This is a genomic window from Ralstonia sp. RL, from assembly GCF_001683835.1.
GTDB lineage: Bacteria > Pseudomonadota > Gammaproteobacteria > Burkholderiales > Burkholderiaceae > Ralstonia > Ralstonia mannitolilytica.
Window position 1 is genome coordinate 1 of sequence record NZ_LWRX01000207.1, and the last position, 52,876, is coordinate 52,876.

Annotated in this window: 68 protein-coding genes (1 of these 68 cut by a window edge); 16 read left to right on the plus strand and 52 right to left on the minus strand. The window is 64.4% G+C overall.

Annotated features, from left to right (window positions below; genetic code table 11):
- The 3 genes from A6M56_RS19185 to A6M56_RS19195 form a co-directional block, all read right to left on the minus strand.
- Positions 1-824, minus strand: an 824-nt coding sequence (locus tag A6M56_RS19185) for a type I restriction endonuclease (protein ID WP_286758345.1), incomplete at its 3' end; no start/stop codon positions are given.
- Positions 821-2,044, minus strand: coding sequence for a restriction endonuclease subunit S (locus A6M56_RS19190; RefSeq protein WP_102080527.1), 1,224 nt, complete (start codon positions 2,042-2,044; stop codon positions 821-823). The genes A6M56_RS19185 and A6M56_RS19190, both read right to left, overlap by 4 nt.
- A complete protein-coding gene (locus A6M56_RS19195) occupies positions 2,041-3,885 on the minus strand; it encodes an N-6 DNA methylase (RefSeq protein WP_102080526.1) in 1,845 nt (614 codons plus the stop codon). Before A6M56_RS19195 ends, A6M56_RS19190 begins: the two co-directional genes overlap by 4 nt.
- Before the next feature lie 241 nt (positions 3,886-4,126).
- Here A6M56_RS19195 and A6M56_RS19200 point away from each other — a divergent pair, with 241 nt between their 5' ends.
- The 3 genes from A6M56_RS19200 to A6M56_RS19210 all read left to right on the plus strand — a co-directional run bounded on the left by A6M56_RS19200 (position 4,127) and on the right by A6M56_RS19210 (position 6,156).
- Positions 4,127-4,459, plus strand: a complete 333-nt coding sequence (locus A6M56_RS19200) for a UPF0175 family protein (RefSeq protein WP_102080525.1) — start codon at positions 4,127-4,129, stop codon at positions 4,457-4,459.
- Positions 4,456-4,953, plus strand: a complete 498-nt coding sequence (locus A6M56_RS19205) for a PIN domain-containing protein (RefSeq protein ID WP_102080524.1) — start codon at positions 4,456-4,458, stop codon at positions 4,951-4,953. The genes A6M56_RS19200 and A6M56_RS19205 overlap by 4 nt, the downstream gene beginning before the upstream one ends.
- 84 nt (positions 4,954-5,037) lie before the next feature.
- Complete coding sequence (locus A6M56_RS19210; RefSeq protein WP_102080523.1) at positions 5,038-6,156, plus strand: Fic family protein; 1,119 nt, start codon at positions 5,038-5,040, stop codon at positions 6,154-6,156.
- Positions 6,157-6,175: 19 nt separating this feature from the next.
- On the opposite strand, the gene A6M56_RS24245 is transcribed toward A6M56_RS19210, so the two are convergent.
- The 12 genes from A6M56_RS24245 to A6M56_RS19270 form a co-directional block, all read right to left on the minus strand.
- The gene (locus tag A6M56_RS24245) at positions 6,176-6,649 is read right to left on the minus strand and encodes a helix-turn-helix transcriptional regulator (RefSeq protein WP_308304231.1); all 474 of its coding nucleotides are present in this window, start codon (positions 6,647-6,649) and stop codon (positions 6,176-6,178) included.
- A 114-nt stretch (positions 6,650-6,763) separates the two neighbouring features.
- The gene (locus A6M56_RS19220) at positions 6,764-7,915 is read right to left on the minus strand and encodes a tyrosine-type recombinase/integrase (protein WP_102080522.1); all 1,152 of its coding nucleotides are present in this window, start codon (positions 7,913-7,915) and stop codon (positions 6,764-6,766) included.
- Between the two features lie 755 nt (positions 7,916-8,670).
- A complete protein-coding gene (locus A6M56_RS19225; protein ID WP_102080521.1) occupies positions 8,671-11,448 on the minus strand; it encodes a toprim domain-containing protein in 2,778 nt (925 codons plus the stop codon).
- A 12-nt stretch (positions 11,449-11,460) separates the two neighbouring features.
- Positions 11,461-11,769: a hypothetical protein gene (locus tag A6M56_RS19230; RefSeq protein ID WP_102080520.1), complete on the minus strand. Its 309-nt coding sequence runs from the start codon at positions 11,767-11,769 to the stop codon at positions 11,461-11,463.
- A 19-nt stretch (positions 11,770-11,788) separates the two neighbouring features.
- On the minus strand, positions 11,789-11,992 hold the full coding sequence (locus tag A6M56_RS19235) for a hypothetical protein (protein WP_102080519.1): 204 nt from the start codon (positions 11,990-11,992) through the stop codon (positions 11,789-11,791).
- Complete coding sequence (locus A6M56_RS19240) at positions 11,985-12,230, minus strand: hypothetical protein (RefSeq protein WP_257984078.1); 246 nt, start codon at positions 12,228-12,230, stop codon at positions 11,985-11,987. Before A6M56_RS19240 ends, A6M56_RS19235 begins: the two co-directional genes overlap by 8 nt.
- Positions 12,227-12,460, minus strand: a complete 234-nt coding sequence (locus A6M56_RS19245; protein ID WP_102080518.1) for a hypothetical protein — start codon at positions 12,458-12,460, stop codon at positions 12,227-12,229. The genes A6M56_RS19240 and A6M56_RS19245 overlap by 4 nt, the downstream gene beginning before the upstream one ends.
- A complete protein-coding gene (locus A6M56_RS19250) occupies positions 12,457-12,621 on the minus strand; it encodes a hypothetical protein (protein WP_180964277.1) in 165 nt (54 codons plus the stop codon). Before A6M56_RS19250 ends, A6M56_RS19245 begins: the two co-directional genes overlap by 4 nt.
- Positions 12,622-12,630: 9 nt before the next feature.
- A complete protein-coding gene (locus A6M56_RS19255; RefSeq protein WP_102080517.1) occupies positions 12,631-13,185 on the minus strand; it encodes a BRO-N domain-containing protein in 555 nt (184 codons plus the stop codon).
- Positions 13,186-13,300: 115 nt separating this feature from the next.
- Positions 13,301-13,549: an Ogr/Delta-like zinc finger protein gene (locus A6M56_RS19260; protein WP_102080516.1), complete on the minus strand. Its 249-nt coding sequence runs from the start codon at positions 13,547-13,549 to the stop codon at positions 13,301-13,303.
- Positions 13,546-13,830 carry a helix-turn-helix domain-containing protein gene (locus tag A6M56_RS19265; protein WP_102080515.1) on the minus strand — a complete coding sequence of 95 codons (285 nt, stop codon included), beginning with the start codon at positions 13,828-13,830 and terminating at the stop codon, positions 13,546-13,548. The genes A6M56_RS19260 and A6M56_RS19265 overlap by 4 nt, the downstream gene beginning before the upstream one ends.
- A 5-nt stretch (positions 13,831-13,835) precedes the next feature.
- Positions 13,836-14,063: a ribbon-helix-helix domain-containing protein gene (locus tag A6M56_RS19270; protein ID WP_145997214.1), complete on the minus strand. Its 228-nt coding sequence runs from the start codon at positions 14,061-14,063 to the stop codon at positions 13,836-13,838.
- Between the two features lie 76 nt (positions 14,064-14,139).
- Here A6M56_RS19270 and A6M56_RS19275 point away from each other — a divergent pair, with 76 nt between their 5' ends.
- The 3 genes from A6M56_RS19275 to A6M56_RS19285 all read left to right on the plus strand — a co-directional run bounded on the left by A6M56_RS19275 (position 14,140) and on the right by A6M56_RS19285 (position 16,383).
- Positions 14,140-14,562 carry a helix-turn-helix domain-containing protein gene (locus A6M56_RS19275; RefSeq protein ID WP_257984077.1) on the plus strand — a complete coding sequence of 141 codons (423 nt, stop codon included), beginning with the start codon at positions 14,140-14,142 and terminating at the stop codon, positions 14,560-14,562.
- A gap of 80 nt (positions 14,563-14,642) precedes the next feature.
- Positions 14,643-15,542 (plus strand): WYL domain-containing protein, encoded by a 900-nt coding sequence (locus A6M56_RS19280; protein ID WP_180964276.1) that lies wholly within the window; start codon positions 14,643-14,645, stop codon positions 15,540-15,542.
- A 133-nt stretch (positions 15,543-15,675) separates the two neighbouring features.
- Positions 15,676-16,383 (plus strand): hypothetical protein, encoded by a 708-nt coding sequence (locus A6M56_RS19285; protein WP_102080513.1) that lies wholly within the window; start codon positions 15,676-15,678, stop codon positions 16,381-16,383.
- 65 nt (positions 16,384-16,448) lie between these two features.
- On the opposite strand, the gene A6M56_RS19290 is transcribed toward A6M56_RS19285, so the two are convergent.
- Together A6M56_RS19290 and A6M56_RS19295 are read right to left on the minus strand one after the other, a co-directional pair.
- Positions 16,449-16,571 (minus strand): hypothetical protein, encoded by a 123-nt coding sequence (locus A6M56_RS19290; protein ID WP_257984076.1) that lies wholly within the window; start codon positions 16,569-16,571, stop codon positions 16,449-16,451.
- A 44-nt stretch (positions 16,572-16,615) separates the two neighbouring features.
- Positions 16,616-16,837 (minus strand): hypothetical protein, encoded by a 222-nt coding sequence (locus A6M56_RS19295; RefSeq protein ID WP_145997213.1) that lies wholly within the window; start codon positions 16,835-16,837, stop codon positions 16,616-16,618.
- Here A6M56_RS19295 and A6M56_RS19300 point away from each other — a divergent pair, their 5' ends adjacent.
- Positions 16,838-17,269 (plus strand): hypothetical protein, encoded by a 432-nt coding sequence (locus A6M56_RS19300; protein ID WP_145997212.1) that lies wholly within the window; start codon positions 16,838-16,840, stop codon positions 17,267-17,269.
- Here A6M56_RS19300 and A6M56_RS19305 read toward each other — a convergent pair.
- The 24 genes from A6M56_RS19305 to A6M56_RS19420 form a co-directional block, all read right to left on the minus strand.
- On the minus strand, positions 17,259-18,386 hold the full coding sequence (locus A6M56_RS19305; protein ID WP_102080510.1) for a phage late control D family protein: 1,128 nt from the start codon (positions 18,384-18,386) through the stop codon (positions 17,259-17,261). The genes A6M56_RS19300 and A6M56_RS19305 overlap by 11 nt on opposite strands.
- Positions 18,383-18,805: a phage tail protein gene (locus A6M56_RS19310; RefSeq protein ID WP_102080509.1), complete on the minus strand. Its 423-nt coding sequence runs from the start codon at positions 18,803-18,805 to the stop codon at positions 18,383-18,385. The genes A6M56_RS19305 and A6M56_RS19310 overlap by 4 nt, the downstream gene beginning before the upstream one ends.
- A gap of 2 nt (positions 18,806-18,807) precedes the next feature.
- On the minus strand, positions 18,808-21,471 hold the full coding sequence (locus A6M56_RS19315; RefSeq protein WP_102080508.1) for a phage tail tape measure protein: 2,664 nt from the start codon (positions 21,469-21,471) through the stop codon (positions 18,808-18,810).
- The gene (locus A6M56_RS19320; protein WP_096745649.1) at positions 21,468-21,569 is read right to left on the minus strand and encodes a GpE family phage tail protein; all 102 of its coding nucleotides are present in this window, start codon (positions 21,567-21,569) and stop codon (positions 21,468-21,470) included. Before A6M56_RS19320 ends, A6M56_RS19315 begins: the two co-directional genes overlap by 4 nt.
- The gene (locus A6M56_RS19325) at positions 21,566-21,892 is read right to left on the minus strand and encodes a phage tail assembly protein (protein WP_102080507.1); all 327 of its coding nucleotides are present in this window, start codon (positions 21,890-21,892) and stop codon (positions 21,566-21,568) included. The genes A6M56_RS19320 and A6M56_RS19325 overlap by 4 nt, the downstream gene beginning before the upstream one ends.
- 72 nt (positions 21,893-21,964) lie before the next feature.
- Positions 21,965-22,474, minus strand: a complete 510-nt coding sequence (locus A6M56_RS19330; protein WP_102080506.1) for a phage major tail tube protein — start codon at positions 22,472-22,474, stop codon at positions 21,965-21,967.
- Between the two features lie 33 nt (positions 22,475-22,507).
- Positions 22,508-23,683: a phage tail sheath protein gene (locus tag A6M56_RS19335; RefSeq protein ID WP_102080505.1), complete on the minus strand. Its 1,176-nt coding sequence runs from the start codon at positions 23,681-23,683 to the stop codon at positions 22,508-22,510.
- Positions 23,684-23,804: 121 nt separating this feature from the next.
- Positions 23,805-24,242: an XkdW family protein gene (locus A6M56_RS19340; RefSeq protein ID WP_102080504.1), complete on the minus strand. Its 438-nt coding sequence runs from the start codon at positions 24,240-24,242 to the stop codon at positions 23,805-23,807.
- A gap of 10 nt (positions 24,243-24,252) precedes the next feature.
- Entirely contained in the window at positions 24,253-26,220 is a 1,968-nt protein-coding gene (locus A6M56_RS19345) for a hypothetical protein (protein ID WP_502686943.1), read from the minus strand.
- Positions 26,192-26,746 carry a phage tail protein I gene (locus tag A6M56_RS19350; RefSeq protein ID WP_102080502.1) on the minus strand — a complete coding sequence of 185 codons (555 nt, stop codon included), beginning with the start codon at positions 26,744-26,746 and terminating at the stop codon, positions 26,192-26,194. Before A6M56_RS19350 ends, A6M56_RS19345 begins: the two co-directional genes overlap by 29 nt.
- Positions 26,727-27,632, minus strand: coding sequence for a baseplate J/gp47 family protein (locus A6M56_RS19355; protein ID WP_102080501.1), 906 nt, complete (start codon positions 27,630-27,632; stop codon positions 26,727-26,729). The genes A6M56_RS19350 and A6M56_RS19355 overlap by 20 nt, the downstream gene beginning before the upstream one ends.
- A gap of 2 nt (positions 27,633-27,634) precedes the next feature.
- Entirely contained in the window at positions 27,635-27,985 is a 351-nt protein-coding gene (locus tag A6M56_RS19360) for a GPW/gp25 family protein (protein ID WP_102080500.1), read from the minus strand.
- A complete protein-coding gene (locus A6M56_RS19365) occupies positions 27,982-28,599 on the minus strand; it encodes a phage baseplate assembly protein V (protein ID WP_102080499.1) in 618 nt (205 codons plus the stop codon). Before A6M56_RS19365 ends, A6M56_RS19360 begins: the two co-directional genes overlap by 4 nt.
- A gap of 677 nt (positions 28,600-29,276) precedes the next feature.
- The gene (locus A6M56_RS19370) at positions 29,277-29,720 is read right to left on the minus strand and encodes a phage virion morphogenesis protein (RefSeq protein ID WP_102080498.1); all 444 of its coding nucleotides are present in this window, start codon (positions 29,718-29,720) and stop codon (positions 29,277-29,279) included.
- Positions 29,717-30,151, minus strand: coding sequence for a phage tail protein (locus A6M56_RS19375; RefSeq protein WP_096744047.1), 435 nt, complete (start codon positions 30,149-30,151; stop codon positions 29,717-29,719). Before A6M56_RS19375 ends, A6M56_RS19370 begins: the two co-directional genes overlap by 4 nt.
- Complete coding sequence (locus tag A6M56_RS19380) at positions 30,148-30,648, minus strand: hypothetical protein (protein WP_102080497.1); 501 nt, start codon at positions 30,646-30,648, stop codon at positions 30,148-30,150. Before A6M56_RS19380 ends, A6M56_RS19375 begins: the two co-directional genes overlap by 4 nt.
- Positions 30,645-31,430 carry an N-acetylmuramidase domain-containing protein gene (locus tag A6M56_RS19385; RefSeq protein ID WP_102080951.1) on the minus strand — a complete coding sequence of 262 codons (786 nt, stop codon included), beginning with the start codon at positions 31,428-31,430 and terminating at the stop codon, positions 30,645-30,647. Before A6M56_RS19385 ends, A6M56_RS19380 begins: the two co-directional genes overlap by 4 nt.
- Before the next feature lie 17 nt (positions 31,431-31,447).
- Positions 31,448-31,759, minus strand: a complete 312-nt coding sequence (locus A6M56_RS19390) for a phage holin family protein (RefSeq protein WP_102080496.1) — start codon at positions 31,757-31,759, stop codon at positions 31,448-31,450.
- Positions 31,756-32,160: a putative holin gene (locus A6M56_RS19395; protein WP_096744050.1), complete on the minus strand. Its 405-nt coding sequence runs from the start codon at positions 32,158-32,160 to the stop codon at positions 31,756-31,758. Before A6M56_RS19395 ends, A6M56_RS19390 begins: the two co-directional genes overlap by 4 nt.
- 15 nt (positions 32,161-32,175) lie before the next feature.
- On the minus strand, positions 32,176-32,379 hold the full coding sequence (locus A6M56_RS19400) for a tail protein X (RefSeq protein ID WP_096744051.1): 204 nt from the start codon (positions 32,377-32,379) through the stop codon (positions 32,176-32,178).
- A complete protein-coding gene (locus A6M56_RS19405) occupies positions 32,379-32,858 on the minus strand; it encodes a head completion/stabilization protein (protein WP_180964275.1) in 480 nt (159 codons plus the stop codon). Before A6M56_RS19405 ends, A6M56_RS19400 begins: the two co-directional genes overlap by 1 nt.
- A gap of 96 nt (positions 32,859-32,954) precedes the next feature.
- Positions 32,955-33,677 (minus strand): phage terminase small subunit, encoded by a 723-nt coding sequence (locus A6M56_RS19410; RefSeq protein ID WP_102080494.1) that lies wholly within the window; start codon positions 33,675-33,677, stop codon positions 32,955-32,957.
- On the minus strand, positions 33,674-34,690 hold the full coding sequence (locus tag A6M56_RS19415; RefSeq protein WP_102080493.1) for a phage major capsid protein, P2 family: 1,017 nt from the start codon (positions 34,688-34,690) through the stop codon (positions 33,674-33,676). The genes A6M56_RS19410 and A6M56_RS19415 overlap by 4 nt, the downstream gene beginning before the upstream one ends.
- Positions 34,691-34,741: 51 nt before the next feature.
- Positions 34,742-35,575, minus strand: a complete 834-nt coding sequence (locus tag A6M56_RS19420) for a GPO family capsid scaffolding protein (RefSeq protein ID WP_102080492.1) — start codon at positions 35,573-35,575, stop codon at positions 34,742-34,744.
- A 167-nt stretch (positions 35,576-35,742) separates the two neighbouring features.
- On the opposite strand from A6M56_RS19420, the gene A6M56_RS19425 reads away from it, so the two are divergent.
- On the plus strand, positions 35,743-37,506 hold the full coding sequence (locus A6M56_RS19425) for a terminase ATPase subunit family protein (RefSeq protein ID WP_444518275.1): 1,764 nt from the start codon (positions 35,743-35,745) through the stop codon (positions 37,504-37,506).
- Positions 37,503-38,582 carry a phage portal protein gene (locus tag A6M56_RS19430; protein WP_102080490.1) on the plus strand — a complete coding sequence of 360 codons (1,080 nt, stop codon included), beginning with the start codon at positions 37,503-37,505 and terminating at the stop codon, positions 38,580-38,582. The genes A6M56_RS19425 and A6M56_RS19430 overlap by 4 nt, the downstream gene beginning before the upstream one ends.
- A 19-nt stretch (positions 38,583-38,601) precedes the next feature.
- Here the strand turns inward: A6M56_RS19430 and A6M56_RS19435 are convergent, their stop codons facing one another.
- From A6M56_RS19435 to A6M56_RS19480, 10 genes are all read right to left on the minus strand, one after another.
- A complete protein-coding gene (locus A6M56_RS19435; RefSeq protein WP_286758347.1) occupies positions 38,602-39,054 on the minus strand; it encodes an FxLYD domain-containing protein in 453 nt (150 codons plus the stop codon).
- A gap of 160 nt (positions 39,055-39,214) precedes the next feature.
- A complete protein-coding gene (locus A6M56_RS19440; RefSeq protein WP_102080488.1) occupies positions 39,215-39,937 on the minus strand; it encodes an immunity 52 family protein in 723 nt (240 codons plus the stop codon).
- Positions 39,938-39,939: 2 nt separating this feature from the next.
- A complete protein-coding gene (locus A6M56_RS19445) occupies positions 39,940-40,524 on the minus strand; it encodes a restriction endonuclease fold toxin 5 domain-containing protein (RefSeq protein ID WP_286758348.1) in 585 nt (194 codons plus the stop codon).
- Positions 40,524-40,871, minus strand: a complete 348-nt coding sequence (locus A6M56_RS19450; RefSeq protein ID WP_102080486.1) for a hypothetical protein — start codon at positions 40,869-40,871, stop codon at positions 40,524-40,526. The genes A6M56_RS19445 and A6M56_RS19450 overlap by 1 nt, the downstream gene beginning before the upstream one ends.
- The gene (locus tag A6M56_RS19455; RefSeq protein ID WP_257984075.1) at positions 40,858-41,415 is read right to left on the minus strand and encodes a DUF4123 domain-containing protein; all 558 of its coding nucleotides are present in this window, start codon (positions 41,413-41,415) and stop codon (positions 40,858-40,860) included. Before A6M56_RS19455 ends, A6M56_RS19450 begins: the two co-directional genes overlap by 14 nt.
- Complete coding sequence (locus A6M56_RS19460; RefSeq protein ID WP_102080484.1) at positions 41,364-41,774, minus strand: PAAR domain-containing protein; 411 nt, start codon at positions 41,772-41,774, stop codon at positions 41,364-41,366. The genes A6M56_RS19455 and A6M56_RS19460 overlap by 52 nt, the downstream gene beginning before the upstream one ends.
- A 535-nt stretch (positions 41,775-42,309) precedes the next feature.
- The gene (locus A6M56_RS19465; RefSeq protein ID WP_145997211.1) at positions 42,310-43,233 is read right to left on the minus strand and encodes a hypothetical protein; all 924 of its coding nucleotides are present in this window, start codon (positions 43,231-43,233) and stop codon (positions 42,310-42,312) included.
- Positions 43,230-44,279, minus strand: coding sequence for a DNA methyltransferase (locus A6M56_RS19470; protein ID WP_102080482.1), 1,050 nt, complete (start codon positions 44,277-44,279; stop codon positions 43,230-43,232). The genes A6M56_RS19465 and A6M56_RS19470 overlap by 4 nt, the downstream gene beginning before the upstream one ends.
- 251 nt (positions 44,280-44,530) lie before the next feature.
- A complete protein-coding gene (locus A6M56_RS19475) occupies positions 44,531-44,836 on the minus strand; it encodes an STAS-like domain-containing protein (protein ID WP_102080481.1) in 306 nt (101 codons plus the stop codon).
- The gene (locus A6M56_RS19480; protein WP_102080480.1) at positions 44,830-45,741 is read right to left on the minus strand and encodes an STAS domain-containing protein; all 912 of its coding nucleotides are present in this window, start codon (positions 45,739-45,741) and stop codon (positions 44,830-44,832) included. Before A6M56_RS19480 ends, A6M56_RS19475 begins: the two co-directional genes overlap by 7 nt.
- 184 nt (positions 45,742-45,925) lie before the next feature.
- Between A6M56_RS19480 and A6M56_RS19485 the strand changes: the two genes are divergently transcribed.
- From A6M56_RS19485 to A6M56_RS19510, 6 genes are all read left to right on the plus strand, one after another.
- Complete coding sequence (locus tag A6M56_RS19485; RefSeq protein ID WP_145997210.1) at positions 45,926-46,372, plus strand: hypothetical protein; 447 nt, start codon at positions 45,926-45,928, stop codon at positions 46,370-46,372.
- Positions 46,373-46,478: 106 nt separating this feature from the next.
- Positions 46,479-46,781: a hypothetical protein gene (locus A6M56_RS19490; RefSeq protein ID WP_045785409.1), complete on the plus strand. Its 303-nt coding sequence runs from the start codon at positions 46,479-46,481 to the stop codon at positions 46,779-46,781.
- A 168-nt stretch (positions 46,782-46,949) separates the two neighbouring features.
- Positions 46,950-47,858 (plus strand): MurR/RpiR family transcriptional regulator, encoded by a 909-nt coding sequence (locus A6M56_RS19495; protein WP_102080479.1) that lies wholly within the window; start codon positions 46,950-46,952, stop codon positions 47,856-47,858.
- 14 nt (positions 47,859-47,872) lie between these two features.
- Positions 47,873-49,228: an aspartate aminotransferase family protein gene (locus A6M56_RS19500; RefSeq protein WP_102080478.1), complete on the plus strand. Its 1,356-nt coding sequence runs from the start codon at positions 47,873-47,875 to the stop codon at positions 49,226-49,228.
- Positions 49,225-50,058 (plus strand): beta-keto acid cleavage family enzyme, encoded by an 834-nt coding sequence (locus tag A6M56_RS19505; protein WP_045787716.1) that lies wholly within the window; start codon positions 49,225-49,227, stop codon positions 50,056-50,058. The genes A6M56_RS19500 and A6M56_RS19505 overlap by 4 nt, the downstream gene beginning before the upstream one ends.
- Positions 50,059-50,157: 99 nt before the next feature.
- Complete coding sequence (locus A6M56_RS19510; RefSeq protein ID WP_045785406.1) at positions 50,158-51,054, plus strand: glutamate/aspartate ABC transporter substrate-binding protein; 897 nt, start codon at positions 50,158-50,160, stop codon at positions 51,052-51,054.
- A gap of 15 nt (positions 51,055-51,069) precedes the next feature.
- Here the strand turns inward: A6M56_RS19510 and A6M56_RS19515 are convergent, their stop codons facing one another.
- Positions 51,070-52,407 carry a protoporphyrinogen/coproporphyrinogen oxidase gene (locus A6M56_RS19515; protein ID WP_102080477.1) on the minus strand — a complete coding sequence of 446 codons (1,338 nt, stop codon included), beginning with the start codon at positions 52,405-52,407 and terminating at the stop codon, positions 51,070-51,072.
- An 88-nt stretch (positions 52,408-52,495) separates the two neighbouring features.
- Between A6M56_RS19515 and A6M56_RS19520 the strand changes: the two genes are divergently transcribed.
- Positions 52,496-52,876: the 5' portion of a TetR/AcrR family transcriptional regulator gene (locus tag A6M56_RS19520; RefSeq protein ID WP_045785404.1), read on the plus strand. It continues 168 nt past the right edge of the window; the window shows 381 of its 549 coding nt (coding positions 1-381); its start codon is at positions 52,496-52,498; the stop codon falls past the right edge of the window.

Below are 52,876 nucleotides of genomic sequence, written 5' to 3' on the forward strand. Positions count from 1 at the left end.
CGCGTCTTGGCCGGGTCGGCGCAGCGGTCGAGGATCGCGTCGATGGCGCGCCGCTGGTGCTGGCGCAGTACCGACTTGCGTGTCTCACCGTCCTGCACGTAGAACAGAATCCAGTGCTGCAGGGTGCGCAGGAAGTCGGTCGGCTCGAAGAAGGCTTGCACCGCAAAGCGATAGGTTTCCTCCGGCGCCTGCTTCCAGCGCGCCATGTCGCGCCGGTTGGCGTTCCAGGTCACGCCGTACCAGTAGTCGAGCAGGTGCGTCACGTTGAACAGCTGGGTCGTAGCCAGCAGCTCCGGCGTTTCCAACTCATAGCGGCGCAGTTGCTTGATCGCGCGCTCGATGGCGTCGCCGTCCTTCGGGTTCTTGTGCTCGACGATCACCACCGGCACACCATTGACGACGAACATCACGTCGGCCCGGTTGCCCTTGCGCGCGGGTGGCTTGATCTTCCACTCCCACGTCACATGGAACACGTTCTCCGCCACGTGCTCGAAGTCGATCACCGTCACCGGTCGATGGCGTTTCTCGGCTTCGTCGTACCACTGGCGTTCGCCGCGCAGCCAGGCCAGCAGCTCGCGGTTGCCCTCGATGGTGGCCGGCAGTGCATCCAAAGTCTCCACCACGGAGCGCACCGCGTCGGCAGACATCCAGGGGTTGAAGGCGGCGAGCTTGGCTTCCAGCACGTCGCGGAAGAAGGTGCCCGCCTCGCCGCCGCGCTTGGCGCGTGCGTCCTCCGGCGTGATCGGCGTCCAGCCGATCTCCACCGCGTGCTTCACCATCGGGAACTGCACCGTGCCGGCTTCGCTGATCTTGAGGGTGCTCATGCCCTGGCCTCCTCGGGTTGCGTCGAGGCCGGAGACAGCGCCGAAAGATCGAGGTCTGCGACACGGATCTCGCCGGTCATCAGCTTGTGCAGTAGGGACTGGAACAGTTCTTCCAGCACCTTGCGCTTTTGGCGGTGCAGATCGATCTTGCGGTCGATGGCGTCGAGGATGGCGACAATTTCGGCGGCTTCGTCAGGATCTGTTGGGCATGCGACCTTGAAGGTTTCGACATCGTTGAGGTTGAGCGTCATCGTGCCGTGCGCTGACGGGACGATTTGACTGAGCAACCTGTCCTTGCCCGCGTAAATGGCAGATCGCAAGAACTGACCCGAATATTCGCCGCGCGAGACTAGTGCCTTCACATCTTGGTTGAATGCCATCGGACGATTGATGACTGCCACGGGCAAGTCTTTCGCCAAACCCATGCCACGCACCAGCAGCAGCACCGCGCCCGCTGGCGCAAGGCGGCTTGCCGCTTCTACGCCTGCCTGAGAAATGTGGTCAATGGCGTCGTCGAGCGCAGGGAGCTTCAAGTCCTTGCCCGACACCCATGGCACATCACCGTTCCAGTATTCAGCAATGGATTTGCGCGGCGTGCCGCCACTCCAGATTTCGCAGAGGTCGAGGATAGTGCGCGGCTTCCAACTCTCCGGCACCGGCCCGATCTCGGTCTCCTTCTGCGGCTCGCCGCGCAGGCCGCGCGTGAACAGCTCGTGCATGGCAGCGCGTTTGAGTTCTTGGAGGTTGTCGAGCAGTGCCGTCTGTTGCTGCAGTGCCGATTCCGCTTTGCGCAGAACACTGGCAATCACCTTCTGCTCTGTTAGATCGAGCGGATAGGCCAACTCCTTTTCTTTCAGGATGGTGAAATGGCGGTTATAGCCGCGTGCAGGTAGGTCGATGGCACGGCAGGCGTAGAAAAAGAAGAGCGGATCAATGCCGTCCTTCGGTCGCAGCAGTTGTGTCCCATCCGCGCCACGTGCAAAAGGGCGCTCCAAGAATTTGAAAGCGCGCGTGTGATCGCCGAAAACGATCAGCGGCAGCGGTGCGTCAATGACGGTGCTTTCGTCATCCGTCCAGCCCGCGATTTGTTCCTGCCCTTGGTCAATGACTGGGAAGCTGCCCAACGGCTTGTAGTCGCGCGCCTGAACCTTGCGCTTGCCTGCTGCTGGAACGAGAACAAGACAATCGGCAACAGGTGCGCTGGCCCATGCTTCGTTCATTGCTCACCCTCCGTCTTCGACAATGGGCGCAGTAGCTTCAGCAAATCAGCCGTTAAGTTGAGGTCTTGCGCGTTAAGTTGTTCGAGTTGCTGAATCAGTGCCGGAATCGATCCGACCTCCGCGCTGCCGTTCTGTCCCACCCACCGACCCGGACTCAGGTTGTAGTCCGCCTCGCGTGCCTGCTCGGTGGTGATGACGGCAAGCTCGCCTTCCACCGGCTCGCCTTTGAGGTACATCGCGGCGAGCGGCCGGATGTCTTCCTCGGGCAGGTAGTTCTTCGGCTTGCCCTTTTGGAAGTGGCGGCTGGCATTGAGCAGGACGATCCTGCCTTTGCGCGCAGCGGGCTTGCGGCGGTGGAGCACCACGATCACGCCCGCCGCCGTGGTGTTGTAGAAGAGGTTTTCCGGCAGCAGGACCACGCCGTCGATCAGATCCTGATCGACGAACCACTTGCGGATGTTGCGTTCCTTGTCCTCGTTCTTGGAGCCGGAGCCGCGCGTGACGCTGCCTGTGTCGAGCACCACGGCGGCGCGGCCGTGGTCATCCAGACAGGCCAGGGTGTGCTGCAGCCACGCCCAATCCCCCTTGCCGCTGGTGATGCCGCCCGCCGTGCGGAAGCGGTCGAACGGATCGTTGGCGAAGAGGTCCGCCGCGAATGGCTGGTTCCACATCGGGTTGGCCACCACGATGTCGTGGCCGCGAATCTTGCCGCTGGCCTCGCGGAATTTGGGGTTGATCATGGTGTCGCCGCGCGCCAGCTCCACCTCCATGTCGTGGATGATGGCGTTCATCTGTGCCACGGCGTAGCTCTCGGCCTGCAGCTCCTGGCCGGAGAGCTTGAGCGGCACGCGGCTGGTGGGGTCGAGTTCGCGGGCGACGAGCTGGAGCTTGATCAGCAGCCCCGCCGAGCCACAGGCGTAGTCGTGGCAGGTCTCACCGGGCTTGGGCCGCAGGATGTGCGCCATCAAGAAGCCGACCTCGGTCGGCGTGAAGAACTCGCCTGCGCTCTGGCCCGAGCCTTCGGCGAACTTGCGCAGCAGGTATTCGTAGGCGCGGCCGAGGAAATCGGGCTGCACATCGGCGAGGCCGAGGCGGTAGCGCGGGTCGGAGAAGGTCTCGACCACGCCGCGCAGCTTGGCCGGGTTGATGTCGCGCTCGCCATTGCGCTCGGCGGCGAAGTCCACCACGTCGATCACGCCGGAGAGCGTCGGGTTCTGCTTGACCACGGCGCGCACGGCGCGGGTCAAGTGCTCGCCGATGTCCCGGGGCGCGGTCGGGCGGCCACGGTCATCGAGTGGCCAATCGAAAGACTCGCGCCCGCTGATCACCGCCCAACGGGCTTCCGGGGGAAGGTAGAAGCGCAGCAGCGAGTGGTCCGACTCGGCGATCTCCAGCGCAGTGGCACGGTCGCCGTATTCCTCGGCCAGACGCTCGATCTCGTCGTCGAAGACGTCGGACAGGCGCTTCAGGAAGAGCAGCGGCAGCAGGTAATCCTTGAACTTGGCCGCGTCCTTCTCGCCCCGGATCGAGCAGGCGGCGTCCCACAGCATCTGCTCCATCGGCTTGGTGGTGGGCGCAGCCGCCGCCCGCCCGCTGCGACGCCGGGTCACCTGAGCAGCCGCTTCGGCAGGCGGGAGGCTTTCGGCTCCCTCGACCCCGGCCTCTCGCGCCAGCGCGAGGATGGTCTCCTGCGCGGCACGCTGGGGCTTGTTGCCGCCACCTTCCCATCGGTTCACCGTGGCAAAGGAGACGCCCAGGCGCTCAGCGAGCTGCTCCTGAGTCAGATTGAGGGCCGCGCGGGTGGCGCGGAGTATCGCCGGAAAATCGTTTTGTTTTGTCATGTGTGCTATGTTTGTTATATTCTACTTGCTTGTCAAGCAGAATTTGGCGATGGGCGCCCCACCGCCTCCGGAATAGGAGAGCAGGCATGAGCGGGAACTGATGGGACACGGCTGGCGTGCCGCACAAGGGGTGGACTTGCGCTGACGATCCAACGGCCCCGCCCAGTCCTGGCGGGTGGGGCTGTCTTGACGCCGGCTCCATTTTGTGACCCAATATAGGGGAACAATTCGAGTGGCCGCCATGCAGACCTTCACCATCCGCGAACTGCGCGAACGCTCCGGCGACCTCAGCCGCGAGGCCGAGGAAGGCCGGCTCGCGCTCGTCACCCGCCACGGTCAGCCGCTGTTCGTCAGCGTTCCCTTCACCGATGAGCTGCTGGAAGCGGGGGTCCATACGGCATTGGCCGTCAACCTGTTCAAGTGCGGGGAGATCACCTCCGCGCGCGCGGCCAAGCTGGCACGGATGAGCCTGCCGCAGTTTCTGGCGCATCTCAGCGCGCAGGGCATCCCGGTGGTCGATCACGAACCGGCTGAACTGGAGCAGGAACTCGCCGCCTTTGATGCGGCGCGATGAGTCGGCCCGTCGTCGTCTCCGATGCCGGGCCGCTGATCGCGCTGGCCGGTTGCGGGCATCTGGAGCTGCTCGTCGCCGTGTTCGATGCCGTCCATGTGCCGCAGGTGGTGCTGGCTGAAACCACGGCAGATCGTTCGCGCCCGGGTGCGGCCGACATCGCTGCCTTCGTAGAGGCCCACGTACAGGTGCATCCCGACCGCGATGACCCCGTCTACGCCACCGCCGTCAGCCATCTCGACGAAGGTGAAGCGCAGGCCCTGAGCCTGGCGCACGCGCTGGGCTGCGGCGTGCTGATGGACGAGCGTCGTGGCCGTCAGACCGCGATCCGCCAAGGCGTGCCCCTGTTCGGCGTGCTGGGCGTACTGCTGCAAGCCAAGCGCATCGGCAAGCTCGAACGCATCGCTCCCGCGCTGGATCGGATGCAGGCCAACGGCTATCGCGTTTCGCAGGCTCTCATCGAGGCGGCCTTGAGGCTCGCGGACGAGGCCCCCTGACTTGCGATGATGAGCCGCCACATTCACCGTACCAGACGCGGAGAATGATTTGCCTTTGCGGCGAATGAGGTGTTTAATCTCCGCATGGATAGCGGAGAAAAACTCTACATCTGGCAGGCCGACGACTGGCCGAAATGGCGCTACGACCTGTCGGCGCTCACTGGACTGTTGACCGAGGTCAGCCGCGCCCAAGGCGTGCTGCTGGGCCGTCTGGCCGACGTGGGCATGGCGCTGCGCAATCAGGCCAGCCTCGCGGCGCTGACCGAGGACGTGGTCAAGACCAGCGAAATCGAAGGCGAAGTGCTGAACGTCGAATCGGTGCGTTCGTCGATTGCTCGCCGTCTGGGCGTGGACATTGGCGCGGTCGCCCCGGTGGATCGGCACGTCGAAGGCGTCGTGGAGATGGTGCTCGACGCCACTTCGCGCAGCGCCGAACTACTGACCGCCGAGCGCCTGTTCGGCTGGCACGCGGCCTTGTTCCCGACCGGGTACTCGGGCATGAATAGGCTCACCGTGGGCCAGTGGCGTGACGATGCCGCCGGACCGATGCAGGTGGTTTCCGGTCCGGTGGGGCGGCGCAAGGTTCACTTCCAGGCACCGCCCGCCGACGCGCTGCCCAGCGAGACGGCGCGGTTTTTGGCATGGGCCAACGAGGAAACGGGCGAGCCCGCACTCATCAAGGCCGGGCTGGCACATCTGTGGTTCGTGACGCTGCACCCCTTCGACGACGGCAACGGCCGCATCGCCCGCGCAGTGGGCGATCTGTTCCTGGCCCGCGCCGACGGCAGCTCGCAACGCTTCTATAGCTTGTCGGCGCAAATCCAGCGCGAGCGCAAGGACTACTACGACGTACTGGAGCGCACGCAGAAGGGCACGCTCGACGCCACCGGCTGGTTGTCGTGGTTCCTCGGCACGCTCGGGCGCGCGGTCGCCAGCGCGCAGTCCACGCTGGACGCCGTGCTGGTCAAGGCGCGCTTCTGGCAACGCTGGGCGGGCCTGTCGTTGAACGAGCGGCAAGTGAAACTGCTCAACCGCCTGCTCGACGGCTTCGAGGGCAAGCTCACGAGCAGCAAGTGGGCCGCCATCGCCAAGTGCTCGCCCGACACCGCGCTGCGCGACATCACGCAGTTGCTGGAACTTGGCATCCTGAAAAAATCGCCCGGCGGCGGGCGCAGCACCGGCTACGAGTTGGCGGATCGGTAGCCGGGGCCAGAAACGGCATTCAAGCCGGCAGCGATGCCAAGGCCTGCTGCAACGATCTGTAGTGGTCGCCCGGGGCCGCCTGCACGTCGATGCCCAGGTTCTTGGCGTTCTGCGACCAACGCTGCGCCCACGCCAAGACCTCGTCGCGATCGAAACGGATGAGCTTCTGGACCCGACGATAGGGAATGCCCAACGCGTCGCGTGTCTGCTTTTGCGTGAAGATGTACAGGGGCAGCCCGGTGATGTACGAAATTTCGCGTGGGCCCATGTAACTCGAGCCATTTGGGAGGACGACGTCGGCGGCGCTCTCCCAGGTCGATGCCCGCAACGCCTCGGACTCGAAATCGAGGATTTCGTCGATGGGGTACACGACCCGCTTGGACATTTTCATGAATCGGGGGCCGCGCCCCTCGCTACGCCAGCGTTGCAGGGTCTTGGGGCTGATGTTCCAGCGCGAGGCCAGCTCGTTTTCGTTCATCATCATCTTCTGCATGGTTGACTCCGGTTCTGGTTGAAGGCAACGCATTCAGGCGTGACGTCGGCCACGAAGCCAAGTCCTCGGCAGGGCCTCCGTGCAGTTTCAGCGCAATGAGAACATCAACGGGTTTTACATATGTCCCTGTTCATTCCGCCGATACCCACCGCCATGGGGACGTCTCGGCATCATTGAAGATAACGGGTTCACGGTTGCTGTAGAATCCACCACCAAGTTTTGCAAGGGAACGGACGCTTCGGCGTCCGTTTTCGTTTCTGGCGCTGTGCCAGATTTGTGCCACAGCGTGCCAACGTTGTCAGCGTAGGCGGCAACGTGATCCCGGCCCAGGTGCGCGTACCGGAGCACCATCTGGTAGCTGGCCCAGCCGCCGAGCTGCTGGAGCACCGGCAGGGGCGTACCGGCCTGAACGTGCCAGCTTGCCCAGGTATGCCGCAGGTCATGGAACCGCAAGCCATGCAGGCCGGCCCGCGCACAGGCCTTTTGCCATGCATGGTTGTAAATCCGCCCCACCGGGGCGCCCTTGTAGTTGAAGACGTAGCGCTTCTTCTCCTTTGCCTGCTCCGCCAGCACTGCCAGTGCGTCTTCATTGAGCGGCACAGAGATCACCTTCCCCGCCTTTGCCTGGTCGGCATGAATCCATGCCACTGCGCGGTCCATGTCGACTTGCGACCACTCCAGCAGCCGAACGTTGGATTCCCGCAACCCGGTCGCCAGCGCGAAACGCGCCATCTGCCGCAGGTGCGGTGGCAGCTCGGCGAGCAGGCGTTGCGCCTGCGGGCGCGTCAGCCAGGTAAGCCGAGCATTGCTCTCCGGCAGCTTGCGGATGGGAGGGACCGCATCGATCCAGCCCTCCGCGTGACAGTGATGCAGTACGACCGACAGCGCGGCCATGTGGCGATTCACCGTGGCGCCAGTCACGCCGTCCTGCAACTTCGCCTCGATGATGGCTTGGATGCGGTCGCGGCCGATGTCCCTGACACATTCCCCTTTCAATTGAGCGGTGAGCCAGCGCAAGCGCTGCTTGGTGGTCTCCAGCGACCGCAGGTGCTGGTTCTGTTTAAGCCAGTGCACAACTGCGGCCTCCCAAGTTACCGACGGCCGCTCGCCTAGCTTCTTTTGCCGCCAGTAATCGTTCGCAACCTTGGCGGCAAGCTCTTCCGCCGCCCGGCGGTCCGTGGTGCCAGTAGATTGTCTAATTCGCGTGCCGTCGATGCTGAGGTCGAACCACCAAGGACCGGCTTTTTGTCGTTTGTAGAACCGCATTTCTCTGTCTTTTCGTATCGCTGGCGAAGCCAATCTATCACATCAACATCCACCAAAACCCAGGCCCGGCCTACCTTCGCGGCCGGCAGACCCTGGTGCCGGATGCACTCAGAAACCGTCTCTGGCGTGGTGAATAGCCACGCTGCGGCCTCTTCCAAATTCATCGTCCTCACGGTCGCCCCCATCGATCGACAACTCGACACGGGGGGAGCACAGGCAGCGCAACCTGTGGATCCGTGGATGCATGCGACCACGGGCATAAGTCTTTGATCGAAAAGGATTTTTGTTCCACGGGTTTCCACAGGTTGGCTCTTTCCGACCCGTGGAATCCGTGGATGAAAAAATAGGCAGGTGTCGGAACCCGTGGAAAAACGCCCTCAACCCGTGGATGGCCTTGCGCGTGCTCTACCTGCCTTTCTCCCTGCTCTTTCTCCTTCTCTTTCAATGATTTAGAGAGAGAGAAAGAGAGAGGCGCAGGCCGGACGGTCAAAACGCGACCCGTGGAAAAACCACGGCAACCCGTGGAAAAGCGGGACCGACTTGTGGACGGGTTCGCTTGGGGAATCAATGACTTAGCGCGACGGAAGCCCGGTTTCCACGGGTTTTTTGCGCTGCCTGCCTTCCCCCAACGGCAAAGGTTGTGCGCCTCTCTCTCTTCTTGGGCCGCGCCGAAGGCGCCCGGCCGGCGCTTTCGTGAAGAGAGTGCAGGGGAAACGATCAGCGCGTCGACGCGGGGGTTCTGCGCCAGAGGTGTGTCAAGCGTGCGCAAGGGCGTCCTCCTTGATGGCGACCGACAGGCCGTAGCCGGCCAGGCGTGACAGTGAGATCGGCGTCAGGTGCGCGACGCGGCGGGTGAAGATGGTGCGCTCGACTTCCTTCTCGCCCGCCACGACGCCCGCGTTGTAGAGCTGCTTCTTGAAGACGCGATCGGACTTCACCGGCAGGCTGTTCCACTTCTCGCGCAGCGCGTTGCTGTGCGCGATGTGGTCCATGATGTGGCTGGTCCGCAGCAGGATGCAGTGCTCGCCCTCGACGGTGTCGAACGCGTGCGGGAACGAGTACTTGCCCGCGTCGACCTCCGACAGCGCGGTTTCCATGATCCAGACCCACGGCTCGCGGTCGGCGCTGGTCTCCGCGATGTGCGTGTTCATCTCGGTCAGCAGGTCGTTGATGAAGTTGCCGGCGCTGTGGTCGACGCCGGCGAACTCGGCCAGGTAGCGCCAGGCCGTCATGACCGCCGCGTAGTTGGTCAGCATGCGCTTGGCGCCTTCGTCCTGGCCCGAGGCGCGCGCCATGCGCGTGCAGTAGGCGTGGATCTTCCGGTACTCGGCCAGGACCACGGCCTTGTCGAGGCCCGCCAGGAATTGCAGCCACTGCTTGACGGGGAAGCGCGGCAGGTCATCGGGCATCATCGGCCCCTTCTTGCCTGTGAGCGTCGTGCGCACCAGCTTGCCGAGCAGGCTGCGCACGGGCACGTCCTCACCGGCCAGCATCACCGGCGCGCTGATGAGGTATTCCGTCATGTCCGTGCCGCGCTTGGTGACCGTGTACTGGTAGTTCTCCTGCAGCAGGCCCACGGCCTTGTCGATGATCTCCTGCCGGCGCGCAGACAGCTCTTCCCATCCGACCGGGTGGCTGGTGTGCGACACGCTGGTCAGCAGCCGGAACTCGGTCTGCAGGCTCTGGCCGGAGAACATCGTGAAGGCCAGGGCGCGCTCGAGGCGCTTGATGAGCGTCGACTTGCCAGCGCCCTTGTCGGCCTGCACGGTCATATGCGGCCAGAAGCCCAACAGCGCCTTCAGGTGGCCACCAAGCGCCCATACCAGCGGGATGGTGGCCGCGTTCTGCTTGAACGTCGCCTGAAACGCCTCCAGCACCGTGCGCGCGTCCTGTTTCGGCCCGCTCGGGAAGGTGAGGTTGTGGTACGGGCACTGCTTCTCCGGCTCGGTGAAATAGCAGTCCGGCCCCTCGTTGACGATGAGGCGGCCGTCGCGCCAGGCCAGGCCAACAAAGTTGGCCGCTTCACGCGCGCCGAGATCCGCCGTGCGCTCCAGGATGTTGACCATGCGCTTGAACGGCGCCGGCGCCCAGATCGGGCCGAACTTGCCCCACAGGTCGGTGTTGTGGAGCTGCTCGTCCATCATCACGCGGCGGATGAGCTTCGCGCCGTGGCGCGGCGCCTGCACGGACACCGCGAAATACACGGTCGGGGATTGGTCCGGGTCACCGGTCATGGTCGAGGTGGCGCTGGCCACCGACACGCGGCTGATGGAGGCGATACGGAAGCCGCAGAGGTCGGTGTACACCGGTGTCTCCACGTCGCTGTCGCCCTGGCGGTCCATCTTGGTGATGTAGCTGGTGAAGTCCGGCTTCACGCGGAAGCGCCAGTACTGGGCGTAGTCGTGCGCGGGCAGGTAGACGCGGGGCCGGCCCTTGCGGGTGTCATCGCCCGCCATGCCGGCGATGATCCACGGCTCGAACTTCTCCAGCGCCCGCGCGAGCTGCTCGGGGCCGCGCGCCTGCAGGTAGTCGTTCACATCGTTGATCGACGCGGCCGCTTTCTTGTCGTCGGTGAGCCCCGCCACCCACTCGCTCTGGTCGACCAGCATCGCGCTGATGTTCAACGCGGTCAGGCGCTCGTAGAGTGCCCAGGCGGCCTCCGGGCCCGGGCGTTGGCCGGCGCGCGGGTGGCCGTGCTCGAACGGGTCGTCATTGTCCATGCAGATGACGCACTGCTTGCCCTGCAGAAACGAGAAGTCGATGCCGTCGACGTTGGACAGGCCGCGCAGGGCGAACGCCGCCGCGCCGGGAATGTTGCAGGTGTCGATCGACAGTGCGTTGATGGCGGATTCCACCAGGAACACGCGGCGCGCCCGCGCCAGGCGCGCGGGGTCGGACGTCCAGCCGTAGCCGGTTTTCTCGCCCTGGCTCTGCGTTTTCACGTTGCCGTTCTGCGCCGGATCCAGATAGCGCATGTCGACGGCCACCACGTGGCCCGGGTTCAGCGACCTGACGATGAACGCTGCAGCGGGCCCGCCGTATCCGACTTCCCCCGGGGCGCGCTTCGGGCTGACCCAGGTGTTGAAGCCCAACGTACGCGCTCGGAAGGCGGCGTCGATGGCGGCGTCGGAGATGCCGCGGCCTTTCAGGTAGTCGCGCACCTGGTCGCGGTCCGCGTAGCAGCGATCGGCAATCAGCTCGACGAGGGTCTTGTCGCGGCTCTCCTGGCGGCCGACTGGCTTGTCAAACGGGATGGCGTAGGTTTCGTGCAGCCACTTCACCGCTTCGGATACGGTGCCGCCTCGCGCCAGGATGACCAGGTCGATGCAGGATCCGCCCTCGCCGGTGCTGTGGTCCTTCCAGCCCGTGCCGTGCGTCGGGTGGTTGACGAAGATCGACAGAGACGGGTTCTTGTCAGCGTGCAACGGCGAGTGATACAGCGCCTTGTCGCCGCCGGCGCCGCGCTTGATGCCCAGGCGCTCGGCCAGGTCGTGGAGATCGATGCGCTGCTTCAGTTCGTCAATGGTTGCCATGCTTGTACAGCCTCAAAGGATCTCCGGCACGGTTGGCTGAGCGGCGGCGCCGGCCACCCACTCACAGCCGTTCCAGTGCGCGAAGCGGCCGAGCTGCCGCACGTAGTAGTCGCTGCCCTGGATGTTCCAGACAGGAACCGGCACGCCGCGCAGCCAGCGCAGGACGATCTCGCGGCCGATGTGCTCAACGAGCGCGCCGGCGTCGTGGTCCCCATGCTTGACGGGCTGGTGCTGCGCAAGGTGCCAAAGAGCGGCCAGGTACTCGTCGCTGACGTTAGGCAGACGGTCGGTGTCGATCTCAAAAACAAAGGCTTTCTTCATGGTGGTAGCTCGATGAAGGTCAGTCGTCCCGTTCGCCGGCGGCGCGGCGCTTCAGGTCCACGGTGGGAGGGCAAGCGCGGCGGCGCAGGCGGGGTGCCAGCGCCGCAGCTGCGGCGACGACAGCCGCACGCAGCATTGGCGGCATGGCGTCGTACGGGGTGGTCAGGTGAAGGAAGCGGTGGGTCCAGCGCACGTCCGCTTCTGTGATGGCGGGCCTAGCCATGGCTGCGCCTCCGCGAGGCAAAGCCTTGCCACACGCCGTGGCCGTAGCACACGGTGAAGAAGATGGACGCGGTGAACATGCCGGCCTCACCGGTGACGTGGGTGAGGTACAGCCACGCGGGCTGGCCGAGCAGGCCCACCAGCGCGCCCCACCGCTGCGTGCGCGGGCTGTAGTTGAGCAGCGCGACGGACGCCAGCGCCGTCAGCAGCATCCACAGATTGACGAGCGCGAGCATCATGCGCCCCCCACGCAGTAGCGATACGCCAGGACGCCGGTCACGCAGAGGCCGCCCGCGATGCACAGCGCTGCGATCCACAGCAGCGCACCGACGAGGCGGTCGCCCGCCGCCGTGTCGGCGCCGCCAGCGGAAGTGGAATCGTTCCTGATGCGCCAGGCGAACCACAGCCCGACCGTCACGGCCTGGATGGCGAAGGTGGCAAACATGGCCACAAGCTGGAGAGCGGTCATGCGGTCCTCCCAATCAGGCGGGCGGATCCGCTGGACGCGGGCATGCCCACTGCCTCGAGGGTGCCCATCACAAACATGAGCGCGTCGGTGCTGGAGGCAGCGATGGTGTGGAACGACAGGCGCCGGCCGCCGGCGGCAATGCGTACGAGGAAGGCTTTCATGGCACCCCCTCAGGCCACGCCGGGCAACGTCTGCTGGCTGACGATTGGCGCCAGCTTGGTCAACGGCTGCGTGCTCATGCCGAGCAACCGCGAGACATGCAGCAGGTTGGCGTGCAACTCCTGCGCAATCGGCAACGACGTAGCTGCGCCCAACTCGCGCACCAGCGCACCGCGATAACGCAGTGCGGCCAGATGCTGCGGCACCGTGAGCGCTGCCACCTTTCGCGGCACCTGCCGCCCCTCCAGCACGTCGAGCACCCAACGGCGGAAGGCCTTGGCGCGCTCCGTGCGGGCCAGCATGCCGAGGAGGTAGCAGCCGCGCGGGCTGAAGATGCGCACCGGCTGGCGGCCGCCGGCGGTGTCGAGCTCCACCACCTGTGTCATCTCGTCGGTGAACTCGTCGGCGTTGCGATCGAACAGATTCTTGATGTTCTGCGCCGGGTTTTCGTAACCCAAGGCATATCCGATTTGGATACCCCTTAGCCACGGCACGTTGCGCACGTCGACAACATCAAACTCGACGTGCTCGAACACCAGAACAGCGGTTTCGGGAAGGCTCTGCATGACAACTCTCCTGAAAGAAGGCCGCGCATTGCGGCGTTTTTTTGGGCAAAAGAAGCCCCCCGCGCCTTAAAAGGCGCGAAAGCAGACGCGAGGGGCAGGGGGAAGGGCTAGGCCGTCAGCCGGTCAGCAGGTCCAGCTGACGCGGATTGGACGGAAGCAGGCGCGTGCGGCCGACGGGCAAATAGGCCTTGGGGTTCGGCCGCATGCTCGGCGCGATCGTCCGCACTGCAGAAAGGATGACCACGCAGGTGTAGGCGCATTCCACGTCGGGGCATTGCACGTACAGCTCGCGGGAGAGCAGGGTGACCTCGCGGCTGGTGCGGATGTGCATACGCGAGCCGCAGTGCGGGCATTTGATTTTCATTCCAGGGTTCTCCCGCATTCGCCCAGGCCTTGCCGGGCGCATTCACACGACATGCCGACTTCGCCGAGGGTGGCGACGGCGTCCAGATACTTGCAGGTGACCAGGATGTAGCCCACCGAGCGGACAAGGATGTCGATCTTGTCGATGGTGACCCCTTGGTCGCCGTTGAGGAAACGGCTCATGGCCGAGTTGTCCCAGCCGATGGCCTGTGCGACCTCCTGGCGTTTCGGCCCCGAGAGAGCCCGGCGGAGGGCGTGTTCGATCAACTGAGGCGGACGCATCTCGCTCAATCCTCCGCAATCGAAGTTGTGTGACGTTGTGCAGCACTGTGACTACGCTGCGGCTCATATGCCATGGCTCGCACGATGAGCACGCGAGCCATGTTCGAGTCAGTGCGGCCTTCGTCCTGCGCGCGGGCCTTCAGGGCTGCCAGCTCTGCGGGTTTCAGGCTCACCAGCACACGGGAGCGGGCGCCATTCGGGCAGCGCTCACGTGGGGCGTTGGCTGTGGTCATGGTGATATGCTTTGTGAGTCAACTGGATACACAGGCATTATCTGCACAATTGTGCAGGTTTGCAAGGAAAAACTGCATGAATGTGCATTATGGCGGCCGCCTCGCGGAGGAGCGTGTTCGTCTTGGGCTCTCTCAGAACGAGATGGCACAGAAAGGGGGGGTGTCCGCTCGGACATACGCCTACTACGAGTCGGGCGAACGCGAGCCGAGCGTCGGCAGCCTGAACGCATGGCATTCCATCGGTGCTGACGTTCTGTACATCGTGAACGGACAGCATTCCGCTAACGGCCTTTCCCCCGATGAACAAGCGCTTCTCGCCGCGTATCGTGCACTCGATGCACGAGGGAAAGTCGCCGCCATCGGGGCGGTCATGGGGTTGTCTCAACCGACCCAGAACGCCTCAGTGCACATCGGAGGCAAGGTCGGGAGTTTCATCGGTGGCGACCACACCGGCCCCGTCACGGTCGACATGAGCAAGGGCCGTAAGAAGCGGTCCTGATGGAGAGCCGCAGCCGCTGGGGAGCCGGCATGCGGCCTTTTCTATCAACCCGCGGGTGGGGCTCGATAGAGGGAGTGAGAATGAAGTGGATCGCGCGGGCGCTTAGCGCGCTGGTGGCGCGTGCACGCGCAGAATTTGAACGGTTGATCGAAGTTCCAGGAGATGTGCGCCAAGCTGCCGCGCGTGAGAAGCGTCAGAAGCAGGCAAACGGCGCGAAGCATCAAAAGCCGCCCAAAACGCGCCTTCCAAAACAACTCGACAACTCGTTGATCAAGGAGCGCCTCTGTGCCGAACGTGAGGCCCGGCAGTCAGGTCATTCAAATGCCGGTCCGCGCCCCGACGGCTTTGTCAGCAACTTCGACGCATCTAAACCGCTACCCAATCGCACCGATTGGCACACCTCTACGTACCACTCCCACGGTACCGTGGCAGTGAGTTCATTCCCGCCCAGCCAATCGGAGTCGATTGCGCTACCGGATACCGTCCAGTTTCGATATCGAACTCCGGAAGGCGAAGAGGCCACGCGGACGGTAGTGGTCTACAAAACCTACTACGTCGGCGTGCACGCTTTTCTCGAGGGCCGAGACAACGCGCGGAGGGAGACCAGGACTTTCCGCCTGGACCGGATTCTCGCTGGGATCACCCGCACGGAAACAGGGGAGATCAAGTCCGCTTACGACTGGTTTCATGCCACCAGCCCCGAGTACCGGTCTCTCGGGCCAGCAGGCTTGACGTCAGAGAAGAAGGCGGGCAAGCCAAGTAACTGGCAACCCGCAGTGTTTTTTGCCGGCTTTCACCCTGCCCGAAGGCAGCAGTTGGAAGATCGGGCGATCGCTGCAGGGTGGGATGTTCGGTGGAGGCTCAGCCGCAGCGTCGACTATGTCGTAAGAGGCCCCAAGGCGGGACACAAGCAAATTGCTCAAGCGGAGTCTCTGCGCCTGCAAGTCATCGACGAACATTCATTCAACCTGCTCATATAGTCACTGCCTCAGCACTGAGAGATAGCGGGCCAGCCGCCACAAAACACTCACGGCGGGCTTTTAAATTGGGGAGCGATCTTGCAGGAGGTTTCAGTGCCCCGCCACAGGGCAAACAACAAAGAGAACTTCAGCAATGCAACACAGAAGTACAGCAGTCCAGGGGGATGCTGGTCAGGTAGTCGCGGGTAACGCCACGCACGATGGCGCCACGGCCAACAACCAGCTCAGCAACGTCATCACGATCAACCACGGCCAGCCGGAGTTGCCGGTGGCGCCGCTCAAGATCACCGATCTGCAGCGCAGGCAGATCTCTAGCAAGGTGGACGAGGTCATGGCCGCGACGGGCGAAACAAAGCTCGACGTTTACCGCGAAGTGCTGACGGAGTTCGGCATCGAAGAGATCCGGCAGCTTCCGCGCGACCAGTACAAGCCCGTCATGGCCATGCTGGACCGGTGGGTAGCGGAAGCTCGGGGCGAGTCCGTCAACGATGGTGCCCAGAAACCTGCGGAGCAAGTTATGTCCCCCAACACTCCATGCGTCGCCTGCTCGGCCGTCTCGCAGCAGCTCGCGCGCACGCGCCGTGCGCTCTCGATCGTTGGCGCTATTGCGCTGGCCGCTGTCGGCATGGCCGGCTATGCAGCGTTGACCCCCGCGCCGGCCGTCGATGCCGCGTCGGCGGCAAGCGGCGCGGGTGGCGTTTGCCATCACGATGGAAAAGCGTATTCGCTCGGCAGTGTTACACGCATGAGCGACAACGTGGTCTACCGGTGCGCGGCCGCTGACGGTGGCACCAACGCGGTGTGGGAGTCGACCCGCGAGGCCGGCAAGCGGCGGTCATAGCCAATGAGAAAGGCCAGCGCATAGCTGGCCTCTGTCGATACTTCCGACTCTGCTCGCGGGCATGCTCAGTGCAGGTATCGAGCAATGCAAAACATAGCGCTCACCAGCACGATGAAGACAGCGATCATGGACGCCATCAATACTTTGGCCTGCTTGCGGAAGGCGTCACGGACGAAGTTGTCTTCCATTTCTCAGTGGCTCTCCATTGCTTGGGTCATTGAAGGTGAACCTGCTACCGGCCACAGCATTTGCAGGTTGGCACGACTTGATATCGGCCGGTTGCCAGTTCGATGGCCAGCGCTTCGGCCACCATGCCGGCCGGCATATGCTCAAGCATCTTCGCCCACTGCTTTTCCGCCTCCGTATACGAGGTTTGCCCGCGAATCTGCCGTTCTACGGCGATTTTGACTGTTCGCGCTACCTCTTCTTTTGAAACCTGTTCGATTTTGCTCATATGGCACTCCAAAACATTCAACGGTTCAATCAGTTCGCGGGTGCTGTTCTGGCTGTTTTGTACGAAAACTTCCCTGTCGGCGTCGTGCTGGTACCACGCAACTTCATCGAGGGCGGCGTAGATGCCGAGACCGTGCCAGACGAACATGTTGGCGAAAGGCTCTCTGATGACGCCGAGTTCTTTATGGCGACAACACGGTGGCTTATTGATGCTGGATACATCCAGTGCAGAGACGTTGGCGAGCGCCACATCTTGAATGCCACGCTGACACCCAAAGCCCTGGAAGCACTCAATGCCGTGCCGGACAGCCTGAACGGCAAGCCTTCCATCGGGGAGCGCATGGTCAGTGCAGCAAAGGCAGGCACCACGCAGGTGTTGCGCGCCACTGCCCAGGAGGCGATCTCGGCAGGCATCAAGGCACTCATGATGTAGTTGCGACCGTACCTACTTCTTCGAGCTTCTCCGGCTGGATCTCCAGCTCGAGCGTGGTGGTGAAACCGCCATCGCCACTCACCCGGTGAACGACCTTCCCGACAGACCAACCCGTGTTGTCGATCTGCGGTTTCCACCCGCTTACCTTGGCATGCAGTGAAGGGAACAGCTCGGCCCGCCCGCGCGCCAGCGTGATGGTGAAGGTGGCCATGCCGCGCTGGATCTTGCGCCACTCGCTGCGGGCCGCGCGCTCCGCGTTGGACTTGGACGCGTACGTGTGCCGCAGCACCTTCACGTTTTCCGGGTTGGGGGTGGCCTGCACGGTTTCCGGCTTCTTCTTCCCCGTGCCGGTGTCCGGCTTCTCTTTGACCGCGGTGGCGTTGGAAGCGTCGATGACCACTTCGCCGCGCACGCCCGCGCGCGTGTCCTGGTAGTAGGCCTTCACGCCGTTGTAGTTCTCGCGGTCGGCGATGCTGAACGTGTGCGTGTCGCCTACCGCCCGGGTGATGGTAACGGGCGGCAGCGCGAGGCCGGATCCGCTCGTGGGCTCGCCGGCGGGGATGAAGAGCAGCGTGCCGTTCTTCACGGTGGCGATCGCGTCGAACTCCTTTGCCAGGCGCGACAGGAAGTTGGCATCCGACTCGCCAGTCTGGTCGACGTGGGCAATGACCAGGTCGGCCAGCTTCTTGCCGACCATCCAGGTCAACTTGTTGCGCATGGCGATCGCCTGCACCACCTCGCTGACCGTCTTGCCGACGTAGGAGTTTTCGCGGCGGGTGGTGAGCCCGCCGTCCATCTCCGCGCTGCGCGCGCGGATGATGAGGCGATCGGGCGGCCCCGTGTGCTCGAGCTCGTCCACCTTGTACGTCCCTTTGTTTACCACGCCGGTATCTGCCCAGCCGAGGGACAGCGACAACCGCACGCCTTTCTCGGGGAGATCCAGCTTGCCGTCGGTGTCGTCGAGCTCGATGTCGAGCTGATCTGCCTCGAAACCGCAGTTGTCGGTCAGCGTGAGCTCGATGAGCCGGTCCTGGAAGCGCCCGGTAATGTCCTTGCCGTTGAGGGTCAGCCGGTACACCGGGCGCGGCGAAAGGGCGGTGGTGCTCAGATCCGTCATCGCAGTAGCCCCGTCAGAACGCTGGCCGCCTTGGACAGCAGACCGTCATCGGCCCGCGTGAGCTTGATGGTGAAGTCGCACACGCGCGCGGCGCCGTCCTGGAAGAAGTAGGTACGGGTCGTGTCGACACTGTCGATGTAGAACTGGCCGTAGTAGTGGCCGGTGCCCTCGATGAGGGTGTAGGCGTCGCCGGTGTCGCCCATCAGCTCAAGCGCGGCGAGCGTCCATTCGCCGCCGGTCAATTCGGGCAGCAGCTTGCCCGCCAGGGTGACGGTTTCGTCGTCCGGGCCGGTGTACTGGTGCGACGGCCGGCGGCCGACCCGGTTGTGGCCCGGGTGGCGCCAGGCCACTTGCCGCTTGAATTCCTGGTAGGGGGCCGTGTCCAGGCTGAACACGAAGAGCCCCAACGCCATCATCATGGTCAGTCCCTATCGGAAAGGCGCGAGCGCGCACGCGCCGCGTTCTGGTTCTCGATCTTGCGCAGCTCGTCGCGCACCGCTTGTGCGATGGCTTGCGCGTCCATGCCGGCCTGCGGGTAGATGTTGATCGTGATGGGCCCAAAGGCTGCAGGCGCTGCGGTCGCGCCGACGGCGCTCGTAGAGAGTGGCGACCGGGTGTCGAACGTCACGGGCGCGGCGATCGCCGGCGCTGTGCCGATGGCAACGCCGGCGCCGATGCCGGCGAGCTTGTACGCCATGCGCTGCACGGTGCCCAGCGGGCCGCCTTCGCCGTCGGCCAGGCCCTCCTGCAAGCCAGCCATGGTGAAGGCGCCCAACGCGGCGAACACGCGGCTGGGACTGTGGATGCCCAGCTTCTCCTTGAAGAGCCCGATGGTGCGATCGGCGACGCCGCCCACGGCGTCCACCACCCAGCCGATCGCGCCCTTGATGCCGTTGGCAAGGCCCTGAATGATGTTGGCGCCGAACTCGGTGAACTTGGTCGGCACCTCGATCCCGAACCACTGCATCACGGTGGCAAAGGCGGCGTGGAAGAGCCCCAGCGGCGACCAGTTGAGCACCAGCGCGCTCACGCCGCCAATGCCGCCGTTGAACGCCTCTTTCACCTGGCCCCACAGGCCCCGGAAGAAGCCGCTGATCGGCTCCCAGTACTGGTAGATGAGGTAGGCGGCCACGCCGATGGCCGTTACCAGGAGGCCGATGGGATTCATCAGCAGCACGCGCCCGAGCAGGCCGACAGCGCGCATCACCCACGTGAAGGCGCCCGCCAAGCCTCGGAGCACACCGGACAGCACGCCGCCGGCGATGCCCATCTTGCCCATGACCAGGTACAGCATGGCGTACGGCCCAAGCACGGACGCAACGGCCAGCATGATCGGGCCGAGCACGAGCAGCGAAGCGGCGAGGGCGCCGACGCCGACTGCCATCGCCTTGGCGAGGCCCGGGTTCTCCTGCATGAACTTCGTCACGCCGCTGGCAGCGCGTGCGACCCATTCCAGAGCACTCGCGTAGAGGGGCAGTACCTTCTCGCCGATTTCCTTCTGCAGGTCGTGCACGCGGGCGAGCGCTTCCAGCTCTTTGCCCTGCGGCAGAGCCTTGGCCCGGGCGTCGAGCTGGTCGATGCTGTCCGCGCCCTTGTTGAGGCGCATATTTTTGTGAATCTGGTCCCGCTGCAGGTACATCTGCGCCATGAGGTTGGACGCCGTGCGGTTCGAGAAAATGCTCCCAATCGCGTCGAGCACCTGGTCTTTGCCCGTGATGCCTTTCTCCGCGAGCGTGGGCAGCAGCACCGTTTCCAGCCACTCGAACTGGCTCTTACGGAACACGTCCGCACCCTTGAGCGCGCCTGGGTCCATGAACGAGACCTGACCGGCCTTGTCTTCCTTGACCTTGCTGCGATCGGCGATCAGGCCCAGCCGGTCCAGGTTGCCGAGCGTGCGCTTGGTGGTCTTGCCCTGGTACAGGTTCTGGTACGCGCTCATCAGGGCGGTCCCCACCGTGTTGCCGCCCATTTCCTGCACGACGGGCTCCAGCGCATAGAAGAACGCCTCGCTGTCCATGCCCTTGGCCGCCAGGCCGCCGCGCTTGATGACCTGCAGCCATTGGTCAGACTGCACGCGGCCGCCAGTGGCGGTGATGACGCGCTGGATCATGTCGGCCTGCTTACGGAACTCTTCCGGGCTGGAAAGGCCGCCGCGCAGCTCCACGACCTTGAGCAGATCCAGGAACATGCGCTCGTTCTCCGCCCCCTGCGCCTGGCCGAAGACCGCCGCGTTGGCGAACTTCATCTTGGCGAGGGTGGGCAGCACCATCTCTGCGTGGTGCGCATCGGCAAACACGCTCAGGGCGTCGCGCATGAGCTCGGCCTTGTCGACCTGGCTGACGCCGTACGCCTTCATCTGCTTGGCGAACTCGATCGATTCCTTCGTGGCGGCATCGCCCAGGCCCAGCGCGGCGATGCGCGTCTTCTCGAGCTCGTAGTGCTTCGATTCTCCGATGCCCTTCCAGATCGGGGCGCCGGTTGCCATGCCAGCCACCGACGCACCCGCGCCGGCGGCGGCCAAGTTGCCGGCGCGAGTGCGGATCTTGTCCGCCGTCCGTTGCACGGCTGCCTGCGCACGGGCGCGCCCGTTGAGCGCCTTGAGGCGAGCGTCCTGCTCGGCCAAGGCATGTGTGGCGGCCGCCGTGGCGCTCCGTAGCTGCTCCTGGAACTGCGCCATGGTCTGGGTGCCACGGCCGGCATCCTGCAGGCGCTGGCGCACCTCCACGAGCTCGGCGCGCTGTGCCTGGAATTTCCGGGTCAGCCGTTCAGCTTCCGCCGTGGCCTTGCCGAGATTCTGCGTGAGCCGGGCGCTGGGCGAGTCGGCCGCCTGCACCGCCCGGGTGAGGCGCCCCACACGCTCGCGCGCCTCCCGCAGCGCCGAGGCGGTCTCGCGGATGTTGCCGCGGAGCTTGCCGAACTGCTCGGTCAGGCCTTGCGCACGCTCCAGCGCCTTCATGTGGTCGCGCGTGGCCTTCATCGAGCGGGCCAGCTCGTTGTTGGCCTTGAGCAGGTCGCGTACCGGCCGGGTGGCCTTGTCCACGGCCTGCAGGACGACCTCGAGGCGCAGGCGGCGGGCATCGCTCATTGCTGGGCCTCGCTACGCTCGCGGGCGCGCTCGCGCCACTCCATCAGCTCCATGATGCCCATGGCGTACAGCTCCTCCAGGCGGAAACCGAAAATCACTGCAACGTCGGCTGCGGCGTCTTCGACTCGGTCGGGTAGCCGTCCTCCTTGGCTTCCTTCGGCAGCAAAAAACTCGTGACCTCGCTTGCCAGCTTGACCAGGTCGGCCGGGTCGAGCTTGCTCACGTCGGCCGTGGTGAGCGTGGGGGCGGTGATGCGCGGCAGCACCGTGTGCAGCGCGGTCACGTCCATGCGCATCAGGTCCATGAGGCTGACGCCACGCAGCTCGCCGGAGCCCGGCTTGCGCACGGTGATGGTGGTGATTTCCTGATCGCCGCGCTTGATGGGCGTGTCCAGGGTGACGGTGTTGGTGAGTTGGTCCATGGTGACGAGAGCCAGGAGGAAGGGGAGAGGGACGGCCCGCTGCAGGCGGGCCGCGTGACATACCGCGCGCGCTTAAAGGCCGATGGCCCGGCGCTGGTCGGCCAGACGGTCGACGCCGAAGACGGTCTCGATGAAGTTCACGTGGTCGAGCTCGATCCACACCTCGCCGTTGACGGTGAGCTTGTAGTACGAGAGCGACGACTTGACCTTGAACGGATCTTTGCTGCCGGCCTTGGCTTTGCCGAAGGTGAGCTCGGTGTGGCGGCCGCGCACGACGATTTCAACGGCGTCCACCTCACCGCTGTCTTCACGCTGGTAGGAGCCGGCAAAGCGCAACATTGCGCCGGCGACGGTGGTGGTGCCGTACTGCTTGAGAATCTCGCGCATCGGGCCGCCGTACGTCGTCTCCATCTCCAGCTTTTCGTTGCCGAGGTCGATCTCGACGGGGCCATTCATGCCGCCTGCGCGGTATTCCTCGAGTTTGCGGGTGAGCTTCGGCAGGTCGATTTCTTCGACCTCGCCGGCGTGCGTAACGCCGTCCGCGAAGACGTTGAAGTGCTTAAGGATGCGTGGAAGTGCCATGGTCGTTCCTTGTCAGATGGGTTGCACCGCAGCTCAGGCCGCCTTCACGGCGTCGGCGAACTGCATCAGGTAGCGGTCGGTGATGCGCTGGCGGAAGGTGAGGTCTTCCAGCGGCGGGACCGGCGTGTAGTCGTAGTCGATGGCGAGCTTGCCGGCCTTCAGCGTGTCCTTGTCGTTGACGGCCGGGTCGTACCAGGCTTCGCCGCCGAGCAGGTAGCCGTTGCGCACGAGGTTGCGCAGCTTGGCATTGATCTGCTCGAGGATGTCGCGCACGAGCGACGGCGTCATGGGCAGGTCGACCGCCCACATGTGCGCCTCGGCCATCGTGTCGGCCAGCACTTGGGCGGTGCGGGTGTAGTTCTCGAACTGGAACAGCGGATCCTGGCTGCAGGTGTGGGAGCCCCAGAAGCGGAAGCCGTCTTGGCGGATCAGCGTGGTGACGTCGTGCGAGTTCAGATAACCGGCGTCCGTGGCAGGGTTTTGCAGATCCCAGTACACATCGCGCGAGAGGCCCGTCACACCGTTGACGGCTACGTTGGAGAGCGTCTTGTGCCAGCCGGTCTCGTTGTCGATCTTGGCGCGCAGGCCCACCGCCCGCGCCGTTGCCCACAGCGTGCGCTCTGCATTGGCGGCGGTGTCCCAGCCCACGAACTCCGGCCAGATGACCATCAGTTCACGCGCCGCGAAGTTCTGGCGGTAGGTGGTGGCTTCTTCCTTGGTGGTGCAGCCTGCGGCGTTTGCGTAGGCGAAGGCGCGCAGCTTCTGCGCGATGGTGACCAGTTCGGTGGCCACCGGCAGGGTGTCCAGGCCTGGAACCGCGAGGATGCGCGGCGTCACGCCAAAGCGGCTGCGTGCCGACAGCAGTGCCTTCATGCCGGTGTAACGGCCTTCGGCGCTCGTCGTGCCGATCAGGTTGCTGTTGGTCTCGCCCTCGGCCTTGCCTTCGGCCACGCGGACCACGACGGTCAGGGGGCTGGACTGGTCGGCTATCGCCTGCAGGGAGCGGGCAAGGGTGCCTTTGTCGCCGGCCTTGCCGATGGCGCCCTGCACGTCGGTCAGCAGGACCGGCGTGTCGAGCGGGAAGGTAGCGACGTCCGCATCGTCGGCCGTACAGACGATGCCGGCCACAGCGGTCTCGATGGTGCGGATGGGGCGAGTGCCTTCGTTGATTTCAACGACGCGTACGCCGTGGTGGTAGTCGGTGGGCATGCATTCCTCCGGGTAGGTCCGACGATGAATCGTCCCGGTAGGATGCGGCGCGCGCGCGAGGAAGTCCCGCGCGCGCTGTTGTGCAGCGAGCCGCTACAACAAGAAGGAAACGCCGGTGCGCCTAAACGTTGGCCGGCAGCAGATCAGCGAGGCCTGCGGGCACTTGCGGCCACTCGAAAGCGTCGGGGAAGCCTGGCAACGTCGTCACGTCTCGCAGTGCCTGGCGGTACTGCCCGGCGAGGCGCATGCGTTCCATGTCGCCCGTGTCCATGGCCTTGTAGACCAGCGTGTCGGCCACCCTCAATCGCTGCTCGCGCTCCATGCGAGCTTTGATGTCCGCCGCATACGTACGCGCCGCAGCCCCGTGCTTCTCGAGCAGCGCCTGGATCTCGCGCGCAGTGGGCGCAGGTTTGGACAGGTGCCATTCGACAATCTCGGCATCTGTCTTTTGCTGGCCGGTCTTCTCGTCAAGCATGTGCATGACCCAGAAGTTTGTGCCGTGCACAGCTTCCGGGTAGGCCTGGGTAATGCAATAGATGAGTTCGTCGTGAGTCAGCATGGCATCGATATCACTGGTTGCGCAGCCACACGGCGCGCAGGTAGACGCGATAGAAGGTGTTGCGCAGGCCCACCAGGACCCATGGCGCCGGCAGATCCGCCGTGCCCCCTGATTCCCCCGTTGGGACGGCACCGAATTCAGCGATGCCGCTGGCCCACTGGACTTGGGCGCCCATCGCGGCTTTGCCGTTGTTCAGGTTGGAGAGGTAGTCCGAGAGCCACTGCCCGGCCCAGGACATGTAGACGTTGCCGTTGGCGGCGAGGATGCCGCCGCCGCTGCCAGCGCGGATGGCGCCTTGGGCCTCCAAATCTCCGTTGCCGTTGAATGTGAACGCGTTCGCCCGAGTGCCAACGTGCATGGAAATCCAAGGCACAGCCGTGTCGCTGCCGCCCGCGTAACAGTCAATCGCTGCGAGATGGCGTACGCCCCATTGTGTCCACCGGATGCCCATGTACGCAGCCACGTTGCTGGGGCTGTCGACCTGAAGCGCGGGTGTGCGGTTGCCGTTCCATTGGTTGAACGCGCCGCCAATGGAGTCACTGCCATTGGATGAAACCACCAGCGCAGAGCGCCCGTAGCCGACACCGAAGTTCAGACCCCGGTTTGCGGTCAACTGGCCGCCGTCCGTTGTGAGCGGGTTGGGCAGGTTGGCCTTATCCCACGCGTCCGCGCCGTTGAAGTTCGGGCGAACCGCAAAGCTGAAGCGGCCCGTGGTGTAGTCGATAGAGAAGGGCTGGTGCCGGTTGCTACCGTCCTGGTTGTACGAGTTGCAAACGAGCGCGCCGCTTTGACCAACCATGAACAGGCGCCAGATGACCGAGTCGCCACCAAACTCGAGGAAGCCCTTTCCGTCGTTGTTGTGCGCGGGTAGGTTGACGCCGGCCTTCGACTTGAAGCCGTTTGCGGCGACGTTGCCCGGAAGCGTTGCATTGCCCATCCCGTCGACCTGGAACACCCGCAGGTATGTCGAAAAATCCCCGTTGGTCGACGTGTTGCGATCGACGATCAAGCCACGCCCGGACGACACCATGCGAAAGCGGCCCAGCGTGATGGGCTCTTGCGTGTCGGTGAACTGCAGCTCGACGGCCGGGCCTTTGAGGTTCACAGAGCCCACCAGGTCGCCACCGCCGCGCGGCAAGGCGGCGTCGGCAGTCGCCTTCGCGGCGTTGGCCGTGTCCTGTGCCGCCTTGACGGAGGCCGGTGTCGCGTAACGTTCGTCGGCCTGACTCAGGGGCACCGCGTGTTCGCCAGACACAGCGGCCGCCACCGCGAAGGTCTGCTTGTTGGATCCAGCGAGCTCGGCTTTCTTGGAGAGTAGGCCGGCCAGCTTCTTGGGCGTCACGGCTTTTGCGTCGTCCTTACCCGCAACGACCTCGGCATCCGTTGCGAGTTGGACGAGGCCGGTGCGGCTCTCGGTGGACGTGCGAGCGTGCAAGGCGGCCGGCGTCACTGCACGTTGCGTGTCCGCTCCCTCGATGGCTTCCTGAGTGGTAGCCAGCTCCACCACGCCCTGGCGCTCGGTAGTGGCCGGCGGGTTCGTGAAGTTGGAGTCGCCAAACGACAGCGCCGTCACGTCGAGCTGCTTGAACACCATGTCGACGGCCAAGAGCAGAATGGCCACCGGCGACTTTTCCATGATGGGCGTGGCCTGACAGTAGGTGCCGAGCAGCACGCCGTTGTCCAGGTACAGGCCGAAGCCGTAGAGAGAGAACTGATCGGCGCTGTCGTCGCGGATGGTCGCGTGGATGGTGTCTGCGGCGATGTTCTCGCCCGATACCGTACTGACGCGCTTTACCTCGTTGGGCAGGACGGTGAGGGTCGGATCGAAGTTGAAAGCCGCTTGTGCGAAGCCTACCTGCACGATCTTGCGGGCCGGCGTACCGGTGTGGTCGCCGTTGACCAGCGCGGCGCGGCCGGCGTCAGTGATGTTGATAAGTGCTCCAGCCATGTCAGGCGTCCGTGAGAGAGAGGCGAACAAAGAGGGCAGGACGGATGGCGGCGGCGATGCCGAGGCCTCCGCGCCGGTTGAATCCCTGCGTGAAGGTGTAGTGGGCGCGCACGGGCTTCGTACGGTCGATCTCGGCCACGATGTCGGCGACAAGGTTCGCCGTGGCCGGCACATCGTCGCGCTCGCTGACCGTCATGACGAGGTCGAACGTGCCCGGCCGGCCGGGCGGATCCATCTGCCACCACTCACGCAGCGAGATGTTCCCGCCGAAGGAGGCCACCACAGCCCGCACAGCGGCGGCCGTGCCCTTCTTGCGGGAGATGGGGATGGCGGCTTTCACCCGGGCCCGCTTGATCTGCTCCGGCCAGTAGTCTTTCCAGGTGTCGATTCCCAGTTGCCAGGCGAGCCACGGAAGCAGCCTCGAGGGGATCTTGTCGGGGTCGATCAGGGTGCGCAGCGGCACCGGGAGGTCGCTGATGACGCCATTGACCTCGGCCAGGCGACGCTCCAGCTCGGTGGCGTTCGGCGGCAGCAGATCAGCCACGGATGCCTCCATGCAGCACGTTGATGGCCGTGCAGAACGGCGCCTGCGTCAGGTCAGCGGCAACGTTGCCGGCTGGCTCGTGCAGCTCCACGCGCTCAACGCCGTCGACGTGCAGCGCCGCATGCAGGCCAGAGACGGCAACCTCGCGCCCGAGGCGGTGGCAGCCTTCTACGTACACAGCCAAGCGCTTACGCGCGAGCTCGAGCACGACACTGGAGTCCGGGCCGGGAAACGTGTAGATGGTCGCGGCCACCTGGTAGGGGAGGATCCTGGCGGACTGCACGGTCACCAGATCCGTGAGCGGGCGGACATCGTCGGAGCGCAGGCCCGCCGCGACCTTGTCGAGAAGATCCTGCGGGGCCGTGCCGTCGCCCTCGCGGGAAAGCACTGTCACCAGCACTTCGCAGGGCTGCGGGCTGGTGGCAGAGGCGTCGAGCACGCGGCCATCGGTGTTGAGGGCGTGTGAACGGTACGCGCCTTCAGGCCCCGCCACGGAGAACGACTGCGGCGCGAGCTGGATCCGCATGCGCAGGTCGGCGTCTTCCTCCATCACTGCCGGTGTGCCCGCCACAGGATCCGCCGGTTTGATTTGCAGGCGCTCGAGCTCGAATAGCGCCGCGATCTGCTCGAGGTCGGCGCCCTTCGCATAGGCGAGCATGACCGCCTGCGCGGCCTCATTGATGCGCTGGCGCAGCACCAGCTCGCGGTACGCGTTTTCCTGCAGGCACAGCACCAACGGCTCGGATTCGAGCTCGAGGACGGCGGCGATCTCCTCGCGCTTCTCCGGCGGGTACAGGGAGATCAGCCGCGCCTTGCGAGCGGCGAAAATGGTCTCGAAGTCCAGCGCCTCGACCACGTCGGGCGGTGGCAACTGGGAGAGGTCGATCAGGCTCGCCATGCTCAGTGGCTCCGGACGGGCACGCTCAACGTGCCCAGCGATTCACGGCGCGGACCGTCAATGCGGTCGCCCTCGATGTCGATGACGGCAGCGCCGTTGACCCCAACGGAGAAGCGAACCGACGAGATGCGGATTCGCGGCTCCCAGCGCACGAGCGCCGAGACGGCGGCCGACATGAGGCGCAGCCGGGTGGCGGGGTTCAGTGGCTGGTCGATCAGCTCGGGAATCAGTGAGCCGTAATCGCGGCGCATCACGCGCGAGCCGATGGGCGTCGTCAGGATGTTGCGTACCGACTGCCAGATGTGCGCAAGATCGCCCAGCGAGCGGCCAGTGGTGTTGCTCATGCCGCTCATCGCGTGCCCTCCGTCCAGGCGCCGCCGGGCTGCACGGCCCCGTGGCCGTGATCGTCGAGCACCACGCCATTGGAAGACAGCTTGCCGTCCTGATGGGTGAGGTCGCCGGTGATGACGTTGCCGTTGTCGCCGCCCTGGCCGGCGATGCCGTTCAGGAAGGCGAGCAGGCCCTTGACCGTGACGTTGCCGTCGAAGGTGGTGTCGGGGCACTTCACCAGCACGCTGGTGGCGGCTTCCAGGAATACCGTTTTGACACCCTCGACCTTCAGCATGCCGGCGGCGTGGTCGTACTTCACCAGCGCGCCATCCGGGTACAGCGTGACGGTTTCGTTCGGCGATTGGCTGGGCGCGTCGTTGGCGGCCGAGGGGATGGCACACAGAACGATGCCGTTCGACGGGTCGCCGCTCGGGCACAGCAGGACGACCTGCTCGCCCTTGGTGGGTGGGTTCCAGGTGCGTGTGCCCCCGGCGCGCTTCTCGCACCAGGGCAGCCAGGTGGTAGTGATGCCGCCGGTGGTGATGCGCACTGCCGGCGGGCGGCCGTGACGCACTTCGGCGACGGTGCCGACGCGGATCAGGTTTTCGATGAGGCGGGCGAGCTCTGCGGTGTCCATGCGCGCAGAGTGCCGTGCGCGCGCGAGGAAATCACTCGAATGACGTTGTGGCTCCCACGCTCACAACAACACAGTCGCCGTTAGTCGTTCGGTTTGTAAATGCCACAGTGGACGGCGCTGCTGCGGTGCTCGGGGGTCGACACCAGTAGCTGACACACCCGCCTTTTGGCTTCGTCCGTTCAGGTGCATCCCTTGCTCCGCGATCAGGACCGACCTCGCGTTCCTATGAAAACCCTCTATCGACTGGACGACCACGTTGTCGAGTGCTCGAGCGAGCCACTTGAAGGAACGTTCTTTCTTGTTTCGTGGAGTCTGCGGCCAGTTGCGGAAAGCTCCCGTCCGAGGGAGCCTCGGAGCGAGTCCTATGTCTGCCATGCGGCTACCGAAGCCGAAGCGTTGGCCACGGTACAGGCGAGAGCCGACCTGATCAGTCGGCGCCTTATTGGTGTGCGCGACGCTGGTGCCGCGATCGGGCCTGCCGACGATAGAACGCCTCCGGCAGGCGACATGTTCTCCTAGGAGGAATTCCGCCTAGCCCTTCCGAGCGATTTTTCAGCCATATCAATTGACGGCATGATTCCCCGCTGCCACACGCCAAGCGCGCGGCACCCCGGGACTGTGACCGTCCCGCCTTCCGAGGCCAAGCTTGTGGAGCTTGGTCTTTTTTTTCTGATGCCTCACCGGAGGAAGTTCAGGACGGTGTCTGTGATGGCCGAGACATCTTCTGGCGCCAAGCCGAGTAAAGCCCGCGCCGGGTACTGAGCCGTGAGCCCCTTCTTGTTGACGCGGTCGCGCAGACCGAAGTGGTGGACGGCCGCGATGCGTTGCGCACTGCCGGCGAACGTGACGACGGCGGCATTCGGATCAGCCTCTGCCTTCAGCCATTTCGCCATGCGCAGCCGCGTGAACATTGCCCGGCGAATGCCGCCGCGCTTGTGTCGGAGCTGGGGCTTGCGTGGCTCGTAGGCCGTGCCGTCCGGATTGCGCTGAGCGGCGATCCGGGCAGACTGCCGGCGGCGCAGCTCCACCGCGACAGCCCGGGCCAACACGCGCCGCTGAGGCGCGTCCAGCTTCGCCAGCAAGCCGGCTAGGTACGCATCCAGCTCGTACAGGCCGCTCACGCCGGCCTCCAGCTTGCCGGGTCGTCGTTCTCGTTGATGGGCTCGGGATGGTGCTCGACCTGATAGCCGTTGCCTTCCACCTTTACCGTCACCCGCTCGGTCAGCTTCAGCTTGATGGAGATATCGACCGTCGTGTGATTCAGGATCTCGGCCTCGAACTTGAACGCGTCTTCCCGCTTGTCCGGGTTGGTGAAGGCGTCCGGCTGGTTGGTGCGGAGCCACGCCAGCACGGGCACTACGATCGTGTCTGAGCTATCCGGGTAGTCGGTCACGACGAGGGTGAGCGTGTACCGATACTCGAACCCGAGCGATCGCGCACCGGTGCCCACGACGTTCCCCTCGTCAACAAAGACATGCAGGGCGTCCGGGTGCGCTGCCAGGTACGGCACGGCCGCCGTCAGGGCCTCCCGCAGGCTGGTGGCTTTCATCATGGCGCGGAGGCCTCGCCGATGATGGTCACGCCCTGGTCCCGCAGCGCCTCCTGCAGGGCGCTCAACTGCTCGCTGTTGGCGTGGCTGTCGGTGTAGTTGGCTGCGACGGTAGCGGCGACGGCAGAGAGCGCAACGCCCGAGGCGGCCGCATCAGCATCTCCGGTATCTGGATCTGGCACTGCGCCGGCGGCTGCGGCGTCGTGCAGGCGCACAAAGCCGCGAGGAACAACGCAGGCAGCATCAGCTTGAACGGTGACATAGCGCGGTACCTCCTTGATGACGGTGTCGCCCTTGGCGCGGATGATGCGCTCGCGGTCGACGTACTTTGTGACGGTGACGGTGGCGCCCCGGGCGTTCTGGAGTTGGGTGCGCAGCTCGCCGGCGGTGGTCTCTGCCTTCTCCGCGCGGTCGACGGCAGCGTGGTAGCGCGCGGTGGCCCACCAGGCGAGCCCCGCTGCCGCAGCCAGCAGGGCGAGGATGGCGACGGCGCGGTTCATGCGACCACCGCCTCTTCGGCCTGGTAGCGGTCGAAAGCGCGCTCCAGCTTCACGTCGTACAGGTGGGCCTTGTAGTTCTTGCCGTTGTAGCCGAGCGCGAAAGCCGCCCACTTGCCACCGGCCAGGGCCTTCTGCAGTGTCGGGTGAGCAGCGATGAAGCGCACGAAGGCGTCGAGCTGGGCCGCCTCGCTGGTGCGCATGGCGGCGACGAACTCGTGGACGTCGTGGTAGTCCAGCCGGCGGGCGTGGTAGCCCATGATCTGGAACAGGCCCCAGCTCGCAGACGACAGGGCGCACACCTCATCGATCTGCGAGGCCTGCGCCAGGCGCATGTACTCGCCCGCCTTGCCGGCATAGCCGCCCGGATCCTTGTTGACCACGTTGGGAAACTGCCGCGCGAGCGCGTCGGCGTCCTTGCCGGCCTTCTTGAGCTGGTCGTACATGACGTGGCGCTCGAAGAGGATCACCGGCCGCCCGTCAGCCAGGAAGCCGTTGCCCTTGCTCTCCACCTCATTGACGGCCCGGATGGCTGCCAGGGGGACGTTGAGCTTTTCGGCGGCCGCCTGCAGGTCGGCATCCGTCAGATGCCGCGTGTTGCGGATGCCGGCTTGCAGGGCCGCCAGCGTCTTCGGGCCGGCAATGCCGTCGACCACCAGGCCAAAGCGGCGCTGGGCCGCACGCACGGCGGCAGCGGTGTCTGAACCGTAGATGCACGAGTCGGGCGCATTGAAGCCGGCGGCGATCAGCAGTCGCTGCAGCTCGTGCACTTCCGCCCCGACCATGCCTTCACGCAGGATGCTCACGAAGACCTCCGAAGGAAACGAACAAACCAGGACTGGTCGGCCCCGCCCATGCGGAAGAGCTCGACCACGTTGCCGCGCACGGCGAACACCGCGACACAGACCACGGCCGTGATGCCGTTCTGCGCGAGCAGTGCCCAGTCGTAGCGGCCGAAGAGCACGCCGATGGTGACGGCGCCGGCGAGAACCACGAGGCCGTACGCCAGGCGCGACGCCCAGGGCCGATGAGCCGCCCCCTCGCGCTTGAAGAGCAGCAGGCGCAGCGCGATCAGCGCGCACAACGCCGCCTGGACGATGAAGAGCGTCTTCATGCTTGACCTCCCTTGTCGCCGTTGCTGGTCAGGCCCTTGAAGATCGCGCCGAGGCGATCGCTGTTGTCCGCCAGGCGGATCAGGGCGAGCAGGAGCTTGACCACTACGGCCGAGGCCACCAGCGCACCTACGGCCTGGCTGACTTCGGTATTGGTGGGCAGCGCCTTGGCGAGCAGCGCGGCGGCCAGCGGCGCGGAGAGCAGGCCCGCCACGATCGACGCAGCCAGGAAGCCGAGCTTCTTGAAGGTGCCGAGCTCGCCACTGTTCAGCACGAACACCGCCGCGCCGGCGAAGGCGCCGAGCACGGCGCCCGGGTCGACGCCCGGCAGCAGGATGGACAGGGCACCAACACCCGTGACGGCGAGGGTGGCGGTGGAGCCGGTGGAGATGGGTTCAGCCATATGGGTTCCTTGGGGTCAGTCCCAGAGCTGGACCATTTGCACGGCCGGCTGCGGGGAAATGTCGGGCATGTCGAGCTCGGTGCCGTGGGGCAGCACGGGGCCGAGGTCGGCAATGCCCGGGTTGGCGGCCAGGACGGCCTCGGTGACGCCGGCGGTGCGGCCGTAGACGCGCTGGCAGATGGCGTCGACGGTGTCGCCCTGGATGGCCCGTACACGCATCAGATGAGCTCCACGGTCGTGCGGCCGACGCCCGTCAGGTCGCTGATGGCCCAGCGCGCATCGCGGCGCAGATCGTCGACGCCCAGGTTTTCCGCTTCGGCCTTGCGGTCGCCCGTTGCGGTGGCGTCGATGGTCCGGTACCGCTCGATGAGCCAGGCGGCCGCCATGCAGTGCACCGCGCGGAAGTAGCGGTGCAGGTGGGCGCTCTTTCCGTCGACCTTGGGCGCCGGCACGTCGGCCAGCGTGGTGCGACCGAACGCGAGCTGGGCGGTCTTCCAGGCCTCGAGCTCCGCGTTGACGGACAGCACCGCTTCCACCAGCGAGGCGCGCAGCCGCTCCGCGGTGACCGTGCCGTCCAGCCGCATGGCGGCGTACGCCTGGTCGACGTCGATATCGGGGAAGAAGCCGTCGTTGACGATCGGGTCGCCGCCTGGCTGGGCGGGCGCGGGGACGGGTGCGGCAGCGATGAATGAAGACATGGGTTCAATGGACGGGGAGGCGGTGGACGGGGCGAGGCTTCGCGGCATGCCGGAAGACTGCCCCGTGCCGCCTGATGCGCGGGGTCACGCTCGGTGTCAGCTCTTGCCGTCGCCCTCCTTGGCGCCGGCAGCCGCTGCGTTCTTGATCTCGCGCTCGATGCGCTCGATGTCCTTTTTCACGCCGCACTTCTCGTGCAGCTCCAATGCGCGCTTGAGCTCGGCCAGTGCCGTCTGGCGCAGGACGGCGGCGCGTACGCTGTCCGCCGTTCCCGCCTGTGCGTAGTTGGCGTAGCCGAGGGCCTTGTGCAGCTTGGCGCGTACCTCGTCGGGCATGTCCTCGTCTGCCACTAGGTCGGCGACGGAGACCAGCGCGACCATGTCCACCGTCTCGCCGGCGTCAATGGCCTTCAAAGCCATGTTGGCGAACTCCTCGGCGATGAGGCACGCCGTGGTGCGCTGGTACTGGTCCGGCATCGCCAGCTTGTGCCGGATCGCGTACGCGGCCATGGGCAGCGCACCGGCCAGGTCGCCGACGTCGATGTGCCACACCATCACGGTCATGAAGACCTCGTCCTGCAGGCCCGCGTCAGACTGCAGGACGCCTTCCACCCAGGCGGTGTACTCGGGCAGCAGCTTGCGTTTGAGCTCGGCCTTGCGCTCGATGGACTGGACGGCCTTGAGCTGACGCTTGTGCTCGGCGAGCTGCGCCAGCATGAGCTCGTGGCCCGTCGCGTGGCGCAGCGGATTGGCGTCCTGCTGGGCCTGCGCCGCCAGGGCGGCGGAGGCCCGCAAGAAGTGGTTGCGGGCCGGGCTCGTCATTGCGCGCCCACCGTGATGTTCTCGGCCATGGCTGCGCAACCCAGATCCTCGATCACGTAGGCGTCGTTGCTCGATTCGAAGTTCTCGATGCGATCGCGCTTGGCGTTGTCGACGATGGTGCGGCGGCGGCTACCGTCCTGGTAGTAGATGGACAGGTTGTCCAGGCGCGTCACCAGGAGGCCGTTGACAGGAAAGTACGGCACACGGACCGCCTGCAGGCCGCCGATGCGCTTCTGGCTGATGATGAGGTCTGCTGCCAGCGTGTCCGTCGGGCGATTGTCCTGGTTGATGATCGGGAAGTACTTGTCGGCCAGCAGTTGGCGCCCGCACACGACCACCAGTTGCGGATCCTCGGCGTACCACGGCTCCACGAGGTTGTTCACCACGTCGAACACGAGGGCGTCGAGCGAGACGTAGTCAGATCCAACGCCGCCGCCCACGACGATTTTGCCGGCGGTCTTGCCTTCCTTCATGACCCGCTGCGGTGCCTGCTCGCGCAGGTTTTGGAGCCACCCCTTGTTGACGTCCTGCAGCATGGGGTTGGCGGCCGGGTCGGATGTCGGCGAGCGCTTCACGCCGTTGAAGCCGATCATGATGCGGTCGAGCGCCTGGCGCTGAATGATTGCGTCGCGGATGCGCGTCTGGAAATCCGGGAACTTCGCCCATGCGTCCAGCCGCTGATACGTGATGTGCGTGTCGAAGTTGGTTTGCTCGCAGCGGTACTTGCGGCCGTCCAGCGTTGCGATATCGCGGGTCTCACGATCCTTCTGCGTGGTGTCGGTCGTGCTTGCCGCAGGGCCGGCAACGCCCAGGCCGACTTTCTCGCCTTCCTGCTCGCCGACGCCGATGATGTTGATCTTCTTGAGGAAGTCGCTCGACTCCTGCACTTTGGTCTCGAGGCGCTGCTGCACGCTCGGATCGACCGAGAATTTCACGTCGACGCGATCGACGCCGTTCAGCTTTGCCACTTCGGCCGCGTAGGCATCGTAGAGGCGACGGGTTTCGTTACGCATTGTTGACTCCGGTTGTTGGTCTGGATGGTGGTGCTGCGTCCGGTGGCCGGGTCAGCAGTCGGTCTTGATTTCGGTGCTGCCATCACCGCCCGTGGCCGGCGGCCGGGCGGTGTAGGCCTCGGTGGTCTCCAGGCCCGTTTGGAGGGCGTTGAAGGCCTTGTCGCGCTCTTCGGCTTGCGCCTTGAGGGCGGCCAGTTGTTCGTTGATGCTCTTGAAGCTGGCGATGACCTGGTCACCCATGGCTTGCACCTGGGCGGCGACCGTCTGGATGGCTTCCTGCGTGTCGGCAAAGCGGGCCTCGGTGTTGTCGTCGGCCTTGCGCTGCTTGGAGAACAGCGCCTTGATGCTCTCGGCAAAGCGCGATGGCACGGGCGGTGTGTCAGCCGGCACGGATTGCGACAGGTCGACGTCGACCTCCACGGCCTCGGTGAACACGTTGGACGGATCCAGCTTGCGGGCCGACAGCGGGTTGACTGGCGCCTGGGCGCTGAACTTGAGCACGTCGCAGCCGAGGCTTGCCGGGTTGTCGGTGACGGCGAGCCCGACCAGGTAGGCCTCGCCCGTGTCTGCAAAGCTCGGCTGCACCTCCATGGACGAGAAGATCTTCTGGCGCTTCTTCGTCATCGCCACCAGCTCGTCGGTCGGGTCGATCTGCGCGAAGAGACCGAGCTTGCCGCCCACCTCTTCGGTCTTCAGTGCAACCACATCGCCGTAGGCCTTGAAGGGGCCGGCGGGGTCATAGCCGCGGATGTGCTCCAGGTTGACGCGTGCGGTGTAGACCTTCGGGTCGTAGTTCTTCGCCATCTGGACCAGCGTCTCGCGGTCGATCACGCGGCCGTCGCTCGTCGCGCCTTCAGTGGCAATGCGGAAAAACTTGGTGGGCATGGTGTCCTCTGTGGTCGATGTCCCGGTGGTTCGGTGGTGGTGCCATCTTCAGCGTCGGGCATCGCGCGGGCAACGCGTTGATGTTGTGAAAACCCGCGCCACAACAGGCGCCGCGTGGCACGCGCGCGCGCGGCCGGTAGCGTTGCGGCATGACTACGCTGCCGCCTATCGCTTCTCTCTCGATCGACCCGGAGATGGATCCGCGCCGCGTTGCGCGCTCCCTGTACTGGCAGGGCTATCGCGTGGCGCGCATCGCGGAAATGCTCGGCGTCAAGCCTGTGACGGTGCACAGTTGGAAGCGCCGGGATGGGTGGGCGCAGACGACGCCGGACGAGCGTGTTGCGCTGACGATCGAAGAGCGCTTGATGCGCCTGGTCGCCAAGGAGAAAAAGGAGGGACGCGACTTCAAAGAGATCGATCTGCTGAACCGCCAGCTCAACAATGTGGCGCGTCGCGAGCGCTACCGTGATGGCGGCAACGAGGTCGACCTCAACCCGAAGGTAGCGAACCGCAACGCCGGCCCGCGCCGCAAGCCTGAGCGGAACGCTGTCAGCCCCGAGCAGCGCAAAGAGCTGCTGGACGCCTTCCACGACTCGCTGTTCGCATATCAGGACGTGTGGTACCGCGCGGGCCAGGCCGAGCGGATCCGGAACATCCTCAAGTCGCGGCAGATCGGGGCCACCTGGTACTTCGCGCGCGAGGCCTTCATCGACGCGCTGACCACCGGGCGGAATCAGATTTTTCTGTCAGCCAGCAAGGCGCAGGCGCACGTCTTCAAGCAGTACATCGTCCAGTTCGCCAAGGATTCGGCCGGTGTCGAGCTCAAGGGCGATCCGATGGTGCTGCCCAACGGGGCGACGCTGTACTTTCTGGGCACGAACGCGCGCACGGCGCAGAGCTACCACGGCAACCTGTATTTCGACGAGTACTTCTGGGTGCCACGCTTCCAGGAGCTGCGCAAGGTCGCCTCCGGCATGGCGATCCACAAGCACTGGCGGCAGACCTACTTCTCGACGCCCTCCAGCCTGGCGCACGAGGCCTATCCGTTCTGGTCGGGCACGCTGTTCAACCGGGGCAAGGCCAAGGACAAGCAGGTCAAGATCGACGTGAGCCATGCGGCACTGCGCGATGGCATGCGCTGCGCCGACGGCCAGTGGCGGCAGATCGTGACGGTGGAAGACGCACTGCGCGGTGGCTGCAACCTGTTCGACCTGGACCAGTTGCAACGCGAGTACAGCGACCTGGAGTACGCCAACCTGCTGATGTGCGAGTTCGTGGACGACTCGGCGTCGGTGTTCCCGCTGTCGCTGCTCATGCGCTGCATGGTCGACAGCTGGGAGGTGTGGGACGACTTCCGGCCGTTCGCGCCGCGCCCGCTCGGGTACCGCCAGGTGTGGATTGGCTATGACCCGAACGGCGGGGGCGGCGACAGCGCGGCACTCGTCGTGGTGGCACCGCCCGTTGTGGCCGGCGGCAAGTTCCGCGTTCTGGAGAAGCACCAGTTCTCGGGCATCGATTACGAGGAACAGGCCTCGGCCATCCTGCGCGTGTGCGAGCGCTACAACGTGACACACATCGGCATCGACAAGACGGGCATCGGCGACGCGGTGTTCAAGATCGTCACGCGCGTGCGCCCGGACGCAAAGGGCTACAACTACAGCCCCGAGGTGAAGACCGGCCTCGTGCTGAAGGCCTATGACGTCATCAGCAAGGGGCGCCTGGAGTTCGACGCCGGCTGGACCGACCTGGCCGCCTCCTTCATGGCGATCAAGAAGACCGTCACCGCGACCGGCGGCCGCGTCACGTACCAGGCCGGCCGCTCCGAAGACATCAGCCACGCCGATCTGGCGTGGGCAACCATGCACGCGCTTTCCAACGAACCGATCGAAGGCGTGACCGCAACCAATACCAGCATCCTGGAGTTCTCATGAGCCGCAACAAGAACCGCCGCGCCGGCGGCAGCACCGGGCACGTCCGCCGCAACACCGCGCTGGCCCCGACGGAGCAGCACACGGACCGCGCCGCGCAGGCCGAGGTGTTTTCGTTTGGCGATCCGGTGGAGGTGCTCGACCGGCGCGAGCTGCTCGACTACATCGAATGCATGCGCATGGGGAAGTGGTTCGAGCCGCCGCTGCCGTGGGAGGGGCTGGCGCGCTCCTTCCGCGCGGCGGCGCATCACAGCTCGGCCATCTATGTGAAGCGCAACATCCTAGTGAGCACGTTCATTCCCCACAAGCTGCTCTCGCGCGCGGCGTTCGAGCGGTTGGTGATCGATTGGCAGGTGTTCGGGAACGCGTACCTGGAGAACCGCATCAGCCGCGCTGGCTCGAGCATGGGGCTGCAGCCGGCCCTGGCCAAGTACATGCGCCGAGGCGTGGATCTGTCGACCTACTACTTTGTGCAGAGCTACCAGCAGCCGCACGAGTTTGCGCCCGGCACGATCTTTCATCTGCAGGAGCCGGACATTAACCAGGAGGTGTACGGCTTGCCGGAATACCTGTCGGCGCTCAATGCCACCTGGCTCAACGAGTCAGCCACGCTGTTCCGCCGGCGGTACTACAAGAACGGGTCGCACGCGGGCTTCATCCTGTACATGACCGACGCGGCTCACAGCCAGGACGACGTCGACCGTCTGCGGGAGGCGATGAAGAGTGCCAAGGGACCGGGGAATTTCCGCAACCTGTTCATGTACGCGCCCAACGGCAAGAAGGACGGGATCCAGCTCTTGCCGGTGTCAGAAGTGGCGGCGAAAGACGAGTTCTGGAACATCAAGAACGTGACGCGCGACGACCAGCTTGCCGCGCACCGCGTGCCGCCGCAGCTCATGGGGATCATTCCCTCGAACACCGGCGGCTTTGGTGACGTGGAGAAGGCCGCCAAGGTGTTCGCGCGCAATGAGGTGAAGCCGCTGCAGGATCGGCTGCTGGCGATCAATGAGTGGGTGGGGGAGGAGGTGGTGCGGTTTGCACCGTACACGCTGGACGGGACTGAGCCCGTCGCTGCGTGATTTCTTCAGAGGCGATACCCTAGTACGCCTTGACCTCGACAATCTTTGCGGTGGCAACGTCCCTGTATGGCGACATGGCTTCGAACCGCCACGACTGCCCGGGCTCCAGCGCCGTTGTGCTTGCCATGGTGATGCCAAGCTGTGAGCCTGCGGCATCGAGAAGCGCAAAGGTAATGAAGATTTGGCGCGTCCTCTGCCCGGTGTTGTTGTGCAGAATCCCTTGAACCGCCGGCAAGCCGGCTGGCGTCATCACCAGCGTCAGGTCCGTAACAGGGAGGTTGGCAGCTTGCCCGTACGCGCTGGAGAGCGAAGTTGCTGCTGCAATGGCCACGATGGCATGTTGAAAACGCATGTCATATTTCCTATGAACAGGGTGGAAAGGAAAAGATAGACGGCTGCAGGCAAGCCGCACCGACACATAGAACCCAGGGGAAGTTATGCCGAAAGAAGCCCTTGTCGTCTTGGCGAACATCGTCGCGATTATCGTGATGGGCATTGCAGTTGTGCGTCTCCGCCAGTACGACCCGCCTCAACACGAGCAAGATGAGAACGGCCCCTGACGCGAGAGCTTGAGCGGTCAGCGAAGCTGCAGTGCTGGCGGAAAAAGCCCCAGCCATTGGAGTAAAAGGCTTTCAAAGGTCGGCGTAACGGGGCAGCAGGTCTTGGTCTACGAGGCGGACCTCAATCTTGTTTGCGATCTTGACGTGCTCGGGGTTATCGGCCGAAAACGGTTCGTCGGTCACGCTCACGATGATGGTGCCAGTCTGCTTATTCTTCTCCCCGAGTACAGGTACGAGCGCACCAGCTTCGGGCACCTGTTGTGCCGTGAGTATCTTCGGCAGATACAGCATCCAACCGACGCCCGGACGGTCGGGGAAGACCTGCTGCATTGAAAAGTACTTGTAGGGGCCGACTTCCAGCGTTCTTGCCGGCCAAATCTCGAGTAACCCACGCACGAAAGGCAGAACCCGTTCTTTGTCTGCAAGCGCAGCAACACGTTTGGATTGCAACGAAAACGTGCTGTTGCCGCCGTGTTCGTGCGTCGACAGTGAAGAATCCAATGCCACTCCGCCATCGCCTTCGGTTCCATTCCAGACGCCAGTCATGCGAAGCCATGGCGTTTCCTCATCCTGCTTTTCGGCGGCCAAGATCGCAATGGCGGCAGGCGTTGGACCGTCTTTGTCAAAGGCAGGATTGAGCAGAGAGTGCTCGGGCGTATCGGCCGGTGGATACCAGTGGTCAATAGGGAAGCCGAGTGGAACGAGGAGCTTGGCAACGCGCCATAGATCACGCAGTTGCTCGCTTTCGGTCGGAAGCTGGGCGTTCCTTAGGCTGAATGTCAGGCTGATTTGCATAGTTATGGCTGCAGCAGAGTTCGGATCGCCAGGCGTTGAGCTGCGAACTGCCGGGTGAAGTACCGATAGGATATCGGCTCCATGAAGTACCAATTCAGCGTGGTCGGCGAGCTTTGTCGGACGACCATGCTTTGAACGCTAGCCTGCCTACGAATCTTGATCACCCCGTCGATTTTGAAGAAGAACTTTGGGTTGCCATCTTCAGGGTCAAAGAACTGATCGTATTTTGCCTTGGCCTCTTGGAGCAGGCATGCAGACGACCGGAAGCCGTCGAAGTCCACGCCCGCAAAATTCCACTCCGTGTATGGCGCGAAGCCAGTGATGCGGGCTTGATAAGCGCGTGACACGTCGGACATGTTCCACCGGCGGGTGACCAGGGGTCCCTTATCTGGCGGACACTCTTTGCACTTCTCTTTCGCCTTGGTCTGCGCCTCGGTCTGCGCGATGGGGGACGTGCGAGCGTTGTCTGCCTCTTCCTTGCGCTTGCGTGCCTGATCAATGGCGGCGCCTCCTGCGACCGTGACGCCCAGGGCGACTAGCAGGCGGCCCAGTGCCGCCTCAATGAGTACGGGCGCAGCTGCGACCATCAGAGACCTCCATCCAGTTTCTTTTGCAGCACTGCCTCAAGGTCATCAAGCCGCTGCTCAGGCGTAGCACCGGGCTTTCGGAGGTAGTCCTCGATCACGGGGTCGACGATCAACGCCGGTGCATCTGCTGCCATGTACATGAGCCAGACGATGTGAGGTGTGGAGGTGAAGCCGATGCGCACAGCGTAGTCGTACGCCTGTTGCATGCGACTGAGAATGACCTCGCGGCCGGGGATCGGAACTAAATCGGGGCGCTTCGCCAAGAACTGGTCTGTCACGCCCGCGACGAAGTGGCCGGCGTCGCAGGCCTGCAGCGCCTGCCATTGGCTTTCATCAAGCGTCAGCATGCGCTCTCCCGATGTGCATGCGCTGGTCGTTGTGCAACAGGTGCCATTCGTAAATGTGGGCGAAGAAGGATTCGCGCTGTTTTGCAGTGAGAACCTTGGCGAGGCTCACAAGCACGCGCGGATCCCAGAACCGCAACAACGCGATACGACCATCGGGGAGGCGTGCGTCAAGGTGGGACTGCAGCAACTGCCTGAGGCCGTGCAGGTCCGCTGCGGAAATCAGCCATGTAACGGAGGGGGCTTCATGCTCGAGCCGGGCGAGGTCCGCAATGAATGCTTCGTCTGCTGTTTCGGCGTCGGCAAGCCACGGTCCAGCATGTGCGAGGGCGCCGTCTGCGGTTCCGTGGAACAACGAGGCTAGGCCCGCCCTCGGTTCAAGGCGCTCCCCGCGATGGCTTTCGTATTGCACACCGTCCACGAGCCCGTACAGGCGCAAGGTCGGCTGGTGCGCCCGCAGTTGTGCAAGGCGGTCCGCCACATCGTGTGCCATCTTCAGCCTCGCATGACGGTCGAGCTGCCGCTCGCGGCCGCTTTCATCAGGCATTCAAGGCAAATACCGGACGTGGTTGGGGCAGCGATCGCGGCGGCCTGGGCTGCGAGGTTTCCCGTGTTCGGGCTTCCCGAAACCATGTCGGTGGCGGTACCGGACGCCTGGCTGCTGAGCAGGCTGGCTCCGCACGCCGTCTTGTCCATGTGGCGGGCATAGGTGTTACCGGCGCCGTCGACGACGATGCCGTTTCCTTTAAGGATCGGAAATGTTCCTTTGCATTTCGGACACACCGTCATGTCGCCCGAGCGCGCCATGGGCTTGCCCAGCATGGTCGAGGTCGGATCGCCGGTGATGACCGTGCCGCCGTGGGTGGTCTTGTCGCCTACGACAATAAATGGCTGCTGTCCTGGCACGTGTGGCCTCCATGTGCTGCGCGTTGCCCGGTGCCCCGGGGGGCAGGCGGCGCCATGCTAGCGAGGATTGCCAACGTCGGTGCTGAAAGAAATTGAATTCTGATTTGAGGGGTCGGCTGTCCCTCGCGCCGCTCAATCTGCGATTCGGCAGACGTAGCACGGGCTGCAGGAAACGGCCATAGAGGCGGCCTGCGCCCGGCGATGCTGGGCCCGTCGGGCTAGGCGATCGGCCGCCTGCGGGCTTCGTATGCCGCCGGAGAGGCACGCCCGGGGGACGGGGTGGGCGGTTGCCGGGGCTTCATCGCCCCGGCGCGCGCGGTTGGGACCCCGCCTCACCTGCGCGCTTCATTGAGTGGTTTTTATGCAGGCACCTGATGGCCTCACAGCGGCTCGCAGCAACGTGCGGCGGCGTCAGTGACGGTGCAAGAAAGCTATGCAAATCTATGCGCCATGCCTATGCAGAAATGACGGAGGGCAAACACAAAGCCCACCTTTCGGTGGGCTCCTGGGCGCATAGCTTCAGGCCATCATGAGACTACTGACGTGCAAGAAGATCACGCAGGCCTCCCTGGACCCGGTCAAAAGCCTCCAGGCCATCGACCGAAAGTCCCGCTCGTTCGGCTTCTTCGCGCATCGCCTTTAACTTTTTTTCGACTTTCTCCGCTTCCACACCCTCAGAAAAGATTCGAAGGAATGTCTGCCAATAGACTGCTGGGATTCCCGATATTGGCTGCTGCAGCAACGCTTCGATAAAGGCCGTCATCAAACCTCCGCGTGCGACTCTCCCGAAATTCTTTCCTTTATCTTTGCTCGCTTCGTCATTGAATTTATCGCCCTTTGAGGGATATGGTCGCGCATCTTTGGCGTAGTCAATTGACGCCTCGTCTCCGGTAACCCCTCGCAACGTGGTCCAGTAGTGATTTCGATGCTCGGCAGCGTACGCCGCTTCGTCAATGAATGGACGCAGAAGCTTGGGTGTGCCGGAAATGACTTCATCCAGTCCCCACGGAAACACTACAAGCAGGTCTTGCGGCGCGCATGCTAGCGCTGAGGCCTTATATCGGAACGAGGGCTCGCCTTCCTTGGACAGAATAAACCAGCCTTTTAGTTCGATCCCCATAATGATCCGATCGGCCTCCGGCACACCGGGTGCCGTAGTCTGAAGGCGCACATCTGGGAACACCTGTGCCTGCCGTACGAATGAGTAAATTTCATACTCGCCATCGGGGTCCCACAGCTCCCGAAGGTCGTTCAGATTTTCTACGACGGAAGACTCAATCGCCGCCCCTAGTGGGGTGTTTAACGTAAAGAGATCTGTGGCGCTGATACCAGCAATCCGTAGTGCGGTGCGAAACCGTGCTGGAAGGGCATGGAGTGCATCGATCACGCGATCGTATAGAGCGCGATGCTTCCAGTCGTTAGCCGGTCCATTGGTCCGAACCGGGACCTTTTTTGTCATGAAGCCACCTTGAGGGCTGTAGGTGCAAGAACTTGCGAAACTCTGGCAGCCGCGACTTCAAAGAACTCACCGTTCATTTCCGCTGCGTGCGCAAGGCGGCCACATTGCAACGCGGCAACGGTTGCCGACATCAGGCCGCCGAAAGGCTCCCATACAACATCACCTGGATCGCTCGCGGCCAGTATCTGCCGCTCCATGAGCGACAAAGGTTTTTGGTTTGCATGCATGTAACCGGGACCGTTGAGCTTTTTCACCCGTTCGGCTCCATGAACAGGAGGCTCACTCCATACGTTGGTTCGTCCGTGTACGTGCGTCCACTTGGCCCGCATTCTTTCCCACATATCTGCGGAAGGCGGGTTAACACCATCCAGCGAGAAATAGGGGCGAGAGGTTTTTCGACCATGCTTCGCACACCATTTGGCCATTGCGACAACTGCGTCGCCAGGAGGGAAGTACCACAGGTGACACTGCGTTAGGTACTTCCGCGTCGCCGCATTTTTTACGCCGCATGCAGCGTTGCTCTGCGCCATAGGGAGACCTGATCGTTGCCACTCGTAGCGCAACCACTCCTTAATGGGGACTTGGTTTCCTTCCAAGGTCGGCAACGTAGCCTTTCGCGTGTATCGGACCGCGACCTCCGTCACTACAGGTAATCCGCGGATCGTCTTCGAATTGACGTTACCGGCGATGTGAGCGATGCCCTTGTCCCAAATCACCGTTTCTTCGTACTGCCAGCCATTCAACTCCAGCGCTGGGTGTGCCTTGGCCCACCCTATTTCAGTATTCCAAAACCAAAGAGTGGTGAAAGGCTGAGAGTGTCGAGCCCATGCGGCTGCATGCGGGGCATACCACTCTGCAAGGCCGTCAGGCGTGACAGGCTCTCCCGGGAACTTCCCGAGTCCGTAGGGGCCATCTGAAATTATGACCGTCGGCGGCAGCCATTGATCATAGACTTGGAGCGCGTCGCCCTTGTAAAGGGAGGCAGGCCCTAGCCTGAGTGTCTGGTCGTCCGTTCGCGCAACAGCTATTCGTCGGCTTCGTGTCATAAACCACCTCGTGTACTGGCGCGGATTGTCTCACAGAGATCGGGCTCTGGTCCTTCGCGCTCGCGGCACTCGATGAGCTGTACCTCGGGCTCGAAATTCGATCGCCGCGCCTGCAATAATTCGTTTCTGTACATGCGCCGCTCCGGCTAAAAGATTCCGGTATCTACTGAACAGCGCTTAGCAACAAAAAGCGAAACGGCCGCACATCGGCGGCCGTTTCGCTGGGCTTCGCTGCCTACAACACTGACTAGCTAGTGAGCGTGCTGTGCCTCTTTCATCCGTCGCACTTCAAACGCGAATCGCGAGCGGATCATGTCATTAATTTGGCGGTTCGAACCCTCAAATCGCAGTGTCGCCTTGATCCGATCAAAGGACACCTTCTCCAGCAAGGCGATGAAGGCCGAGTTCACGAAAGAAGAAGGCACGGCGTCAACACCATCGAACGAGACCGTCACCGACTCCCCTTGCTGGATCGGATCGACAATCAGTCGGAAGATGACCTGTCCGTCAGCATTGCTGTAGCACTGCTTCACGTAGTCAAGAGCGCGGATCACCATTCGAAGTCCTCTTCATCTACTTCGTCGGCAACGAAAGACTGTGTGTTCAACGAGATGTGTACCAGAGTGCCGGGATAGAAGCCCGGCGCCGTTCGGGGCGTCCTGTTCACCACTGTCCCAGCCTTCGTACAAGAGTATATGCCTTGCCCGGAGTGGATGATGACGGATCCGCCGTTTGTTCGAACAACGTTGTTAATTAGGACCGCTAGGCCAGCGCCGCGGTTCCTCGGTGTTGTATTCGTGGTGAAACCTTCCCGACAGGCTTGCTCGATCGCTGCTTGGTCAGTGAGATCGGGCAGCGCTTTGCGCACATTCGCAGGGATACCGATGCCAAAATCCGAGATGCAAATTTTGACCTGGTGGCGCTTGGGATAGTGTTGAGCGAAGGCGCAGCCAATCGAAACAGTGGAGTGGTCTTCGATGTTGTTGAAGATTTCGAGAAAGCACACCTTGACAGTGGAAAGAGCCGCGTCGGTCACGCCCAACGCGTGGCCCAGCCACGGAATGAGCCGGTACTCCATGTATTCGTAGCTGCGCTTGTACTCCACGAGTTTGAGAGGAAGGGTCGTGGGCCGGACCTTGGATGCGGGATCCAACTGCCTTTTTAGGTAAAGCAGAAAGAAGCCCGAATCGTCGAGGAACTTCAGTGCGGGCGTGTCCGCGTTGAAGTTCGCAAACGTCACCTTTGCCCCAGAGTGCCTCAGGTACTCGATCAAGTTGCTGAGCACGCTGATGCCATCCGGTTCGATAAACTGCAATCGCCCGAAGTCGAAGACAATTCGGGAATACCGACAGTTCTGCTCCTCATCCATCACGCTGGCCACCAGCGCATACATGGTGTCCTTGTTGAAATGGTGAGGCAATTGCACTGTGTGCGAGCGGGGAGACAGGATGTGCCAGATCATGAAAAAATGTCTTTATCTGCTCACATTGTAGGGCACGAGACTTTGCCGAGCCGCCGAGAATCGGCACCGTCGGCGAACCACCGTCAATGAGGAGAAGTCGGCGGGACTGTAGCTATATTTCACCTTTCGCGCGCTTGGGTCAGCCCGCGCAACCTTGTTTTGTCTTGATTTTGCAGCTCGCGAGTTGCACAAGGCCTTGATTTATAAAGGGTTCGGGGTCATCCCCAAAACTCCGAAGGCAGGGGTTGACGACTCCGCCCCAGCCAACCTCACCTACGCCGCCTGTGCCGCATATGAATCGGGGTGTGCCGGTAATGTACCGAGCCGAGTCGGGTATCAGGCGGTCTTGCGTTTCTTCCTTGCTTCCGAAGCCTTATCCGATGTAGCATCCACGCTGGCTGCACGTTTTGAAAATCCGCGTGTCGGTGGTTCGATTCCGCCCCAGGCCACCAAAATTCTTCGTTCTGCAAGGTCCATCGATTTTGCAGAGCAACAAAAAAGACCTCCTCGCGAGGTCTTTTTTCTTTTCCGCGCGGGCTTTCGACACCGCGCCGTCTCCCCGTTCGCCGCGCCGATCAACGATCTGCGGCGCAGTGTCGCAGCAACAAAAAATATACCCGAGCCCTCTTGACGCAGCGCAGCTTAGGGTATACCTAGCGGCCCAAACTGCGCCAAATTGTCACAGGTCTCGGTATAGTGACTCAACGCTATCAGCGACAAGCACAAGGAGGCACTCCATGGCATTCGTTGGCACCGGTCACCACTTCCATTTCCACGCTTTCGACGGCATCAGCCGCAAGACGCGGTTGACGTGGTTGCGCAATGCTGCGGCGCTCACTTGCCTGATGGCGCTGATCGCGACGATGTGGGTAGGCGGCAATCTGTCGGCCCTGATGCACACGCCGCTGATGAGCGGGGTGTCGTCGCTCGGCGCGGTGATGATCCTGGCGTGCAGCTGCATGGCGGTGAGCCTGCTGGGCCTCGTTGCCGCGGGCTTCTTCCAGTTCCGCATGGAACAGCTCGACGCGCCGGCCGCCTGAGCCCACGCGTCACCGCACGAACGGAGGCCTCGGCCTCCGTTTTTGTTTGTCCGAGACGGCCGCACTTCGCGGCCGTCCTGCTTTGCGCAGCCCACGGGAGACCTCGGTGTTGACGCAATTGTTTCATTAACGTAGTTTACGAAACAATTGAATCAACACAGTCACTCCATGACGTTCGAAGAACTCATGCAGACGCTGCGCGACCGCGCGGGCAGTCTGTCTCCGCAGCTGCAGCGTGCCGCCATGCTGCTGGAAACGCACCAGCACGATATCGCGCTGCTTTCGATGCGCGATTTAGCCCGCCGCTGCGACCTGGCGCCGGCCACGTTCTCGCGCCTGGCGCGCGCATTGGGCTTCGAGGACTTTGCCGCGCTGCGCGAGATCTGCGTGAACCACCTGCGCCAGCAGGCGGACGGCTTTGCCGGTCGCGCCAGCACACTGCAGGGCAGCGATGCAACGGGCGCGTCCGACGCCGAGCGCATCGGAATGGCGATCGGCGCACATGTGCAATCGGCGTTTTCGGCGGCCAACATGGTGTCGCTGGAAACCGTCGCGGCCGCGCTATGCGCGGCGCGCCGCGTGTACCTGCTGGGCGCGCGCAGCTGCCTCGCGCTCACGCACGCGTTCGGCTACGCGGCGCAACTGTTTGACGACAAGGTCACGCTTTGCGCCGGCAGCGGCAACACGCTGGCCGATCCGCTGCGCTTCTGCGGCGAGGGCGACATCGTGATCGCCGTCACGTTCGACCCGTACACGCGCGAAGTCGTCGAGGCCATGCAGTACGCGCATGCGCGCGGGGCGCGGCTCGTCTACGTGACCGACAGCGCCATCGCGCCCGGTGCGGAACTCGCCTGGCAGCAACTCGTTGCGCCGGTGGCCATCCCCTCGTTTTTCCACTCACTGGCGGCGCCCCTGGCGCTGCTCGATGCCCTGCTGATGACCTGGTTCCGCCGCGCCGGCCCCACGGCGCTCGCGCGCCTGGCCGACAGCGACGCCCAGCTCAAGCAACAGCACGCCTACGTGCGCAACGCCCGCCGCAGTGAAGCGGCTGTCGCCGTGCCGCCCGCCCAACGTTGACTGCCCGACCGACCATGACACCGTCCACCACCTCCGTCTTCCACCGCGACCCGCGCAAGACGCTGCCCACTGCAATCGGCGGCGAGGGCATGACCCTCATCGACGCCGAGGGCAAGCGCTACCTCGACGCCTGCGGCGGCGCTGCCGTTTCGTGCCTCGGCCATGGCCATCCGCGCGTGGTCGAGGCCATCTGCAAGCAGGTGCGCGCATTGGCGTATGCGCACACGTCGTTCTTTACGACGGATGTCGCCGAGGAGCTGGCCGCGCGCCTCACCGCCGCTGCACCGGGCGACCTGGACCACGTGTACTTCGTCTCCGGCGGCTCGGAAGCGATCGAGGCCGCGCTGAAGCTGGCACGCCAATACTTCGTCGAGATCGGCCAGCCGCAGCGCCAGTACTTCATCGCGCGCAGGCAGAGCTATCACGGCAACACGCTCGGCGCGCTGGCGATTGGCGGCAACGCGTGGCGGCGTGAGCCGTTCCTGCCGCTGCTGGTGCCGGCGCATCATGTGTCGCCGTGCTTTGCCTACCGCGAGCGCCGCGATGGCGAGACCGACGCGCAGTACGTCCAGCGCCTGGCCGATGAACTCGAGGCCAAGATCAGGGAGCTGGGCGCTGAGAATGTGGCCGCCTTCGTCGCCGAAACGGTGGTGGGCGCCACGGCCGGCGCGGTGCCGCCGGTGGCCGACTACTTCCGCAGGATCCGTGCGGTGTGCGACCGCCACGGCGTGCTGCTGTTGCTCGACGAGGTGATGTCCGGCATGGGCCGCACGGGCTACCTGTTTGCGTGCGAAGAAGACGGTGTGGTGCCGGATCTCGTTGCCATCGCCAAGGGGCTGGGCGGCGGCTATCAGGCGATCGGCGCGACGCTGGTCAGCCGGCGCATTTACGACGCCATCACGAACGGCAGCGGCTTCTTCCAGCATGGCCACACCTACATCGGCCATGCGACGGCGTGCGCGGCCGCCCTCGAAGTGCAGAAGGTGATCGCTGAAGAACACCTGCTCGCCAACGTGCAGGCGCGCGGCGAACAACTGCGCGCGGCGCTGCGGACGCGTTTTGCCGATCACCCGCACGTGGGCGACGTGCGCGGCCGCGGGCTGTTCGTCGGCGTGGAGCTGGTGGCGGATCGCGCGACCAAGGCGCCGCTGCCGCCTGCCCGCAAGACGCACGCACGCGTGAAGGCCGAAGCCATGCAGCGCGGCCTGATGGTCTATCCGATGGGCGGCACGATCGACGGTCAGCGCGGCGACCACATCCTGCTCGCGCCGCCGTTCATCGCGACCGCACAGGACATCGACGCCATCGTCGAGCGCCTCGGCGATGCCGTGGACGCAGCCACCGCCAGCGCATTGGAGGCCGCGTGGTGACCCAGCCCATCGCCATCGCCGTCGCGCCCAACGGCGCCCGCAAGACGCACGCCGACCATCCTGCGCTGCCGATCACGCCCGGCGAGCTCGCCGCGTGTGCGCAGCGGTGCGTGGATGCCGGCGCCGCGATGCTGCATCTGCATGTGCGCCACCCGGACGGCACGCACAGCCTGGAGCCCGACGATTACCGTCCCGCCATCGCCGCCGTGCGGCAGGCCGTGGGCGACGCGCTCGTGATCCAGATCACCACCGAGGCGGTCGGCATCTACACGCCTGCGCAGCAGATGGCATCGGTGCGCGCGCTGCAGCCCGAGGCGATTTCCGCGGCACTGCGCGAGCTTGTCCCCGATGCGGGGCAAGAAGGCGAGGCGGCGCGCTTCTTCGGCGAACTCGCGGCGGCGCGCACGGCCATCCAGTACATCCTCTATTCCGCTGACGACGTGGTGCGCTACCGTGATCTGCGCGTGCGCGGCGTGCTGCCCGACACGCCGCACTGGGTGCTGTTCGTGCTGGGCCGCTACAGCGCAGGCCAGCGCTCCGACCCGGCGGACCTGCTGCCGTTCCTGCAGGCGTGGGCTGACGGCGGGGACATCACCGCCAACGTACCGTGGGCGATGTGCGCATTCGGGCCGCGCGAGGCGGAATGCGCGCTCACGGCGGCGCTGCTTGGCGGCCACGCGCGCCTCGGCTTCGAGAACAACATGGCGCTGCCCGACGGCAGCATCGCACCTGACAACGCCGCGCTCATCACCAACCTGCGCCGGCACATCGACGCGCTGCATCGGCCGCTGGCAAGCGCCGCCGAGCTGCGCGGATGGTTCGGGCGGTAGCGCCGCTTTCGTTTCGCCTGTCGACCTTTCACCTCGAAGAACTTCCCCAAGACGGCGTGGCACGGATCACGCCGCACCCCACAACCATTGGAGGACACCATGCGTCTTACCGCTCGTTGCATCCCGCTGGCGCTGGCCGGCATGTTCGCCACCGCGGCCCACGCCGAGGCACTCGACGGCACGCTCAAGAAGATCCAGGACAGCAACACGATCCTGATCGGCGTGCGCGAATCGTCGATTCCGTTTTCTTACCGCGACAGCAAGAACGAGATCGTCGGTTTCTCGGCCGATCTCTGCTCCCGCGTGATCGACGCCGTCAGGAAGAAGACGGGCAAGCCCAACCTGGAGGTCAAGCAGATTCCCGTGACCTCCCAGAACCGGACGTCTCTGGTGCAGAACGGCTCGGTCGATCTGGAGTGCGGCGTGACCACGCACCTGAAGTCGCGCGAGCAGCAGACTGCTTTTTCGACGACCTTTTTCATCGCCGGCACGCGCCTGCTGACCAACGTGAAATCCGGCGTGAAGGATTTCCCCGACCTGGCGGGCAAGTCGGTCATTACCAACGCGGGCACCACGTCGGAACGCATCCTGCGCAAGATGAACGACGAGAAGAAGATGAACATGAACGTGATCAGCGGGAAGGATTACGGTGAATCGTTCCTCACGCTGCAGAGCGGCCGCGTGGCGGCGTTCATGATGGATGACGTGCTGCTGGCCGGCGCACGCACGCTGGCGCAGAAGCCCGACGACTGGGTCGTGACCGGCACGCCGCAGTCGTTCGAAGCCTACGGCTTCATGCTGCGCAAGGACGATCCCCAGTTCAAGAAGCTGGTGGACGACACCATGACCGGCGTGATGAAGAGCGGCGAGATCAAGACGCTCTACGCGAAGTGGTTCGAAAAGCCGGTGCCGCCCAAGAACCTGAACTTCAACTTCCCGATGAACGATCAGTTGAAGGCGCTGTACGCGAACCCGAACGACACGCCGTTCGAGTAAGCGCAGCACGCAGCATTACGCCACCGCCCGGGCCAACGCGGCGCGCTCTGCCTGCGGGATGCGCGCCGCCAACAGGTGGCTGGCGGCCCACTGCCCGGACTCGGCGGCGCCGTCCGTCCACGGGCTGCCAAGATAATCCCCCGCCAGCACGATCCGGCGATCACGCCCGAGCGTGGCGCGGTACGCCGCAATGGCACGCGCACGGCCGACGGGCGATCGCGGCTCGGCCGCTGCCCAACGCTGCACGTGTGCCGACACCACTGCGCGCTCCAGACCCGGCAAATGCGCTGCCATTGCCTCGGTGGCGAAGCGGATCAGCATGGCATCGTTCTGCGGCATGGCGCGCGTCGCGGCCTGCTCGCCAAACATCGCACAAACGATGGGGCCATCGCCTCGCCCTGCACCGTGTTGAAACGTCAGCGCCGCCAAAGGGCCGCCCTCCACGGGCGAAAACAGCGCGCCGTACGCCTGCGCGAATACCTTCGGTGCCGACCATGAAGGGGAGAGGCCCAGCGCCACGTGGATGCTCGGCGCGTAGGTCGCGTCGAGGACTGCGGCCTCGCCCAGCGACGGACGGGGCAACCAGGCCCGCGTTGCATGTGCAGGCGTGGCGAGCACCGCGCCGTCGGCGTTGATCCACTCCCCGTTGACGCACAGCCGCACGCCATCGGGGGTTTCGGCAACCTGTTCGACGTTGGCGCCGTAACGCACATCGAGCGACGCGGCCATCGCGCGCGGCAGCGCCTGCCAGCCGCCTTCGACGATCAGCGTGTCTGCGCCGCGAAATGCGCCGAGCGCGGCCAGCAACGCTCGCGAGGTCCCTTTCAGCCGGTGAAAGTACAGACCGTGCACCATGGGTTCGAAGACGTACCGCGTGGCACCGCCGCCAAACACGCGTGTGGCCCAGTCCTGTGCGTCGGCGTCGTCGAATGCGGCCAGGCTGGCGTAGTGATTGGGGTCAATGCCGCGCGCCTCCCGCGCTGGGGCAAAGCCGCCTCGCAGCATCTGCCATGTTTCGCCCCAGGTGAGTTGGCCGGTGGTGGCAAGCGTCCATGGGCGTTTGGAATGCACGGCACGGAAGTCCTGCCCTCGCTGCAGCGCCGCCACGGCCGAAGTCTTGTGCAGCCGTGAGGACAACCCCGCCTCGTGCAGCAGCGGCAGCACGTGGCGATATCGCGACGACACGAATTGCGCGCCACATTCGATGGTGTGTCCGTGAAACGGCACGCTGAGGATGCGGCCGCCGGGCGCGCGCGCCGCCTCGAATACTGTGACGGCGCAACCCGCGCGCTGCAGATGCCGCGCGGCGTTCAGTCCCGCAATGCCCGCACCGACTACGATGAAATGTCGCATGGCCAGAAGGTGAATGGTGACGCGACTTACAATACCGGCCGGCCGCGCACCATACACAGCCTGTCAGTTTCTGCACGAGGACACCGCCATGCCCAGAACCACCCGCACGCGCTGGATCGAAGCCGGTTTCGAACTGCTCGACATGTATGGCGCGGACGGAGTCTCGGCCGAGCGCCTGGCGCGCCGTCTGAACGTGACGCGCGGCGCGTTCTATCACCACTTCAGCAGCCGCAACGACTACGTGCGCAGCCTCCTGGCCGAATGGGAACGCGCTTATACCGGCAGCATCCTTTCGCTCGTCAAACCCGACGACACCGCCGAGACACTGCTCATGCGCTACCTCGACGTGGCCGCATCGATGCATCCGGGGCGCGAAGTTGCCATCCGCGCGTGGGCCATGCGCGAGCCGCTGGTGGCGGAATATCTCGAACGCGTCGATTCGCAGCGGCTGGCCTTCGCCACACAACTG

Coding starts and splice junctions, on each gene's coding strand:
- A6M56_RS19190 (WP_102080527.1), bottom strand. CDS start 2,044: ATGAACGAAGCATGGGCCAGCGCACCTGTTGCCGATTGTCTTGTTCTC.
- A6M56_RS19195 (WP_102080526.1), bottom strand. CDS start 3,885: ATGACAAAACAAAACGATTTTCCGGCGATACTCCGCGCCACCCGCGCG.
- A6M56_RS19200 (WP_102080525.1), top strand. CDS start 4,127: ATGCAGACCTTCACCATCCGCGAACTGCGCGAACGCTCCGGCGACCTC.
- A6M56_RS19205 (WP_102080524.1), top strand. CDS start 4,456: ATGAGTCGGCCCGTCGTCGTCTCCGATGCCGGGCCGCTGATCGCGCTG.
- A6M56_RS19210 (WP_102080523.1), top strand. CDS start 5,038: ATGGATAGCGGAGAAAAACTCTACATCTGGCAGGCCGACGACTGGCCG.
- A6M56_RS24245 (WP_308304231.1), bottom strand. CDS start 6,649: ATGCAGAAGATGATGATGAACGAAAACGAGCTGGCCTCGCGCTGGAAC.
- A6M56_RS19220 (WP_102080522.1), bottom strand. CDS start 7,915: ATGCGGTTCTACAAACGACAAAAAGCCGGTCCTTGGTGGTTCGACCTC.
- A6M56_RS19225 (WP_102080521.1), bottom strand. CDS start 11,448: ATGGCAACCATTGACGAACTGAAGCAGCGCATCGATCTCCACGACCTG.
- A6M56_RS19230 (WP_102080520.1), bottom strand. CDS start 11,769: ATGAAGAAAGCCTTTGTTTTTGAGATCGACACCGACCGTCTGCCTAAC.
- A6M56_RS19235 (WP_102080519.1), bottom strand. CDS start 11,992: ATGGCTAGGCCCGCCATCACAGAAGCGGACGTGCGCTGGACCCACCGC.
- A6M56_RS19240 (WP_257984078.1), bottom strand. CDS start 12,230: ATGATGCTCGCGCTCGTCAATCTGTGGATGCTGCTGACGGCGCTGGCG.
- A6M56_RS19245 (WP_102080518.1), bottom strand. CDS start 12,460: ATGACCGCTCTCCAGCTTGTGGCCATGTTTGCCACCTTCGCCATCCAG.
- A6M56_RS19250 (WP_180964277.1), bottom strand. CDS start 12,621: ATGAAAGCCTTCCTCGTACGCATTGCCGCCGGCGGCCGGCGCCTGTCG.
- A6M56_RS19255 (WP_102080517.1), bottom strand. CDS start 13,185: ATGCAGAGCCTTCCCGAAACCGCTGTTCTGGTGTTCGAGCACGTCGAG.
- A6M56_RS19260 (WP_102080516.1), bottom strand. CDS start 13,549: ATGAAAATCAAATGCCCGCACTGCGGCTCGCGTATGCACATCCGCACC.
- A6M56_RS19265 (WP_102080515.1), bottom strand. CDS start 13,830: ATGCGTCCGCCTCAGTTGATCGAACACGCCCTCCGCCGGGCTCTCTCG.
- A6M56_RS19270 (WP_145997214.1), bottom strand. CDS start 14,063: ATGACCACAGCCAACGCCCCACGTGAGCGCTGCCCGAATGGCGCCCGC.
- A6M56_RS19275 (WP_257984077.1), top strand. CDS start 14,140: ATGAATGTGCATTATGGCGGCCGCCTCGCGGAGGAGCGTGTTCGTCTT.
- A6M56_RS19280 (WP_180964276.1), top strand. CDS start 14,643: ATGAAGTGGATCGCGCGGGCGCTTAGCGCGCTGGTGGCGCGTGCACGC.
- A6M56_RS19285 (WP_102080513.1), top strand. CDS start 15,676: ATGCAACACAGAAGTACAGCAGTCCAGGGGGATGCTGGTCAGGTAGTC.
- A6M56_RS19290 (WP_257984076.1), bottom strand. CDS start 16,571: ATGGAAGACAACTTCGTCCGTGACGCCTTCCGCAAGCAGGCCAAAGTA.
- A6M56_RS19295 (WP_145997213.1), bottom strand. CDS start 16,837: ATGAGCAAAATCGAACAGGTTTCAAAAGAAGAGGTAGCGCGAACAGTC.
- A6M56_RS19300 (WP_145997212.1), top strand. CDS start 16,838: ATGGCACTCCAAAACATTCAACGGTTCAATCAGTTCGCGGGTGCTGTT.
- A6M56_RS19305 (WP_102080510.1), bottom strand. CDS start 18,386: ATGACGGATCTGAGCACCACCGCCCTTTCGCCGCGCCCGGTGTACCGG.
- A6M56_RS19310 (WP_102080509.1), bottom strand. CDS start 18,805: ATGATGATGGCGTTGGGGCTCTTCGTGTTCAGCCTGGACACGGCCCCC.
- A6M56_RS19315 (WP_102080508.1), bottom strand. CDS start 21,471: ATGAGCGATGCCCGCCGCCTGCGCCTCGAGGTCGTCCTGCAGGCCGTG.
- A6M56_RS19325 (WP_102080507.1), bottom strand. CDS start 21,892: ATGGACCAACTCACCAACACCGTCACCCTGGACACGCCCATCAAGCGC.
- A6M56_RS19330 (WP_102080506.1), bottom strand. CDS start 22,474: ATGGCACTTCCACGCATCCTTAAGCACTTCAACGTCTTCGCGGACGGC.
- A6M56_RS19335 (WP_102080505.1), bottom strand. CDS start 23,683: ATGCCCACCGACTACCACCACGGCGTACGCGTCGTTGAAATCAACGAA.
- A6M56_RS19340 (WP_102080504.1), bottom strand. CDS start 24,242: ATGCTGACTCACGACGAACTCATCTATTGCATTACCCAGGCCTACCCG.
- A6M56_RS19350 (WP_102080502.1), bottom strand. CDS start 26,746: ATGGAGGCATCCGTGGCTGATCTGCTGCCGCCGAACGCCACCGAGCTG.
- A6M56_RS19355 (WP_102080501.1), bottom strand. CDS start 27,632: ATGGCGAGCCTGATCGACCTCTCCCAGTTGCCACCGCCCGACGTGGTC.
- A6M56_RS19360 (WP_102080500.1), bottom strand. CDS start 27,985: ATGAGCGGCATGAGCAACACCACTGGCCGCTCGCTGGGCGATCTTGCG.
- A6M56_RS19365 (WP_102080499.1), bottom strand. CDS start 28,599: ATGGACACCGCAGAGCTCGCCCGCCTCATCGAAAACCTGATCCGCGTC.
- A6M56_RS19375 (WP_096744047.1), bottom strand. CDS start 30,151: ATGATGAAAGCCACCAGCCTGCGGGAGGCCCTGACGGCGGCCGTGCCG.
- A6M56_RS19380 (WP_102080497.1), bottom strand. CDS start 30,648: ATGAACCGCGCCGTCGCCATCCTCGCCCTGCTGGCTGCGGCAGCGGGG.
- A6M56_RS19385 (WP_102080951.1), bottom strand. CDS start 31,430: ATGGTCGGGGCGGAAGTGCACGAGCTGCAGCGACTGCTGATCGCCGCC.
- A6M56_RS19390 (WP_102080496.1), bottom strand. CDS start 31,759: ATGAAGACGCTCTTCATCGTCCAGGCGGCGTTGTGCGCGCTGATCGCG.
- A6M56_RS19395 (WP_096744050.1), bottom strand. CDS start 32,160: ATGGCTGAACCCATCTCCACCGGCTCCACCGCCACCCTCGCCGTCACG.
- A6M56_RS19400 (WP_096744051.1), bottom strand. CDS start 32,379: ATGCGTGTACGGGCCATCCAGGGCGACACCGTCGACGCCATCTGCCAG.
- A6M56_RS19405 (WP_180964275.1), bottom strand. CDS start 32,858: ATGTCTTCATTCATCGCTGCCGCACCCGTCCCCGCGCCCGCCCAGCCA.
- A6M56_RS19410 (WP_102080494.1), bottom strand. CDS start 33,677: ATGACGAGCCCGGCCCGCAACCACTTCTTGCGGGCCTCCGCCGCCCTG.
- A6M56_RS19415 (WP_102080493.1), bottom strand. CDS start 34,690: ATGCGTAACGAAACCCGTCGCCTCTACGATGCCTACGCGGCCGAAGTG.
- A6M56_RS19420 (WP_102080492.1), bottom strand. CDS start 35,575: ATGCCCACCAAGTTTTTCCGCATTGCCACTGAAGGCGCGACGAGCGAC.
- A6M56_RS19430 (WP_102080490.1), top strand. CDS start 37,503: ATGAGCCGCAACAAGAACCGCCGCGCCGGCGGCAGCACCGGGCACGTC.
- A6M56_RS19435 (WP_286758347.1), bottom strand. CDS start 39,054: ATGTTCGCCAAGACGACAAGGGCTTCTTTCGGCATAACTTCCCCTGGG.
- A6M56_RS19440 (WP_102080488.1), bottom strand. CDS start 39,937: ATGCAAATCAGCCTGACATTCAGCCTAAGGAACGCCCAGCTTCCGACC.
- A6M56_RS19445 (WP_286758348.1), bottom strand. CDS start 40,524: ATGGTCGCAGCTGCGCCCGTACTCATTGAGGCGGCACTGGGCCGCCTG.
- A6M56_RS19450 (WP_102080486.1), bottom strand. CDS start 40,871: ATGCTGACGCTTGATGAAAGCCAATGGCAGGCGCTGCAGGCCTGCGAC.
- A6M56_RS19455 (WP_257984075.1), bottom strand. CDS start 41,415: ATGCCTGATGAAAGCGGCCGCGAGCGGCAGCTCGACCGTCATGCGAGG.
- A6M56_RS19465 (WP_145997211.1), bottom strand. CDS start 43,233: ATGACAAAAAAGGTCCCGGTTCGGACCAATGGACCGGCTAACGACTGG.
- A6M56_RS19470 (WP_102080482.1), bottom strand. CDS start 44,279: ATGACACGAAGCCGACGAATAGCTGTTGCGCGAACGGACGACCAGACA.
- A6M56_RS19475 (WP_102080481.1), bottom strand. CDS start 44,836: ATGGTGATCCGCGCTCTTGACTACGTGAAGCAGTGCTACAGCAATGCT.
- A6M56_RS19480 (WP_102080480.1), bottom strand. CDS start 45,741: ATGATCTGGCACATCCTGTCTCCCCGCTCGCACACAGTGCAATTGCCT.
- A6M56_RS19490 (WP_045785409.1), top strand. CDS start 46,479: ATGGCATTCGTTGGCACCGGTCACCACTTCCATTTCCACGCTTTCGAC.
- A6M56_RS19495 (WP_102080479.1), top strand. CDS start 46,950: ATGACGTTCGAAGAACTCATGCAGACGCTGCGCGACCGCGCGGGCAGT.
- A6M56_RS19500 (WP_102080478.1), top strand. CDS start 47,873: ATGACACCGTCCACCACCTCCGTCTTCCACCGCGACCCGCGCAAGACG.
- A6M56_RS19510 (WP_045785406.1), top strand. CDS start 50,158: ATGCGTCTTACCGCTCGTTGCATCCCGCTGGCGCTGGCCGGCATGTTC.
- A6M56_RS19515 (WP_102080477.1), bottom strand. CDS start 52,407: ATGCGACATTTCATCGTAGTCGGTGCGGGCATTGCGGGACTGAACGCC.